We start from the raw sequence: 49,692 nt of genomic DNA, 5'->3' as shown, positions 1-49,692 counted from the left end.
CCGTAGGGTGGGTGAAACCCACCACCCCCGACCCCCTCAAATATCGTAGAACACAGTCTCCCCGTCCCCCTGCAACCGGATATCGAAGCGATAGACAACCTGACCGTCCCGCTCCGCCCGCTCGGCCACAAGGGTCTGCCGCCGCACCTCCCATTCGATCAGCCCCATCACCGGGTCCGCGGCATTGGCCTCCGCCTCGTCCGAGAAGTAAAGCCTTGTATTCAAACCGACATTCACGCCCCGCGCCACGATCCACAGGTTGATATGCGGCGCCATCATCCGGCCGTTCCGGCCCATCACCGGCCCCGGCTTGACGGTGTCGAACCCCCATTCCCCGGTCTCGAAATCCGTGATCACCCGGCCCCAGCCACGAAACCCCTCCTCGACCTCGCCCTCATGCTCAGGATGGGCATAAACGCCCTCCGCATTCGCCTGCCACGCCTCCAAGAGCACATCCTTCACCGGGCTCCCGGTGCCGTCGATCACGACCCCTTCGACCCGGATCCTCTCCCCCCCGGCATTCGGCCCGGCAATGTCCCAGCCCAGCTCGCGCTCGTAGATATCGAAGCCCGCCGCCCCCGGCGCCAGCCCGATATGCACGTATGGCCCCGCCGTCTGTGATGCGGTTTCCTTAAGGTATTCAAGCTTTTGCGGCATCAGTTCCCCTCCGGACGGTTTTCGAACAGCGTCGACCGCCGCCCGCGCAGGACGATGTCGAACTTGTAGGCGATGCTGTCGAGCGGGATCGTCGCGTTCAGGTCGAGCGGCGCGATCAGCTGCTCGATCGCCGCCGGGTCGGGGATGGTCTGCACGATCGGGCATTTCGCGATCAGCGGGTCGCCCTCGAAATACATCTGCGTGATCAGCCTCTGCGAAAACGAGCTCCCGAAAACCGAGATGTGAACATGCGCCGGCCGCCAGTTGTTCACCCAGTTCCGCCAGGGATAGGCCCCCGGCTTCACCGTCCGGAAAAAGTAATACCCGTTCTCGTCGGTCAAGGTCCGCCCGCAACCCCCGAAATTCGGGTCGATCGGCGCAAGGTACATGTCCTTCTTGTGCCGATACCGCCCCCCCGCATTGGCCTGCCATATCTCGACCAGCGTATTGGGCACCGGCCGCGCATTCTCGTCCAGAACCCGCCCGTGCAGGATGATCCGCTCGCCGATCGGGCTTTCGCCCGCCTGCGCGTAATTGGTCAGCAGGTCGTTGTCGCCCGGGTCGATATCGTCATGCCCGAACACCGGCCCGGTGATCTCGCTCGCCGACTGTTCAAGACTGATCAACGCATAGTTCGGCGAGCGCGCAACGGAGGTCTTGTACTCCCGCGCCAGTGCCGGCGGATGCCAGTCCCGGTCGCGCTGGTAATACTCGGCTGGCTTGGTCATCGGCTCTCCTCCGCCTCCATCTCGGCAAAAACGTTCTTGGCGATCTTCAGCGCGTGGTTCGCCTTTGGCACGCCCGCATAGACCGCCACGTGCTGAAACGCCTCCGCCACGTCGCGCGGGCTGGCCCCGGTGCGGGCCGTGGCCCTGATATGCATCGGGATTTCCTCGAAATTCCCCGTCGCCGCCAGAAGCGCCAGCGTCAGCATCGACCGTTCCCGCAGGCTGATCGCGTCGCTGGCCCACACGGTGCCCCACGCGCCCTCGGTGATCATCTCCTGGAACGGCGCGTCCAGCGCGGTCTTCGCCGCCTCGGCCCGGTCCACATGCGCCGCACCCAGAACCCGGCGCCGCACCGCCATCCCGGCCTCGTGTTTCTCGCTCACTCTTCCCGCCTCCCGCGCTAATGGCCATGTTTCGCCCGCCACTATGACAGCGCGGCGAGAGACTTGAAAACGTCTTTCTCGGCACCATCATTGCCAAGAGCGATTGGGAAATCAATTTCCACTATGTAAAATTCATTTTCGTATTTTGAAATTTGGCAAAGGGTGCGCTACAACCCCGCCAACAGGATTCGAAAGGGAGAGGCACGGTGGACACCCCCGTAACCATCACGCGAGAGGCGAATATCGCCATCGTCGAAGTCAACAACCCGCCCGTTAGCGCGGCCTCCCATGCCGTCCGGCTGGGGCTTCAGGACAAGGTGAAAGAGGCCGAGGCCGACCCGGCGGTCGAGGCCATCCTGATCTGCTGCGCCGGCCGAACCTTCATCGCCGGCGCCGATATCAAGGAGTTCGGCAAACCCCCGCAGGAGCCCAGCCTGCCCGACCTCGTCAACCAGATCGAGGCCTGCACCAAGCCGGTCATCGTCGCCATCCACGGCACCGCCCTCGGCGGCGGGCTCGAGGTGGCGATGGGCGGTCATTACCGCGTGGCGCTGACCTCGGCCAAGATGGGCCTGCCCGAGGTCAATCTCGGCATTCTCCCCGGCGCCGGCGGCACGCAGCGCCTGCCCCGCCTGATCCCGGTGGCCAAGGCCGCCGAAATGATCACCTCCGCCGGCATGATCGGCGCGAAGGAAGGCCATGACCTCGGCCTGATCGACCGGCTTGACGAGGGCGACGACCCCCGCGCCGCCGGCCTCGCCTATGCCAAAGACCTCCTCGCCGAAGGCGCCGGCCCCCGCCGGACCTCTGACAACCCGGCCAAAGACGCCGACGCCGTCGAATTCGACGCCCTCCGCGCCAAGGTCAAGAAATCCGCCCGTGGCACCATCGCACCGGTCACCGCGCTCGACGCCGTCGAAGGCGCCACCACCATGCCCTTCGCCGAGGGCCTGAAGAACGAGCGTGAGCTTTTCACCGATCTGCTCAATTCCGACCAGCGCGCGGCCCTCATCCACGCCTTCTTCGCCGAACGCTCCGTCGCCAAGGTGAAGGAGATCGAGGGCACCGACCCCCGCCCGACCGACAGGATCGGCGTGGTCGGCGGCGGCACCATGGGCGCGGGCATCGCCACCTCCGCCCTGCTGGCCGGCATCGACGTGACGCTGGCCGAGCGCGACGACGACGCCGCGAACAAGGCCCGCGCCACGGTCGAGAAGAACCTCGCCGGCGCCGTGAAACGCGGCAAGCTCTCGCAGGACAAGCACGATGCCATCCTCGCCGATACCTTCCGCACCACCACCGACTATGCCGATTTCGCCGACCGCGACCTCGTGATCGAAGCCGTCTTCGAAAGCATGGAGGTCAAGCGCGAGGTCTTCGGCAAGCTCGACGCCGTCTGCAAGCCCGGCGCGGTTCTGGCCACCAACACCTCCTATCTCGACATCAACGAGATCGCCGCCACCACCAACCGCCCCGGTGATGTGCTGGGCCTGCACTTCTTCTCGCCCGCCCACGTGATGAAGCTGCTCGAGGTGGTCGTCGCCGACAAGACCGACTCGGCGGTCACCGCCACGGGCTTCGCCCTCGGCAAGCGGATGAAGAAGATCGCCGTGCGCGCCGGCGTCTGCGACGGGTTCATCGGCAACCGCATCCTGTCGCACTACCAGAAGGCCATGTTCGCCACCGTCCTCGCCGGCGCCAGCCCCTTCGACGTCGACCGCGCGCTCACCAAGTTCGGCCTCGCCATGGGCCCCTTCGCCGTCAGCGACCTCGCCGGGCTCGATATCGGCTGGGCCAACCGCAAGCGCCTCGCCGAAACGCGCGACCCCCGTGAAACCTATGCCGCCTTCGCCGACAAGCTCTGCGAACAGGGCCATTTCGGCCGCAAGACCGGCAAGGGCTTCTACATCTACGCCGAAGGCGAAAAGCCCGAGCCCAACCCCGAGGTCGAGGAGATCATCGCCGCCGAGCGCGCCGAGAAGGGCATCACCCCGCGCGCCATCTCGGATCAGGAGATCGTCGACCGCTACATGGCCGCCATGGTGAACGAGGCCGCCCGCGTGGTGGGCGACGGCATCGCCCAGCGCCCCTCGGATGTCGACGTGGTCCTGCTCAACGGCTACGGCTTCCCGCGCTGGCGCGGCGGCCCGATGCACTATGCCGATACCGTCGGCCTGCCCAAGATCCTCAACGATATCGGCATCCTCAAGCAGGAGGACGACTACCTCTGGCAACCCGCCCCCCTGCTGAAAGAGCTTGTCGAGAGCGACCGGAATTTTGCCAGCCTCAACGGCTGAGAAGGAGAAACCCAATATGAAACAGGCCGTTATCGTATCGACCGCGCGCACCGGGCTCGCCAAGTCCTATCGCGGCGCCTTCAATGAAACCCACGGCGCCACCATGGCCGGCCACGCCATCGAGCACGCGGTCAAGCGCTCGAAACTCGACCCCGCCCTCATCGAGGACGCCTTCATCGGCTGCGGCTACCCCGAGGGCTGGACAGGCGCCAACATCGCCCGCCAGTCGGTGATCCGCGCGGGCCTGCCCGTCACCGTCGCAGCGGCCACGGTCAACCGCTTCTGCTCCTCCGGCCTGCAGGCCGTCGCAATGGCCACCAACGCCATCACCCAGAACGGCGCCCCCGCCGCCATTGCCGGCGGTGTCGAAAGCATCAGTCAGATGCCCCCCTCCCGCCCCCCGCGCGCGCAGGAGAAATGGATCGAGGAACACAAGCCCGAGCTCTACCTCTCGATGATCGAGACCGCCGACATCGTCGCCCGGCGCTACAACATCAGCCGCGAGGCACAGGACGAGCTGGCGCTGGAAAGCCAGAAGCGCACCGCCGCCGCGCAGGAGGCCGGGCGGCTGGATGACGAGATCGTACCGATCACCGTGACCCAGGCCTTCAAGGACAAGGAAACCGGCGAGGTCACCCGCAAGGAAGTCACCTTCGGCATGGACGACTGCAACCGCCCCAACACCACGCTGGAAGGGCTCGCCAAGCTGCAACCGGTGCAGGGCGAGGGCCACTACGTCACCGCCGGCAACGCCTCGCAACTTTCCGACGGGGCCTCCGCACTGGTGGTGATGGATGCCGAACTGGCCGAGAAACAGGGGCTGGAGCCCATGGGCGCCCTCAAGGGCTTCGTCACCGCCGGCTGCGAGCCCGACGAGATGGGCATCGGCCCGGTCTTCGCCGTCCCCCGCCTGCTCGAACGCCACGCCCTCAAGGTCGAAGACATCGACCTGTGGGAACTGAACGAAGCCTTCGCCAGCCAGGCCCTCTATTGCCGCGACCGGCTCGGCATCGACCCCGAAATCTGCAACGTCAACGGCGGCTCCATCTCCATCGGCCACCCGTTCGGCATGACCGGTGCCCGCATGACGGGCCATCTGCTGATCGAGGGCAAGCGCCGCGGCGCCAAGCTCGGCGTCGTCACCATGTGCATCGGCGGCGGCATGGGCGCGGCCGGCCTTTTCGAGATCTACTGATCCGATGGACCTTGCCTTCACGCAGGCCGAACAGGCGTTCCGGCAGGAGGTGCGCGAGTTCCTCGCCACCGCCCTGCCGCACGACCTGTCGGAAAAGGTCCGCCTCAACAAGCGGTTGGGCAAGGACGACTACCAGCGATGGCACGCCATCCTGAACGACAAGGGCTGGCTCGCCCCGGGCTGGCCCGTTGAACACGGCGGCGCGGGGTGGAGCCCGGTGCAGAAGCACATCTTCGAGGAAGAAGCCTGCCTCGCCCATGCCCCGCGCACCGTGCCCTTCGGCATCACCATGCTGGCGCCCGTCCTCCTCGCCTTCGGCACCGACGCACAGGTCAACCACTACCTCCCCCGCATCCTCAGCGGCGAAGACTGGTGGTGCCAGGGCTATTCCGAACCCGGCGCCGGCTCCGACCTCGCCTCGCTCAAGACCCGCGCCGTGCGCGACGGCGACCACTATATCGTCAACGGCCAGAAGACGTGGACGACCCTTGGCCAGCACGCCAACAAGATCTTCTGCCTCGTCCGCACCGACCCCGACGCCAAGAAACAGGAGGGCATCTCCTTCCTGCTGATTGACATGGACACCCCCGGCGTCACCCTCCGCCCCATCACGCTGATCGACGGGCAGGCGGAGGTGAACGAGGTCTTTTTCGACGACGTGCGCGTGCCGGCCGAGAACCTCGTCGGCGAGGAGAACAAGGGCTGGACCTACGCCAAGTACCTCCTGACCCATGAGCGCACTAATATCGCGGGCGTGGGCTTTTCCAACGCCGCGCTCGCCACCGTCAAGCGCGTCGCGTCCGAGGTCACCTCGGGCGGCAAACCTCTCGCACAGAACCCTTTCTTCGCCGCCCGCCTCGCGCAGGTCGAGATCGACCTGATGGCCATGGCCACCACCAACCTCCGCATCCTCGCCGCCGCCGAGGCAGGCCGCGCGCCGGGCCCCGAAAGCTCCATGCTGAAACTCAAGGGCACCGTCATCCGGCAGGAACTGACCTCGCTCCTGCGCCGCGCGCTCGGCCCCCACGCCCTGCCGCACCAGCCCGATTTCCTCGACGGCGGCGATAATGCCGAACCGCTGGGCCACGAACAGGCCCCCGGCGCGGCGCCCGCCTATTTCAACATGCGCAAGCTCTCGATCTTCGGCGGCTCGAACGAGATTCAGCGCACCATCATCGCCAAGTCGGTGCTGGGGGGCTGACGATGGATTTCACCCTCTCCGACGAACGCCGCATGCTGCAGGACAGCCTCTCGCGCTACCTCGCCGACAACCTCGACCACGAGCGCCGCCGCAAGACGCTCGACAGCGGCGCGCCCTTCGACGCGGACCTCTTCAAGGGCCTAGCCGATCTGGGCGTGCTCGCCGCGCTCTTTTCCGAAGAGGCGGGCGGCTTCGGCGGCAAGGGCCCCTACCTCGCGCTTGTCTTCGAGACCCTCGGCCGCGCCGGCACGCTTGAACCTTTCCTCCCTGCCGCCCTTGCCGCGCCTTTGCTCACCGACCACCCGGACCTTTTCGAAGACATCATCGCCGGTACCGCCATCGTCACCCTCGCCCATACTGAACCGGGTGCCCGTTACGACCTCGCCGACGTCACCCTTCAGGCCACCCCCAGCCTCAGCGGCACCAAAACCGGCGTGCTCTACGGCGCACAGGCGCAACACCTCATCGTCTCTGCCCGCGAAACCGGCGACCGGCACGACCCCGATGGAATCTCGCTCTTCCTTGTCCCCACCGACGCCCCCGGCCTCGCCATCACACCCCTCACCAACGTCGATGGCACCGCCTCAGCGCAAATCGACTTTACCGACACCCCCGCCGAAATCCGGCTTGGGCAAGCGGGCCAAGGCCACGCCCTTCTCGAAACCGCCACGGCCCACGCCATCCTCGCCCTGTCCGCCGAAACCCTCGGCGCGATGGAGGCCGCCAAGGACCTCACCCTCGCCTACCTTCAGGAGCGTCAGCAATTCGGCCGCCCCATCGGCACCTTCCAGGCGCTGCAACACCGCCTTGCCGACATGCTGACCGAGATCGAACAGGCGCGGTCTGCGGTCATCAACCTCGCCGGTCATCTGGGCGCCCCCCGTGAGGTGCGCGAACGCCATGTCAGCGCCACCAAGAATCTGATCGGCCGCGTCGCGGCGCTTGTCGCCGAGGAAGCCATCCAGATGCACGGCGGCATCGGCATGACCCAGGAATACGAGCTGTCTCACCACGCCCGCCGCCTCATCATGGCCGACCACCTCTTCGGCGACAGCGACCACCATCTCGAACGCTTCATCCACCTCTCGGGCGGCTGACGCGATGACGGGCCGGGTGCATGATCTCCTCCTCGCCGCCGCCCGCGCCCGGCCCGACGCGCTGGCCATCCTCGAGAACGGCACGCGCCGGGTCACCTGGGCCGACCTCTCGGAACACGCCGCCTGTGCCGCCGATCACCTGCACGACGCCGGCGCCGGCGCCGGCGACCGCATCCTGCTGATCTCCGAGAACTCGGTCGAGGCCACCGCCTTCCTCTTCGCCGCCAGCCTGATCGACGCCAGCGCCGTCCTCGCCAACGCCCGCCTCACCGGGCCGGAAATCGCCCGCATCACCGACCATTGCGAACCGCGCGTCACCATCCTCACCACCGCCGCCTCAGACGACGCCGCCCGTCACGCCGCCACCCTCGGCGCGCGCGACATCACCGGCAGCTTCGGCCGCGCCGCCCTGCTCTCCCACCCCGGCGCCACGCCCGGCGACCCGGCCCACCAGACCGCCATGCTGCTCTACACCTCCGGCACCACCGGCACGCCCAAGGCGGCGATGATGACCCACGCCAACATGATCGCCGCCGGCAACGCCGCCGCCCATCAGCGCGACATGACCGCCGATGACGTGGTCTATCTCGTCCTGCCCACCAGCCATATCTTCGGCGCCGTCGTCCTGATGGCCTTGGCGTCGCGCCAATGCGCCTGCCGGCTCGAAACCCGCTTCTCGGCCGAACGCCTCTACGACGCGGTGCAACAGGATGTCACCGTCCTGCCCGCCGTGCCGCAGATGCACGCCCACCTGTTCCACTACGCCGAAACCAACGACCTCCCCCGCCCCTCCGGCCACCGCCTCCGATATGTCTCCTCGGGCGGCGCCCCGCTCGACCCGGCCTGGAAGCGCAAGGCCGAGGCGTTCTACGGCGCCGCCATGCAGAACGGCTATGGCCTGACCGAAACCGCCGCCGGCATCTCTGCCACGAAGAACGCCATCGGCGATCCCGACATCAGCGTCGGCCGGCCGATGCTGAACTGCACGATCCGCCTCGACATGACCGCCCCCGGCGCCACGCCCGACGAGGGGATCGGCGAGATCCTCGCCGGCGGCCCGCAGATCACCAGCGGCTATTTCCGCGCCCCCGACCTTACCGCGCAGGCCTTCACCGAAGACGGGCTCTTCCGCACCGGCGACCTCGGCCGCTTCGACGCCGAGGGCCGCCTCCACATCTCCGGCCGCAGCAAGGAACTGATCATCCGCTCCGGCTTCAACGTCTACCCGCCCGAGATCGAGGCCACCCTCACCGACCACCCCGACGTGGTCATGGCCGCCGTCATCGGCCGCGCGATCGAGGGCAACGAGGAAGTCCTCGCCTTCGTCGCCATCCGCGAGCACAGCACGCTGACCGAGCCCGAGCTGACAGCCTTCGCCGAAACCCGCCTCGCCCCCTACAAGCGTCCCTCCCGCATCATCGTGGCCCACGACCTGCCCGCCGCCGCCACCGGCAAGATCCTCAAATCCAAGCTGATCGACAGCTTCGCGGCCGCCCTCGCCACCCCGCCGGAGGCCAGCCAATGACCGACCCCTCCGACCGCCGCTTCGCCACCACGCTGGCCCGCGGCCTCAGCATCCTGCGCGCCTTCCGCCCGACCGACGCGGGCCTCGGCAACCAGGACATCTCCGAACGCACCGGCATCCCCCGCCCCACCGTCTCGCGCCTGACCTTCACGCTCTGCGCGCTCGGCTACCTCACCCATGGCCGCAAGCACGACAAGTACCGCCTCGGCCCCGCCGCCCTGGCCCTCGGCAATATCGCCGCGGCGTCCTTCTCCTTCGTCGAAACCGCCGGGCCCGAGATGCAGAGACTGGCCAACGACACCGGCACGCTCATCGGCATCGCCATCCATGACAGCGGGCGGATGCTGCTGACCAAGACGTGGCGGCCCGTCGGCTCGGCCTCGATCTGGCTGGAAGTGGGCTATCGCCTGCCGATGCTGACCTCCTCGACAGGGCGGGCCTATCTCAGCGCGGTCACCGATACCGAGTTCGACCAGCTCGCCGCCCTCCTCGCCGAGCAGGGCGAGACGTCCCCCGACGCCCTCCGCCCCTTCCGGCAGGAAGCCATCGAAGACGTGCAGGGATCGGGCTTCGCCCACGTCCCCCGGGGCCGGCATTATTCCAGCAACATCAACAGCATCGCGGTCCCCTACCGCCCGCATGAATTCGGCAGCCCGGTGGTGTTCTTCAGCGGCTCGACCTATGACGACGTGACGACCGACGTGTTCCGCACCACCATCGGCCCGGCCCTGGCCCGGGCGGTGGCCGACCTGCGCGAGCGTGCCCTCTGACCACTCCGCCCGCGGTTCAGCCGCGCGAGAAGGGCAGCTTTACTGTGATCGTCGTGCCCTTGCAGGGCGCGGTCTCGGTCTCGATCCGACCGTTCATCAAATCCACCAGCCGCGCCACCACGGCCAGCCCGATGCCGGTGCCGCCATGCCGCCGCGTGCGGCTCTCGTCGGCCTGCGTGAAGGGCTGGAAGACCCGCTCCAGCTCCTCCTCGGTCATCCCCGCTCCGGTATCCTCGACGCTCAGCTCGAGCACGCCGTCGCGGCCCAGCGTCATCGTCACCGTCACCCGGCCCTTCTCGGTGAACTTGATCGCGTTGCCGTTCAGGTGCTGGCCGATCTGCACGATCCGCTTCGGGTCGCCGGTCAGAACCGTGCCGCCGCCCGCCGAGATATACAGCTCGAAATCGAGCCCCTTCGCCTCGGCCTTCTCGGCGAACTGCGCATCCAGCCGTTCCGCCAGTTCGTCGGGCGTGAACGGCTCGCGCGCAAGCGTCACCGCGTCGCCTTCCAGCTTGGCCATGTCCAGCATGTCGTCGAGGATGCCCACCAGCCCCTCGCCCGACTCCCGCAGCACCGCAAGGTGCCGCCGCTGTTCGTCGTTCAGGTCGGTATGCCCCAGAAGCTCGGCCATCCCCAGCACCCCGTTCAGCGGCGTGCGGATCTCGTGGCTCATGTTCGACAGGAACTGCGTCTTGGCCGCGTTCGCCGCCTCGGCCCGGTCGCGCGCCTGCCGCAGGAAATCGGCCGCCGCCTCCTGCGCGGTCACGTCGCTGACGCTGCAGACCACCTGACGGCCTTCCGGCCCCATCACCGGAACCGCATTGACCGAAATCACCCGCCGCTCGCCATCCGGGCGGACCAGCGCAAAGCGCATGTCGATGACCTTCTCGCCGGTCCGCAGCACCACCGCCGCCGGCAGGTCCTCGCGGGCCAGCGGCGTGCCCTCGACCGTGGTGACCAGCCAGTCGTCATCCCCGACATTCCGCGTGGTGATCTCCGACACCGGCCGCCCGGTGATCAGCTCGGCCTCCGGGTTGGCATAGACGATGCCGCCGCGCTCATTGACAAGGAAGATGCCGATCGCGCTGTTCTCCATCAGCGATTGCAGCCGGTCCCGCTCTGCCTCCAGCCGCCGCGACAGGTCAAGCAGCTCGGTCGTGTCACGCAGGCTCAGAACCCAGCCCATCGTCACCCGGCCGATATGCAGCGGGCGGAAGATCGGCACCAGCCGCGTGTCATAGGCGCGGCCCTGATACCGGATGATGCGCGGCTCGGGCGGGGTCTCCCGCGGCAGGTTCTCCTGCACGAAGCCCCAGAAGGGCTCCAGACCGCGCAGCGACGCCCCCTCGCGGGTCAGCTCCTGCCCCAGCAGGTCCCGCGCCGGCCGGTTCGCGCCCCAGACCATGCCATCGGTGTCCAGCACCACGATCCCGTCAGAGTTCGACAGGAACAGCACCTCCTTGCCGATACTGTCGAGGTTCAGCACCCGGCTGACGATCAGCAGCCAGACGAACAGCGTGACCACCGCGGCAAACAGGAACGGCGTCGGATCGAAGCCGAAGATCGTGATGTCATAGAGCAGGTAGCCGAGGTTCCCCGCCACCGGCACCACCGTCACGATCAGCAGCGCGCGGAAGAACGGCCGGTACATCTTCTTGGCCCGGACCGAGGCATAGGCCAGAAGCCCCACCGCCGCGGCAAGGAAGACGTACAGCACCAGCGCGGTCACGTAGAACAGCGGCCCGTGATCGAAACTCGCCGCCAGCCGCCCGTTGACCTCCTGCAGGGTCGTGCCCTCCCCGTAGAACGCCCCGTGCCACGGGTTCGTCGCGGTGATCGCCATCACCCCCACCAACACCACCAGGATCAGCGCCTTGACCCGCGGATCGCGGTCGCTGCGCATCAGGAAGGCGTAGTTGTAGAGGAAGAAGAACCACGTCACCGGCACCGTGGCGATGGCGGGCCAGGCGGCGATGGCCCAGAACATCTTCCGCTCCAGCGTCGCCGCCTGGATTTCCATCCCCGCGCTGACCAGCCACCAGAACATCGCCGCACAGGTCAGCATCATGAACGGCTTGCCGTTGAAGAAGGTCCGCCCGCCAAGGAAGAGGATGCAGAATATCATCAACGCCGCATTGATCGCGACGATTAGCGTTGGCGCGTGCGCAAGGTCGAACAATTTTCGGCGGCCTTCCGGTGGAAATTACCTGCTGACGAAATCCGGGGTCATTGCAATGCGAGGCTCCGGCTAACCCATTTGATCAGGCCCGATGCGTCGATCGGCTTGGGCATGTACAGGCTCGCCTCGGCCAGATGCAAGCTGCCTTCCCTCACGTGATCCAATTCCGCCGTGGTCAGGATCATCGGCGCCTCCCGGTTGGGGCTCGCGCCGGTGCGCAGACAACGGATGATCCGGTCGCCCTTGATCGGGTCCATGTTGCGGTCGAAGATCAGCAGGTCGAACCGCTGCGACAGCGCCGAGACCAGCGCCTGCCGGCCGTCCGACACCATGGTGAACTCGACCCGAAGCACCGCGCTCAGCACGTCCGAGATGATGCTCTGCGCGATCTCGTCATCGTCGGCCAGCAGAACCTTCGCCGCGCTCTCGCCCGACTTTGCGGGTTTGGACATGTCGTTCATGGCTCCTCCGCCGGAATGAAGGCATCGAGAAGCTGAAGCAGCTCCCGCTGCCGGAACGGTTTGGACAGGTAGCTGTCGAAGCCGCCGACGATGTAATCGGCGATCTGCTGCGGCATGGCGTTGGCGGTCGCGGCCACCGCCGGCGCCGGCGGCAGCCCGGCCTCCCGCTCGAGTCGGCGGATCTCCTCGAGACAGGTCAGCCCGTCCATCTCGGGCATCGAGATGTCGATCATCAGCACGTCAAACGGCGCCCCGTCACGGGCCTCCTGCGCCGCCTGCCACATCTCGACCGCCTCGCGCCCGTCCTTCGCCTCCTCGATCTCGACCCCGGTGCTGCCCAGCATGGTGCTGATCACCAGCCGGTTGGTCGAGCTGTCATCGGCCACCAGCGCCCGGCACCCCGGGAAGGTGTCCCGCAGCGGCCGCTCGTCCGGCGCCGCCGCCTCGCCCGGCGCGGCGGCCACCGGCAGCGCCGCCTCGGGCAGCGGCAGCACCACGCGGAAGGTCGTCCCCTCGCCCGGCGTACTGGTCACCCCGATCTCGCCGCCCATCAGCCGGGTCATGTCGCGCACCACCGCAAGGCCCAGCCCGGTGCCGCCATAGCGCGCCGAGATATCCGCCCCGGCCTGCCGGAACGCCTGGAAGATATTGCCAAGCTGCTCCTCGGTCATGCCGATCCCGGAATCGGTGACCTCGAAGACCAGCGGCTTGTTCTTCCGCGCCGACAGCTTCAGCGTCACCTCGCCGTCGGCGGTGAATTTCATCGCGTTGTTCAGCAGGTTGTGCAGCACCTGCTTGAGCCGGTGCTCGTCGCCGCTCCGGCCCTCGCCCGCGCCGGGGCTGACCAGCAGGCGAAAGCCCACGCCCTTGCTCTCGGCCAGCGTGCTGTAGATCTCGGCCACTTCCTCGACCATCTCCAGCGGGCTGAACGGCGCCGCCACGATCTCCAGCTCGCCCGCCTCGATCTTCGACATGTCGAGGATGTTGTTCAGGATCCGCAGCAACAACTCGCCCGAGTTGCGGATCGTGTCGATCATCTTGTGCTGCCGCTCGGTCTCCAGCGTCGGCGCCAGCAGGTCGGCAATCCCCAGAACCCCGTTCAGCGGCGTCCGGATCTCGTGGCTCATGTTGGCCAGGAACATGCTCTTCGCGTCGCTCGCCGCCAGCGCCTTGAGCCGCTCGTTGTAAAGCTCGGTCACGTCCGAGCCGACCCCGCGATAGCCGTTGAACTCGCCCGTGATCAGGTCATAGAACGGCGCGGCCGAAAGCCGGATCCAGATTTGCGAGCCGTCCGTCTTGCGCGATGACAGGATATGGTTGGCAAACCCTTCCCGCGCCTCCAGCGCTGCCCGCACCGTCTTCCACGTGGCCACGTCCGACTCGGCCGGCTTCCCACCAGGCAGCAGCGCCGAAAGGTCGCGCCCGTCCAGTTCCGCCGGGTCCTGCCCGGTGATCGTCTGGAACGTGTCCGACAGGAAGCTGTGGTTCAGCTCGGCATCCAGTTCGAAGAACCAGTCGCTCGAAATCGCCGCCACGTCATAGAACCGCCGCACGGCGGTGTCGCGCTCCTGCAGGGCCCGGGTCAGGTCCTCGTTCGACCGGCGCAGCGCCTCTTCCGACGCCTTGCGCGCGGAAATGTCGATCAGCACGCCCGAGATGCGCAGCGTGCGCCCCTCGGCATCGCGCGAGGTGATCCGCCCGCGCATCTCGACCCAGGTATACTGGCCGCCGGCGTGTTTCATCCGGAACTCGCGGCGCACGTGGTGGCGCTGGCCGTTCAGCAGCATCTCGAAATGCTTCAGCACCTCGTCGCGCTGATCCGGGGCCACCATTTCGAAGTGCGCCATGACCGACGCGCCGGACACCTCTTCCCGGTCGTGGCCCAGGATCGCGGCGTAACGGTCGTTGGTGATCACCTGGTCAAGGCCGCGCCGCCATTCCCACGTGCCCACCTGGGCGCCCTCGATGATCTCGGCCAGCCGCTCCTCGGCCCGCTTCAGCTCGGTGATGTCGATCCGCATCCCGACGCGGCCGCCATCGGGCGTGGGCTGTTCCAGAACCCGGATGCAGCGGCCGTTGGCCATGGTTTGCTCGAAATGCTCGCTTGCGGTGGCGTGGCGCGACAGCCGCTCGGCGATCCAGGCCTCCTCGCGGCCGATGGCCTCGGTGTATTCCCCGCGTTCGACCCCCAGCCGCAAAAGCTCCTCGAACCGCACGCCCGGTACCATCGCCTCGGCCGAGCGCGGATAGAATTCGCGGTACTTGTCGTTGCAGATCACCAGCCGGTCATCCCGGTCGTAATAGGCAAACGCATCGGGCAGCGCCGACAGCGCATTCTCCAGCAGCCCGCGCGCCTGCTCGGCATCCCGCTCTGCGGTCTTCATCGCGGTGATCTCGGTCGCCACGTGCACCAGAATGCCGTCGGCCCCCTCGTCGTCGATCTCGGCGCTGATGTTCAGATCGACCCAGTATTCCTCACCGCTGCGGGTCTCGTTGAGGATCTCGCCCCGGAACGTCCGGCCCGCCTTGATCGCCTCGCCGATCTGCCGCCCGGTCTCGGGATCGGTATTCGCGCTCCGGGTGAACTCCAGCAGGGACCGGCCGATCATCTCGTCGACCGCATAGCCCGATTTCTCGACGAACGCCCGGTTCGCCCAGAGCACTGTGCCCGTCCGGTCGGTGATGACGACGTGGTTCGTCATCAGCTCGGCCACCTTGCTCAACCGCTCCAGCCGGTTGCGCGCCTGGGCATCGTGCGTCACGTCCCGGATCACGGCGACGAAGCGGAAATCCGGCTCGCCCGGCCGGCCGCTGCCGGCCACGGTCGCCTCATGCACCTGCGTTTCGCCCCCGACGACCCGGTCGAACCGGCGGGACTTGGAAACCCCCGCCTGTTCGGCCTCGTCCATGCAGGTATCGAGAATCTTCGCGATATACCCCGGCAGCACGTCCGCCGGCGTCTTGCCCGCGCGCCGCTCCATCGGCACGATCATCATGTTCGAGGGGCCGGCGGAAATGCCGGTATAGCGCCGCTCGGCATCCAGCTCGAAGAACAGCTCCGGCAAGGTGCGGAAAAGGGCCTTGAACCGGTTCGTCGTCAGGCGCAGCTCTTCCTCGGCGCGGTCGCGGGCCTCTTCCAGCTCGATCCGCCGGATCGTCGCCCACATGATGTCCGCCACCGCCTTCAAAAGGTCGATCGTCGGCTCCGAGAATGGCGTGGCGATGCGCGTGTTGTCGAACCCGATAAACCCGCCAAGCTCGCCCGAATGCATGAACGGCACCACCAGCAGCGCCTTGATGCCCTGGCTTCTCAGGAAATCGGGCAGATCGCCCTCGGCCTGCCAGTTCACGATATCCGGTATGTGGATATGCCGGCCTTCGATCAGGTCGGGCATCCACGGATCGGCCATCGACAGCGGCAGGTTCTGGTTCATCTCGATCGTCGGATCCGTGCCCTCGGCCACCCATTCATGGGTGTTCGACATCTCCAAATCGGCGTTCAGCCGGAAGATATAGCACCGGTCCGCACCGGCAATCGCACCGACCCGTTCGATTCCCTGGTCGAGCAGCGCATCCAGATCATCCGGCGTCGCCCGCACGAGATCCGCAAGGAGTCTCGTGAGGAATGCCTGATCTTTGACTGCGCGCGAATGGGTCATGTCCATTCGTAACTCTCCGGAAACCTCTGGGGTGCGACCCAACATACAAATACGGCATCTTTAAGGATGCTCTTGGTTTTAAATCAGATTTGCGCCCTTCCCGGCCGCAGTCTGCACTCCTGTTAGCATGGACCACGTCGATCCGTCGAGCCGTGTACTGCCTTTGCGTAAAGACCGTCGCAGGAAGGACTCACCCCGCCGTGCCGGCCCCGGTTTCCGCCCAGATCGCCCGCAGGTCGTCGGCCAGCGTCATCGGGTCGAACGGCTTGGGCAGCACGCGCACCGCGCCCAGCCCCATCAGCCGCTCCACCTCCTTGCCATGCACCTTCGCCGTCAGGAAGACGGCCGGCGCCGCCTCCAGCCCGTCCAGCGATTTCAGCGCCGACATCGTCATCGGGCCATCCATGTCGGGCATCATCACGTCCAGCAGCAAAAGCTGCGGCGCAAACTCCCGCGCGGCCGCGACCGCCTCTTCCCCCGATGCGAAACCGCGCGCGGAAAGCCCCCCGACGATTGACAGGGCCACGTCGATCAGGTCGCGGATCGCCGGGTCGTCGTCAACGAACAGGACCTTCTCAAGCTCGCTCATGTCACTTCCTCTGATTTGCCGTCCGGCCAGGTCCAGTATGGTACACATTTGCGTATCAGGCATGTTCAAAAGCTCCCGTTACGTCAATTCCCGTTTCGCATAGCGGAAATTCCACCCAAAACCGCGCACCTTCGCCCTCGTGAGAGACGAAGCCAACTCTTCCACCCATCTGGCTAGCCAGTTCCTTCGATATAGCGAGACCGAGCCCGGACCCGCCGCTCTTGCGGGTGTCCGACGCATCGGTTTGCGAAAACTTCTTGAAGATCGCCCCGTGAAACTTCTCGGGGATCCCCTGCCCGCGGTCCGACACGACAACCCGCACCGCGCCGCGCGCCTTCTCGACCGTGATGGTCACCGTCTGGCCCTCGGCCGAGAACTTGACCGCGTTCGATATGTAATTGCTCAGGATCTGCCCGGCGCGCAACTGGTCCACCGCCACCTCCAGCTCCGGGAGCTTGCCCTCGATCGCCAGTTGCACCCCGAACCGGTCGGCATAGCCGTGGTTGACCTCGACCGACTGCCGCACCAGCACGTCCAGCCGGCAGGGCGCGATATCCAGCGTCAGCTTGCCCGCCGTCAGCCGCTCGAGGTCGAGGATCTCGTCGATCAGCCCCGACAGCCGGTCGCTGTTGGCCATCGCCGCGCCGACGATCTTCTCGCCCTTCTCGTCCAGCGTGCCCAGCACGCCCCCCCGGATCAGCGACAGCGTCCCCTTGATCGAGGTCAGCGGCGTGCGCAGCTCATGGCTGACCGTGGCGATGAACTCGGCCTGCATCCGGGCCACACGCCGGCGTTCGGTGATGTCCCGGATGATCGCGATGAACACCGTCTCGCCCCGGGTCTCCACCTCCGACACCGCCAGCGCCACCGGGAAGGCCTCGCCGTTCCGGCGTAGCGCCTCCATCTCGCGCACCTGCCCCAGAAGCTCCGGCCCTCGCTCCGACAGGTACTCGGCCATGAACCCGTTTTCCGACCCGCCCGCCTCGGAGGGGAACAGCGTCTTGACGTCCCGCCCGATCACGTCCTCCGCCGGATAGCCGAACATGCTCTCCGACGCCCGGTTGAACGACTGGATCGCGCCCTTGCGGTCCAGCGTGATGATGCTGTCGGCCACGTTGTCCAGCACCGCGGCGTTGCGCTTGGCGGCGTTGCGCAGCGCCTCCGCCGCCCGCCGGTCCTCTGTCACGTCGAGGTTCACCCCGGTCATCCGCACACCCCGGCCCTGTTCGTCGCGCGTCACCCGCGCGACCGAGCGAAGCACCCGTGCGCCCTTCTCCGGGTTGTAGATCCGGAACTCCGACTCGAACGGCGTCGCGTCATCGGCCAGCGCCGCCTCGACCTCCTTGGCCACCCGCGCCCGGTCTTCGGGGTTAAGCAGGTCGGGCCATGCGGCGATCGTCTCGTTGAACGACCGCGGCGACAACCCGTAAAGCCGGAAATTCCCGTCGCTCCACTCGACCTTCCCGCTGACCGGGTCATAGGTCCAGATGCCGATCTGCGCCACTTCGGTCGCCAGTTGCACCCGCTCCAGCGAATCCTGCAGCATCTGCGATGTCTTCCGCCGCTGGGTGATGTCGCTCATGATCGCGATGAAGCCGGCATGATGCCCGCCGCTGTCCCACAGCGGGTTGCAGCGCACCTCGGCCCAGAACGGCTGCTGCGACATGCCGTAGATCACGACCTCCACGTCGAACCCTTCGATCCGGTTCAGCGCCTCGCGCATGTCGCCGACCACGTCCTTGTCCGACTCCGGGCCGAGGAACACCCGCCCGGGCATCTTCCCGACCACCCCGTCAAGCGTATAGCCCGTCAATTCGGTGAACGCCTCGTTCACCCACTCGATCCGCGCGTCGGTGTCCATGATCATCACCGAGTTTGTCGTCTGCCGGGCCACCTGCGACATCCGGTCCAGCGCGCGGGTCCGGTCCTGCACGCGCTCCTCCAGCGTCTTCTGAACCGCCTTCTGCGACCGGAAACTCTCGCTCAGCCGGCTCGACATGTCCCGCAGCGAGGCCGAAAGCGTCTCGTACTCGGCGATGTTGCTCGTGGGAAAGATCACGTCGGCATTCTGCCCCGAGGTGATCGACCCGGTCAGCCCCTCGCTCAGCCGGGCCAGCCGCCCGATCGGCGCCCCCAGCCATTCGCTCAGCACCTTCGACACGATCATCGCCACCCCGATGGCGATGGCCAGCACCATCATGTTCCAGCGCCCGGCGGCCTCCATCTGCGCCACCAGCGCCTTCGCCGACACCTCCACCAGAAGCTCGCGGCCCGCGGGGTCCCCCTCGAGCGGCTGGCGCAACAGGTAACGGCTCTCGCGCGAACGGGTCATGGCGGGCATGTCGCCCGCCGGCTTCCAAAGCATCAGCGTGTCGTCGTACCGGGTGATCTCGCCCGTCCCCGTCAGGCTGCTGACCGTTCCGATCAGGACCTCGCTGGCCCCGTCCGGCCCCGTCAGGGCCAGCCCGATCTCCGGCCGGCGCGGCTGGTCATGGGCCATGTTGGCCATGAACAGGCCGATATCGCGCTCAAAGGCCGCCTCGAGCCCCGTCAGGCTTTGCCCCTCGGCCAGCTCCTGCCGGGTCCAGCTTGCCAGAAGCGAGACCAGCGCGTCCACGTGCTCCACCGCCTGCCGGTACTCGCGCCGGCTTTCCATCACGGTCATCCCGGCGGCCGAGACGCTCGCCACCAGCACCAGCACGTAGAACACCAGCGAATGGAACGATGCCCGCGTGCCCGCCCGGAACCCCTGCGGCAGCCAGCGGCGCAGGGCGATCAGCAACAGCCCCGCCACCACCGCGTTGAACACCCCGTTCGTCGTCTGCTTGAGCGCGATCAGCCCGGCCGACACGCTGTCCATCTCCATCGCGCCACCGTAGAAGACCAGCGCAAGCGGACATCCCGCGAAGATCCAGAACAGCGCATCCGCCATGGCAAGGTTGGTCACCCGGCGCGACAGGACATACACCGCCGCCGCCTCCGCCGTGAAGATGATCAACGCGTAGGGGTGGCCCCAGGCATAGACCGTGTAACACGACCCCATCAGCGCCACGACGCACCCGCCGGCCAGCCCGAACAGCCGCACGGCGATCAGCGCGAAGATCGACCCGAAGACGAACGAGACCGGGCTGAACAGCGTCAGCGCCGCCGCGTTGCCGGCATAGGCCAGTGCCGACAGCATCAACAGCCCCGAGACTCGCTCGATTACACTTGGACCGGACGTCACGCGGAATACTCCGAGCAGTTACAGAATGCGGCGTTACCAGTGAGTTTGGCAACGGGGCTCTTTGGCATGCTCCGCTCCCGACTTCCAGACCTGTCCGTCCGGGCCCGCATCTCGGCACCACAGATGTTGCGCAGATAAAACATTCACAATCGACAATGTCCCGGAAACGGAGTCACACGCAAATGAGGATTATTAAGAAAGCCTTAACACTTTTTAATTGTGCATTCAGGCCACAGTCGCCGCCGCCTCCGAGGGGGGAGGCGGGGCGCCCGCCGTCACCCGCAGCGGCAAAAAACCGCACCCTCGAAGGTCGCGCCTGTTTCCTGCCGCAATTCAGCCAGAATAAACAAACAGAATACTAAAATCTGCCACACCCTAACCGAATTTTCGGTCCAGTTTTCGTCAAAAAACAACCAAAGGTTAATGAACGAGGGCCCCGGTGCTACGTGTACTAAGTATTGAAGATGACCTCATCATGCAGGACATGATCGCTGCCACGCTTGAAACCAAGGGCGGGTACTGGGTCGACTTCGCCGATACCGGCGCGCAGGGGCTCACCATGCTGACCGGGGGGCTGCGCAAGTTCGACTGCCTGCTCATCGACGTCAACCTCCCCGACATGACCGGCATCGAGTTCACCGAAAGGGCCCGCGCCCTGCGCGGCTATGACGAGACCCCGATGATCGTGGTGACCAAGAGCGACGACGAGGCGACCATCGTCGATGCCTTCTGCGCCGGGGCCACCGATTTCCTCGCCAAGCCGTTCATCCCGTCCGAACTGATCGCCCGGCTCAACGTGGCGCATCCCCAGATGCGCACGAAATCCGCCAACCTGCCCGCCCCCCGGCGCCAGACCCTGCCGGCCCTGCCCGGCGTCGTAGGCCAGTCCTATCGCAGCAGCGAGGTCTTCCTCAACTTCCTCCACAGCCTCGACCCCGGCCAGGTCCGCAAGACCACTTTTCTGGCCGTCGACCATCTCGCCGCCCGTGACATGGCGGCCTCGGGAGCAGAGCCGGAGGGTGTCCTGCCCGCGATCATCGGCGCCCTGTCCCGCGTCTTCGACCGGCGGCTCGTGATCTGCACCTCGATGACCGACCACCAGGTCGTGGCGGCGCTGTCGGCCCGGCCCTCGGAAACGCCGCTGGTGCTGACGCACCGGCTGGTCGAACAGATCCAGGCCAGCCACCGCAACGCCGGCGGCTGGACCCCCGGCCTGGTCGTCGGCAACCCCATCACCCCGTCCATGTTCTTCGCCGACGAACCGCTCCGCCTTCTCGAACGCGCCCTCCATAGCGTCGAACGCCGGCGCCGCGACCTGGAAGCCGGCAACAGGGCCGACAACATCCTGCGCCTCCCCGGGCGCTACCGGAGACAAAGACGCATCAACGCGGCCGACGACTTCGCCTGATCCCTACCGCTGTTGCCATGACGATTGCAGCTGGTAAAAAATATGGTATCGAGTATGTTCAATGACGTTACGTCAAAGAAATTAACCGCGTTACGCGGAAACAGGCATAAGACGGTGGACAGCAGGCTGAAGGGCGAGCAGACCGGCACCGGCGAAGGTGTCATGGCGCAGAAGGCGCTGTCGGGAACCGGTGCGCTCGGTCCGGCGGCCCTCGTCGCCACCCATACCTCCGATGTCGCCCTCACCTCCGACCATACCGGCCGCATCATCTGGGCCAACGCCGCCTTCGAGCGGCTGACCGGCTACGAGCCCGAGGAATATATCGGCCAGAGACCCGGCGACCTGCTGCAGGGCCCCGAAACCGACCCCGCCACCGTGCGCCTCATCAGCCGGAAACTCGCCAGCCACGAACCCGTCGACGTGGAAATCCTCAACTACGCCAAATCCGGCGCCCCCTACTGGCTGACCATGCGCATCAACCCGGTCTTCGACGCCACCGGGCGGCTCACCAACTTCATCTCGATCCAGCAGGACATCACCCGCCACAAGCAGACCGAGGTCGAACTTCAGCGCAGCCGCGACCAGCTTCGCATGGCGCTCGACTACGGCGCCCTGCCCTTCTGGGACCTCGAACTCAACACCGGCCATTGCGAGTTCTCCGAGAATTTCGCCTCCATGCTGGGCAGCACGCCCGGCCGCGACGGCCAGTTCGATTTCGAATGGCTCCTGCAACACGCCCACCCCTCGGAACGGCGCTGGCTGCACCGCGCCATGCTCCGCCACTACGGCGGCGAGGATCTCGACATCACCTGCCGCTTCCGCCAGGACGCCGGCACCTGGATGTGGCTGCGCCTGCGCGGCCGCATCGTGCTGGACGAAACCGGCTTCCCGGTCCGCAGCCTCGGCGTGGTCAGCGACATCACCAAGATCCAGTCCGAGCGCGTCCAGGCCGAGGAGCGCGACCGCCGAAAATCCGAGGCACTGGCCCACACCACCCACGAAATCCGCAACCTTCTCAACGGCATATCCGGCACCACACAGGTCCTGCTCTGGTCCGACCTGTCCGACGAGCACGCCAGCCTCGCCAACCGCATCCGCAAGAACTGCGAGATCCTGCACGAGCTGGTCAACCACACGCTCGACCTCTCCCGCATCGAGGCCGGGCTGCTCACCCTGCATGCCGAACCCTTCGCCATCGCCTCCCTCGTCGACGAGGTGCGCGACACCCTGATCGACCAGGCCGAGAACAAGGGCCTGCGCCTCGTCACCCGGGTCGACCCCTCGGTGCCCCGCCGCGTCATGGGCGACCGCGGCCGCATCCGGCAGGTGCTGATCAACCTCACCGGCAACGCGGTCAAGTTCTCGTCCGAGGGCGAGGTCTGCGTCTGCGCGGGCACCACCCCCGACGGCGACGTCACCTTCAACGTCTGCGACGACGGCCCCGGCATCCCGCTGGCCGACCAGCCGCACCTCTTCGAACGATTCCGCCAGGTCGATGACGGCCGCAGCGGCGAGCGCGAGGGCTCGGGCCTGGGCCTGGCCATCTGCGCCGAGCTGGTGCGCCTGATGGGCGGTTCCATCTCGATCCAAAGCGCGCCCGGCGCCGGCGCCACCTTCCGCATCGAGCTCCCCCTCGACCGCGTCGATGCCGAGGATGCCGCCGAAACCACCGCCGATACCGACCACCCCGAGGAAATCCTCCAGCTCGCCATGGGCGACGCCCGCATCCTGCTGGCCGAGGACGACGAGATCTCCCGCGGGGTCATCACCGAGATGCTGGGCCTCATGGGCATCACCAACCTGCGCGCCGTCGACAGCGGCGACGTCGCCGTCGGCGCCGCGGGCCAGGAACGCTACGACCTGATGATCTTCGACCAGAACCTGCTGGGCATGAACGGCGCCACCGCCGTCCACACCATTCGCGACGGCACCGGCCCCAACCGCCGCACCCCCGCGCTGCTGATGTCCGGCAACGTGGGCGACCTGCCCGACCGACTGCCGGAAAACGTCTCTGTCCTGTCCAAACCCTTGGAATGGCAGAAACTTATCCGCCTGGTCAGCGAACTGGTCACAGAGGCGGCACCGGCACAGGAACGGCGCGCCTGACAGGCGAATATTTGCCGGTTTGCGCAACCCTTGCGGTGCACGCCACGAAAACGCCCAAATTGCGCCCTCAATATGAGCGAGAGATTTTTAAGTACTTAAGGGATTGCCCCTGCTTACGAAATGGAACCACCATGATGAGAATTCTTGCCGTAGACGATGATCCCGTATTCCGCGAGATCCTCGAGTCCTACATGGACAGGCTGGGCTATCCCGACGTCGTCTACGCGACGTCCGGGCCCGAGGCACTGAAATTCATTCAGGCAGCACCGCAGCCGTTCGACTGCTTCCTCTGCGACATCGAGATGCCCGGCATGAACGGCATCGAGCTGGTCCGCAACATCCGCTCCACCGAAAGCGGCAAGCGCGCGCCGGTGGTGATGATCACTTCCATGGGTGACCGCGACAGCGTCGACGGCGCATTCCAGGCCGGTGCCATCGACTACCTGTCGAAACCGCTCGACATCAACCAGCTCCGCGGCCGCCTCAGCGCCGTCGAACGGATCGTCCGCGAAAGCCGCCGCTTCGAGTCGATGAAGGCCATGCTCCGCGACCACGACGCCATCGAGCAGGGGATGCGCGATTTCGACGAGCCCGTTGCGCTCAACGATGTCGACGGCGTCATGCATTACGTCGCGGTCAAGAACTACCTCGAAACCGTCGGCCGCCTGCGGATGATGAACCACGCCGCCATGTGCATCCACATCCGCAACGCCGAGAAGCTCTTCGGCCTTATGACCCGCACCGCCTTCATGGACATGCTGGGCGACGTGGCCGAAACCGCCCATGGCGAGCTGCAGACCATGCACCACATGTTCGCCTACGCGGGCTCGGGCGATTTCGTCGTCCTTCTGCCCCGTCTCGCGGCCATCGACCCGGGCGAGCTGGAAGCGCTCATCAACATCGCGCTCGAGCAGTTCTACGATCAGCTCGACGAGCCCGACGTGATGCGCCCGGTCGTCACCGTCGGCCCGGTCGTGCGCCCGGCGCTGCTGCAGCTCGGCGACCCGGCCAGCATGCTCGAGAAAGCCCGGTCGCTGGCACAGTTCCCCCTGCCGCACAAGACCCAGGCCAAATCCATCCTTCAAACCGCAAGAGCATAAACGGGAGCAGACATGACACAGGCACAGATGGAAGATCTCGATCAGATCATGGCGCAGAGGCTCGCCAAGACGCGTGATCTCTTCCTGAAGGTTCTGGCCGAGCGCGATCGCGAGATCGTCGAGGCCCGCCGCAAGGTCGAACAGGAGGAAGCCCCGATCGACACCGGCATGGCCGAGATCCGCTCGGTCTACCACCGCATCGCCGGATCCGCCGGCTCGCTGGGCTTCGCCGATTTCGGCGACCTGGCCTCGACCTTCGAGGCGACGATCGACAGCCTGCGCGAAGCCCGCCGCACCGATCCCACCGGCTGGGCCGCCGTGGTCCGCGATTCCGAGATCTTCCGGGCGCGCATCGCCCAGCTTCTGCAGAAGCGCTGATCACCGGCGTTTCACGCAGTTTTGAGTAAATGACAGCGATTCCGGCCCGCGCAGCGCGCGGGTCAGGGCATTTTTTGCTATGAGATTTTACATAACCCGGCGTAAGCTGACCCCCGGTTAATTCGTACGCATCGCGACTCCCGGGGAGGATGGCCTGCATGATGCGCGGCCTGCTGGTGTTTTTGATCTATGGCATTTTCCTTGCCGCGCCCCTTGTCGCGGCGGCGGAGACACGCGCCCTGCTGATCGGCGTCTCCGACTACGACGATGCCGCCGGCGTGGCCGACCTCAAGGGCCCCGCCAACGATGTCCGCCTCCTCGGCACCACCCTCGAAAACCGCGGCATTTCCGATATCACCGTGCTCGCCGACGGGATCGACGGCGCCCCGCGCCCCACCCGCGCCGCCATCCTCGACGCCTTCGCCGATCTCGCCGCCACGGCGCAGGACGGCGATTTCATCTATATCCACCTCTCCGGCCACGGCACCCGCCAGCCCGATCGCAACGGTGACGAGGCCGACGGGCTCGACGAGGTGTTCCTGCCCGCCGACACCGCCCGCGCCGAACCCGGCGCCGGGGCCATCCCCAACGCCATCACCGATGACGAGATCGGCGAAGCCCTCCACGCCATCCGCATGACCGGCGCCGATGTCTGGTTCGTGCTCGACAGTTGCCACTCCGGCTCCGGCACCCGCGCCGCCACCCCCGGCACCGTCGCCCGCTTCGTCGACCCCGCCGCGCTCGGCGTTTCCGTCACCCCCGCGCACCAGGTCGAAGACGCCACCGACACCGCCCCCACCGGGCCCGAACCGCCCGGCGGCCTCCTGGCCTTCTACGCCGCGCAATCCACCGAACTCGCGCGCGAGGTCAACTTCGCCGAGGCCGAGGGCGGCGACGACTGGTACGGCTTCTTCACCTCCACCCTCGCCGCCCGGCTTCAGGACGACGCCGCACTCTCCTTCCGCCAGCTCTTCCAGGCCGTGCTCTCCGACATGAACGCCGCCCACGTGCCCGGCGTCGCCAAGCTCCAGACGCCACTCTGGGAGGGCGACCTGATCGACGCCGCCGTCTTTGGCGGGCGCGACACGGCGGGCGTACGCCGCTTCGCCGTCACCGATGACAGCATCGCCGCCGGCATGGTCCACGGGCTGGCCGAGGGCACGCTGCTGGGGCTGGTGGCCGACGCGGCGGACGCGCCCGACGCCCTGATCGGCTTCGCCCAGGTGGAAGACCCCGACGCGGCCGAGGCCTTCCTCCGCCCCGTCGCCGCCGATTGCACCCCGCGCGCCGACACGCTCTGCGACATCGCCGGCACCCTGCCGCCCGAGGCCCGCTTCGCCCAGGTCATCGCCCACCCGGTCGACCTCACCATCGCGCTGGCCCACCCCCGTGACCTCGCCACCGGCGCCGCCCTGCCCGACGACCACCCGCTCGTCACCGCCCTCACCGACGCCATCGCCGCCACGGCCGACGGCACCGGCCCCGCCGTCACCCTGTCGGCCGCCGAGGCCGATATCGACGTGCTCCACAGTGACGGCGCCCTCTGGTTCGGCCTGCCCGCGCAAGCCGGCGACAGCCCCGCCGGCCTCACCTGGCAACCCACCATTGGCCCCGACCTGCCCGTCATCCTCGCCCGCATCGCCCGCGCCGAAACCCTGGCCCGGATGCTGGAAAACCTCTCCGCCTCCGGCTCGCTCCTCAACCCCAGCCCGATCGACGTCGAAACCCAACTCCAGCCCGTCCCGATCGAGGCGCTCGCCGACCTTGGAAGCGACACCTCCCCCCGCCGCGAATGCCGCGCCGCCTACCGCGCCGCCAGCAGCACCGCGCCCGTCCCCCTCGACCATGGCGCCCGGCTCAAGCAATGCGACGGTCTCGCCTTCAGCGCCCAGGGCGCCACCGGCGGCACCTTCGACGTCAACCGCGTGCATGTCGACGCCCAGTTCTGCGTCCATGCCGAACACGAACGGATCACCGGCAACGCCAACGCGCTGCCCCTCGGCCCGGCCATGACCATCTGCTCCGACTGCCCCGGCGGCTATTCCGCCGGGACCGAGCGGCTGTTCGTCGTCGTCACCGAGGCCCGCGACAACACCGAAGCACTCAATCTCGAAGGCCTGGTCGAAACCTGCCTGGACGGCCCCACCAGGGGCACCGCAGGCGACCCGCGCGCCTTTCTCGACGACCTGGCCCGGCGCAGTGACACGCGCGGTGCCTTTGGCGGACTCGGCTCCGCCGGCATCTGGGTCGAGGCATGGACATGGCAGGTCCTGCCCCGCCGCGAAGCGTTCCTGCGCGCCGGCCGGTCGGTCGAGCCAACGAATTACCAGGGGAAGAAACAGGACTTTTAACGGGAGAAGACAAATGAAATTTCTGACCTCAAGCGCCACGGCCCTGTCCGTGTTCTGCATGCTTGCGCAGCCCGCGCCGGCGCAGGATTCGAGCTTTGCCAAGGTCGCCGTACCCGCCCAGGGCACCGGCACCTCGGTCGCCAATTACGTGGTGAAGGAGCGCGCCAAGGCCGAGAACCTCACCGGCGAGACCGCCTCGCGCATCTATGGCGGCCGCGCCGCCCAGGATGGCGCCTGGCCGCACCAGGTGTCGCTGCACCTGACCGAACGGCTCGACGGCACCACCGAGGGGCTTTACGGCTCGCAATTCTGCGGCGGCTCGATCATAGCCCGCCAATGGGTGCTCACCGCCGCCCACTGCATCGCCGATGACGAGGGCCGCGCGGTTCAGCCGGGCGAGGTGGCCATCAAGTCCGGCGCCGCCGATCTGGGCGAAGGCGACCTGCGCGCCGTCGCCCAGGTGATCGTCCACGAGGATTACGATCCCCGCACCGGCGACGCCGATATCGGCCTGATCCAGCTGGCCGAGCCGATCAGCGACAGCTCCGGCCCGGTCGCCGCCATCCCGGTGCAGACCGGCTCGACCCAGCTTCCCGAAGGCCCGGCGGTCGTCATCGGCTGGGGCATGATGGAAGAGGCGAAGTTCCCCGTCGACCTGATGGAAACCGATATCGACATCGTCTCCAACGCCACCTGCAACAAGGGCATGGCCGAGGTATCCCAGCGTGATCTGGGCGCCTTCCTCCTCGCCATCGGCACCGAGAACCGGATCCCGATGACCAGCCTCGAGGAGGCCTACTCGATCATCCTCAACAACTGGGGCGACGCGCTGACCGACAACATGATCTGCGCCGGCGTGCCCAGCGGCAAGCGCACGTCCTGCAATGGCGACAGCGGCGGCCCGCTGATGATCAAGGAAGCCGACGGCGACTGGCTTCAGGTCGGCATCGTCAGCTGGGGCCGCAAACCCCTCGGCTCGGCCGAGCCCTGCGGTCACGAGAACCTCTATTCGGTCTACACCCGCGTGTCGAACTACTTCGACTGGATCGCAGGCCACGTGCGCGGCTGATCCGCGGGAAGGAGAGAACGTATGACCTTGATTGCACGCACCGCGACAGGCGCGGCGCTGGCGGCGCTCCTCAGCGTCCCGGCGCTCGCCGATGACGGCTTCGGCGGCAGCTTCGACGACGGCCAGCCTGCCGTCGAAGCCACGTCCGACGCAAAGCAACCCGAGCCGGACACCGGCTCGGACACCGGCACTGACACCGGGGCGCAAGCCGCCTCGGAACCGGCCACCGATGACGGCTTCGGCGGCAGTTTCGGACCGGAAACCGAACCCACGGCCGACAGCGGCACCACCACCGGCGACACCGGCACGGCCGATACCGGCACGACGGCGGAAACCGCGCCCGAGGATGGCAGCTTCGATCCCGACTTCGCGATCACCGGCTCCGGCACAGGCACCGGTGACAGCACCGAAACCGCCATGCCGGAAACCCAGCCCGAGCCACAACCCGAGGCTCAGCCCGAAACCGACCAGGGCGGGCAGGCCCAGGCCCAGGCGATCACGGTCGATCCCCAGATCCTCTCCTTCGAAAGCCGTGACTACGGCGTGCCGCCCTCGGGCAACCTGCGCAATGGCGGCATGCACGCGCCGACCCCCACCGCGGTGCCCGGCGCCTCGGTCGTCTCGACGGAAGGCCTCGCCAACGCCATGGCCAGCGGGCTCGAGATGATCATCATCGACGTGCTGGGCGGCGAATACGCCCTGCCCGGCGCCTACATGATCCCGGAAATGTCGTCCCCCGGTTCCTACGAGGACCGGATTCAACAGCAGACCGGGCAGTTCCTCGGGCAGGTGACCGGCCAGCTCGCCGACTACCCGATCATCCTCTACTGCTCCGATCCGCAATGCTGGCTCAGCTACAACGCCACCCTGCGGGTCGTCGCGGCCGGCTATACGAACGTCTACTGGTATCGCGGCGGCATCACGGCGTGGCAGATGGCGGGCTTCCCGGTCTATCCGTCCGGCTACTGAGCACTACCACGAAACCGCCCGCGCAGCCGACATGGCGGCGCGGGCGCCCTCCGGCCTCGCCGAGATTGCACCGACGCAATACCGACAAAATACCGACGTTATACCGACGTTGAAAATCCGGTGTCCGAGGCCCTTCAACCCGCCAGCCTCTGCTCGCCCACCGGCAGCCCCAGCCGCTTGCCGATCCACGCCCCGGTATCCAGCATCCGGTTCGAGAACCCCCACTCGTTGTCATACCACGACAGCACCCGAACCATGCCGCCCTCCGTCACCCGAGTCTGACCGGGACAGAAGACCGAGGAATGGGAATCGTGGTTGAAATCGCTCGACACCAGCGGCGCATCGTTAACCGCAAGGATACCCTCTAACGGCCCTTGTCCTGCTGCCTTTCGGATCGCCTCGTTGACCTGCTCCGCGGTGGCCCTGCGCCTTGGCATGAAGGTCAGATCGACCACCGAGACATTCGGCGTCGGCACCCGGATCGCCGCCCCGTCCAGCCGCCCTGCAAGGTGCGGAAGCACCAGCCCCACGGCCCTTGCCGCCCCGGTCGAGGTCGGGATCATCGACAGCGCCGCCCCCCGCGCCCGGTACAGATCCTTGTGCGCCGCATCCAGCACCGGCTGGTCGCCGGTATAGCTGTGCACCGTGGTCATGTAGCCCGTCTCGATCCCGAACGCGTCGTCCAGCACCTTGGCCACCGGCGCCAGGCAATTCGTCGTGCAGGACGCGTTGGAGATGACCGTGTCCCCGGCGCTCAGGCTCTGGTGATTGACCCCGTAAACGATGGTCTTGTCCGCGCCCTCCGCCGGTGCCGAAACCAGCACCCGGCCCGACCCGTTCTGCAGATGCCGCGCCGCCTTGTCGCGCGCGGTAAAGACCCCGGTGCACTCCAGCGCCACGTCCACGTCCGACCATGGCAGGTCTTCCGGCGCCCGTTCCGCCGTCACGCGGATGCGCCGCCCGCCGACGATCAGCTCGCCCCCCTCGACCGAGACCTCCTCGGCCAACCGGCCGTGCACACTGTCATATTTCAGAAGATGCGCGCTGGTCTCGACCGGGGCGAGGTCGTTAATCGCGACGATCTCGATATCGTCCCGCCCCGATTCCACCCATGCCCGCAGGACGCAGCGGCCGATCCGGCCGAACCCGTTGATGGCAAGCTTGGCAGTCATGATGAAGGCTCCCTTTAACTGTTTTCGCGACTCATGATAGCGCTAACATATTCTGCGCGGCCTGGCCACAGCCACGGCCCGGCCTCCCGCCGGTCAGTTGGCCGGTTCGTCGACGCGTGAGAGATGCTCGAACAGCCGCGCCACCGCCTCGGCGCCGGGGTCGTTGTGCCCGGCCAGGCTTTCGGCCGAGACGTAGCTCGCCCGCCCGGCACGCGCGCGGGTGATCTCCGCCGTCGCATCGGCGCCCTTCCTCGCCGCCTCCGCTGCGGCCGCCAGCCCATCGGGCAACGCCTCCAGCGCCGGCTGCAGCGCGTCGATCATCGTCCGGTCGCCGGGGCCTGCACCCCCCACCTGCTGCACCCGCTCGAGGCCCGCCTTCAACGCCCCGATCGCGTCCTTCCCGCTGGCCGAGGCATCGCCCGCCGCCGCGAAGAAGATCGCCAGCAGCACGCCCGACGACCCGCCCATCGTCTGGCTCAGCTCCAGCCCGATGGCCCGGTACAACTGCGTCTGGTCCGCCAGCGGCAACCGGTCCAGCGACCCGATCAGCGCCCGCGAGGCCGTGGCCAGCGTGCTGCCAGTGTCCCCGTCCCCCGACTTCGCATCCAGTGCGTTCAGCGCATCCTGCTCGCCGATCAGGATCTTGCAGCACCGCTCCACGAACGCCCGCGTAGCCTCATGCGACGACGGGATCGGCTTGATCGGCGTCAGCCCGTCCGGCAGGTCGAGCAGCTCGACCTCACCGATCATGTGACAACCGGGCCAGGCCCACGGGGCCACCGGCGCCAGCAAGGCCGCCTCGTCCGCCTTCGACACCGGGTAGACCGAGATCGAGAACCCCCGCATATCCAGCGATGTCATCATCGGCGCCGGCCCGATCAGCCAGCGCAGCTGATCGCCGATGCGCGAGCGGGTCAGCTCATGCGCCAGCACCCCCATCTCCAGCGGGGTCGTGGCCCCGAGGTTGTTCAACAAGGCCACATGCGGCCCGCTGCCCAGATGCGGCGCCAGCCGGTCGATCACCATCGAGATCGCCTCGCGCGCCGTGGTGAAGGGCACCTGCTCGATCCCCGCCTCACCGTGAATGCCCAGCCCCAGCTCGGCCTTGCCCGGCCCGATCCGGTCCTCCTTGGGGGAGCCCGGCACCGTGCAGGTATCGAGCGACATGCCGATCGACACGGCCCCCTTGATCACCCGCTCCGCCGCCTCCGTTACCGCGTCGAGGTCGGCCCCCTGTTCGGCCAGGGCGCCGGCAATCTTGTGCACGAACAGCGTCCCCGCCACCCCGCGCGCCTGCGGCAGGTCGGGAAGGGCCACGTCATCGTCGACGATCACCATGTTCACCTTCAGCCCCTGCGCCCGTGCCCGTTCGGCCGCCAGCCCGAAATTCAGCCGGTCGCCGGTATAGTTCTTCACGATCAACAGGCACCCCGCCTTGCCCGTCACCGACAGGATCCCCGCCAGCACCGCATCGACAGAAGGGGAGGCGAAGACCTCCCCGCACACCGCCGCCGTCAGCATCCCCTGGCCCACGAACCCCGCATGGCTTGGCTCGTGCCCCGAACCGCCACCCGACACCAGCGCGACTTTCGACCGGTCCCAGTCGGTACGCACCACCACCTTGATATGCGGATACCCGTCCAGCCGCGCCAGCCGCCCTCCGGCGATGCGAAGGTTGCCGTCGATCGCTTCGGTGACGACGGTTTCCTTCTCGTTGATGAACTGCTTCATGGTTCAGTCTCCTTAAGCGATGCGCGCGCCAGAGGCGTCGAAATAAAGGGCGTTGCGGGGTTGAATGGCCACGGTATCCCCGGCCTCGAGGTCGGTATGCGGGTCGGTGAGCGTCACGATGTCATGCCCGTCAAGCTGCAGGTGCAGACGGGTCTGGTCCCCCAGCCGTTCCACCCGCGACACGGTCGAGGGCTTGCCCTCGCCATGCGCGATATGCTCGGGGCGTAGGCCGATGGTCTTCGCCTCCGCCGGTGCCCCGCCGAATATCCCGGCCGGCAGCGCGTTGATCCGCGGCAGCCCAAGCCGCCCGGCCACGTACAGGCTCACCGGATCCTCGTAAATCTCGCGCGGGCTGCCGAACTGCACCAGCTTGCCCTCGTCCAGCACGCCCACATGCGTCGCCATCGTCATCGCTTCGATCTGGTCATGCGTCACGTAGAGCATCGTCGCCCCAAGGCTCGCCTGGATGCGCTTCAGCTCGACCCGCAGATCGGCCCGCAGCTTGGCATCGAGCGACGACAGCGGCTCGTCCATCAGGTAGATCGACGGATCGCGCACCAGCGCCCGGCCGATCGACACGCGTTGCATCTCTCCCCCCGACAGCTCCGTCGCCTTGTTGTCGAGCTTGTGGGGGATGCTGAGCACCTCCGCCACCTCGCGGATCTTCCGCTCGATCTCCTCCTCGGGCGTCTTCAGGATGGGCGAGCGCAGCGGAAAGGCCAGGTTCTCGCGCACCGTCATATGCGGGTATAGCGAGTATTGCTGAAACACCATCGCCACGTCCCGCTGCGCCGGCGTCTCGTTCACAACCGAGCGGCCATCGATGCGGATATCCCCACTCTCGGGCCACTCCAGCCCCGAAATCAGCCGCAGCGTCGTGGTCTTGCCCGCCCCTGTCGGGCCCAGCAACACCACGAAAGCGCCATCGCTCACGGTCATGGTCAGGTTGTCGACCGCCAGCGTCGAGCCGTAGCGCATCGTCACGTTTTCCAGAAGCACGTCAGACATGCGACAACACCCCCTCGTTCAGGTCCGACCGGATCGCCCGCCCCGCCTGCGTATCGAACAGCGTTACGGTCTGGCCGTTGAAGTCGAGCCCCACGCTCTCGCCCACCCGGGCCGGCTGCTCCGACCCGATCCGCGCCTTTACCTCGCCGTTATGGGTTTTCAGCGTCACGATCTGGGTCGTCCCGAGATACTCCGTGGCGATCACCTCCCCGCGATAGCCCGAGGCATCGGACAGCCGCACATGCTCGGGCCGCACGCCATAGATCATGTCGCCGTCAAACGGCTCCCGCAGCGCCGGGATATGCAGCGTCTCGTGATGCATCGTCACGCTCGTCGCCCCCACTTCCAGACTGTCATGGAACTTCAGGAAATTCATCGAGGGCGAGCCGATGAACTCCGCCACGAACCGGCTGGCGGGCTTGTCGTAGATATCCTGCGGCGTGCCGAACTGCTCGATCACCCCGTGGTTCATTACCACGATCTTGTCGCCCATCTGCATCGCTTCAAGCTGGTCATGCGTCACGTAGACCGTGGTCGCCCCCATCCGGTCATGCAGGTTGCGCAACTCTTCGGCCATATGCTCGCGAAACTCCGCATCGAGCGCGCCAAGCGGCTCGTCCATCAGGAAACACTTCGGGTTCCGCACGATCGCCCGGCCCAGCGCCACGCGCTGCCGGTCGCCGCCCGACAAGCCGCCGACGGGCCGGTCGATGATGTTCTCGATGCCCAGAATACGCGCCGCCTCCGCCACCTTCTCGCGCACCTGCGCGCGGGGCATCCCCTGGCTTACCAGCGGATAGCTGATGTTCTTGCGCACGTTCATATGCGGATACAGCGCGAACATCTGGAAGACGAAGGCGATGTCGCGCTGGCTGGCCGGTTTCTGGCCCACCTCCTCGCCGTCGATGTAGATCTCGCCCGAGGTCGGCAGCTCCAGCCCCGCGATCATCCGCAGGGTCGTGGTCTTCCCGCATCCGGACGGGCCCAGCAGCATGAAGAACTCCCCGTCCTCGATCCGGAAGGACGAGGATTTGACGGCGGTGAAACTGCCGAAATCCTTGCGCAGGTTCTTGATGACGATCTCTGCCATACGCGCCTCCTATTCCGGGAAATGGCTGACGATGATGAACATGACCGTCCCCGTCAGCGTGATGATGAAGGAATAGGTGAAGGCCCACAGCACGAAGGGCTGCATCAGCATCACCACCCCAAGCGCGATAAGCCCCGAGGCCAGCATTTCCCATGGGCCGCGGCGCAACCGCAGCAGGCCGTTGACGAATTCCCTCATTTCCGAACCGCTCCGAAGGTGATCCCGCGCAGCAGGTGCTTGCGCAGCAGGATGGTGAATACCATGACCGGCACCAGGAAGATCGTCGCGCCGGCCGCCACGGCGGGCCAGTCCTGCCCGCCCACGCCGATGATCGTGGGGATGAAGGGCGGCGCCGTCTGCGCCGTGCCCGAGGTCAGCAGCACCGCAAAGGCATACTCGTTCCACGAAAAGATCAGGCAGAAGATCGCGGTCGAGGCGATACCGGTCGCCGCCTGCGGCAGCACCACCTTGTAGAACGCCTGGAACCGCGTGTACCCGTCGATCAGCGCGGCCTCCTCGTATTCCCGCGGGATCTCGTCGATGAACCCTTTCAGCAACCAGACCGACAGCGACAGGTTCACCGCCGTGTAAAGCAGGATCATGCCCGCATGCGTGTCCGACAGGCCCAGCGTGCGGAACATCAGGAAGATCGGAATGGCGATGGCAATCGGCGGCATCATCCGCGTCGACAGGATGAAGAACAGCAGGTCATCCTTGAGCGGGATGCGATACCGCGAAAAGGCATAGGCCGCGAGCGTGCCGAGGAAGACGGACAGGAAGGTCGACCCGAACCCGATGATCACCGAGTTCATGAACCGCTCGCCAAACCGCGACGGCCCGGCAATCACCATCCCCTTGTCGTGCACGATCTCCTCGTACCACGTCTCCGGCGGGTTGGCCGCGAGGTACTCCGCGCTCTGCCGCGTCTGGGTGGTAAACAGGTTCACGTAGCCTTCGAGCGACGGTTCGAACACCACCTTGGGCGGATAGGCAATCGAATCCGGCGAGCTCTTGAACCCGGTCGCAAGGATCCACAACAAGGGCATCAGCGTGATCAGCGCGTAGCCGATGACAAGCACGCCCGCGACCCATTTCTGCCGGCCGGTGGCCTCGGTGATCGAATAGCTGCTCATCTTTCCTTCACCTTGTTCAGCGCCTTCACGTAGATCGAGGCCAGCCCGAACACCGTGACGAACAGGATGATCGCGTAGGCCGAGGAAAACCCGGTCCGCCACTTCTCGAACGCCTCGCGCTTGAGGTCGATCGAGGTGAGCGTCGTGGTGTTGCCGGGCCCCCCGCCGGTCAGCTGCACCACCAGGTCGAACATCTTGAAGTTCTCGATCCCCCGGAACAGCACGGCCAGCATCAGGAAGGGCAGCACCATGGGCACGGTGATCGTCCAGAACTGCCGCCATTTCGACGCCCGGTCACATTCCGCCGCCTCGTAGATCGTGTCGGGGATCGACCGCAGCCCCGCCAGGCAGATCAGCATGACGAAGGGCGTCCACATCCATGTGTCAACGATCACGATCGCCCAGGGCGCCAGCGCCACCTCGCCGATCATCGAGAAGCTCGCGGGGTCGGCCCCGGTGAAGAACGCAACCACATAATTGAAAAGCCCGATCTGCGGCTGGTACAAGAACGTCCAGAAATTCCCCACCACGGCGGGCGACAGCATCATCGGAAAGACTATGATCGTCGTCCAAAGATCATTGCCCTTGAACTTCTTGTTGATCAGCCACGCCAGTGCGAAGCCCAGGATCACCTGGAAAAAGATCGTCCAGAACAGGAAATGCGCCGTCGCCTGCATGGTCAGCCAGACATCGCTGTCGGTCAGGATGCGCTGATAATTCCGCAGCCCGATCCACTCGACCTCGGCATTCGGCCGGTTGGCGCGGTAGTTGGTAAAGCTCAGGCGGATCGTCCAGATCAACGGGAAGATATTCACCGCCAGCAGCAGGAACACCGTGGGCGCCACGAAGATCCACGCGATGGTGCGGTCGGACATCCCCTTTATACGGCGCGCAACTTTCGTGGGCGTGGCGCTGGCGGCCCGATCCATGACCGTCTCGGACATGAGACTTCCTTCCCGGTAGTGGTGTTCGTTTGCGCGGGGCCGAAGCCGGCCGCACGGCCCCGCACGAGGGTGCCGCTGGCGCCCGGCAAGACAGGCGCCAGAGCAGCCCGGATCAGATCTTGCCTTCGTCCTCGAAGACCTCGGTCCAATCCTCGACCAGCGCGTCAAGCGCCTCCTGCGCCGTGCCTTCGCCCGCGATCACGTAGCTGTGCACATGGTCCTGCATGGCCAGCAGAAGCGAGGCATAGGCCGGCTCCGCCCAGAAATCCTTCACGATCGCCATCGAGTCGAGGAAAGTCTGCGCATAGGGCTGGCTGGTCGCGAAACCGGGGTCCTCGACCACGGCCTTGAGCGCGGAATAGCCGCCAAGCTCCCACCATTTCGACTGGATCTCGGGCTGCGCGAACCACTTGATGTATTCGAGCGCCGCATCCTGGCTGTCGGAATAGGAGACAACCGATATACCCTGCCCGCCAAGCTGGGCGAAATGCCCGCCCGGGCCCTTCGGATTGGGGAAATAGCCCGACTTGTCGCCGCCCACGTTCGGGTCGGCATTCACGCCCGGCCAGATGAAGGCAAAGTTCATCTGAAGGGCCACCTGCCCCGACTTGTAGGCGTCGATATTGGCCGACATGTACCAGTCGGACGAGCCCGGCGGTGTGCAGCAATCGTAAAGCGCCTTGTAATATTCCAGCCCTTCCGCCGCCTCGGGCGAATTCACGTAGCCTTCCAGCTCGTAGGGATTGTCCGGGCTGCCATACTCGAACCCGTAGTTATAAAGTGCGTTGGTCACCCCCATGGTGATCCCTTCCGAGCCGCGCTCGGTATAGATCGCCGCGCCATAGACCGTCTTGCCGTCGATCTCGCGGCCCTGGAAGAACTCGGCGATGTCCTTCAGCTCGGCCAGCGTTTCCGGCGCCTTCAGGTCACGGCCATAGGTTTCCTTGAACTCGGCCTGATGCTCGGGCATCTCGAACCAGTCCTTGCGGTAGGTCCAGCCCACCACGTCGCCGAAGGCCGGCAGCGCCCAGTAATTCGGCGTGCCCTTGGGCCATTCCGAATAGCCGGTCACCGTCGCGGGGATGAAATCATCCATGCTGATCCCTTCGGCCTCGAAGAAATCGTTCAGCTTCACGTAATGCCCGGCCTCGGCGCCAAGCCCGATCCACTGGCTGTCGCCGATCATCAGGTCGCACAGCTTCCCGCCCGAGTTCAGCTCGTTCAGCATCCGGTCGGCGAAATTGGGCCACGGCACGAATTCGAAGCTCATCGAGTGGCCCGACTCGGCCTCGAAATCCTTCGACAGTTCGATCAGGGCGTTGGCCGGGTCCCACGCGGCCCAGCACAACGTCAGGTCGTCGGCCTGCGCGCCACTTGCGGCAAAGCCGGTGGCCGCCGTCAGGGCAGCAGCCGACAGAAATTGCGTCGTCTTCATTGGTTGTCTCCTCCCGTTCAGGCGGCGCGCCATCCACGCACCGCGCCTCCGCGGTTGGATCGGGAGGCACGCAAACGGTAAATGAGGAACGTACCTCATGTCTAGGAATTTCTGAGGTACGTTCCTCCAGCCACCCGATCCCCCGAAGGATCCCGAAGCCGTCGAGTAGGACCGGAATTCAGGATATTCCTTGAAACGTCAGTGATTTACGCAAGGGAACCCCCATCGGGCGGATCGCGCCGCCCACGCAGGCGAAATCCGCGAAAACCGCCTAGTAAAGGTTCTCGCGAAGCACGATTTCGATTCGAATCCGCTCCTGCGCCTCGAAGATCGACTGCTCGTCACAGAACGCCCGCAGCACCCGCAGCGCGCTCCGAACCAGGTGTCCGACGTTCTGCGTGATCACCGCCGCCAGCTCGTTCCGCTGCAACGCCTCGCGAGTCTTCGGTGTCAGTTCATGCGCGATCACGACCAGCTGCCCCGCCCGCCCCGCCTCGCGCAGGGCGTCGAGCAGCGGCGCGTTTCCCAGCCCCATGGAATAGAGCCCCACCACCCCAGGCCGGTTCTCGACGACATCGGCGATCACGCTCGCCATGCGCGCCGGGTCGTCATAGGTCTCGATCGACGGCAGCACGGTCATCGCCGGGAAGTCGCTCTTCATCACCTCGTCGAAGCCCAGCCGCCGCTCGAGACTGTCGCGCGACCGCATGGAATTGGTCACCACAAGCACCTCGCCCTGCCCCCCGGCAAACCGACCCATCAGCAAACCGGTCGTCCGCCCGGCCGACAAGTTGTTGATCCCGATGAAATAATCCCGCTTCGAGTTGGGCAGGTCGGTCGCCACGGCCACCACGGCCAGCCCGGCCTCCTTCAACCGGGCAATCGCGTCACGCACCTGCGGCGTCTCGGGCGCCATGATCGCCACACCGTCCAGCCGATCGGTATCGAGCGCCCGCAACGCCCGCACGATGGCATGCGGATCGTTGGCCGGCACGCTCACCGTCCGCAGCACCACCCGGTCGGCGATCTGCGAGGCATAGGCCTCCTGCAGCGCCGCCTTCAGCGTTTCGGTAAACTGGCTCGGCCCTTCCGGCAGGACGAAGACGAAGCGGTATTGCCGCTGCCGCGCAAGGTTCGCGGCATAGGTATCGCGCACGTAACCCAGCCGCTCGACAGCGGCATTCACCTTTGCGATGGTCTTCTCGCGCACCCCGGGCCGCGCGTTCAGCACGCGGTCGACCGTGGCAAGGCTGACGCCCGCCTCCTTGGCGATATCGTGGACCGTGGGCTTGTTCACCGGAGCCTCCCTGACCGCCAACCGTAGCCAAGCCTTTGAGGCACGTCAATCAAACGCGACCCCGGCAAGGCTCGGCCCACACCTCTTTTGATCAAATTTCGGATTTGCTTTCTCCGCCACTTCTGCCAGTGTTCTGCAGAACCCCCGAACTGCGGCCATCAACACGGATCGTCCCATGACACTTGCTCCCAATTCCCCCGAAGCGCGCGACATCGCCTACCACTTCCACTCCTACACCGACGCCATGGCCCATGCCGAGAACGGCCCCCAGATTATCGAGCACGGGGAAGGCGTCTTCGTCTTCGACAATCACGGCAAGCGCTATGTCGAGGCGATGGCCGGCCTCTGGAGCGTCGCGGTCGGCTTCGGCGAGGACCGCCTCGTGAACGCCGCGACCGAGCAGATGAAGAAGCTGCCCTACTACCATAACTTCGCCCACCGTGCGCATCCGGCCGCCATCGATCTGGCCGAGAAGCTGGTCTCCATCGCGCCGGTGCCGATGTCCAAGGTGTTCTACACCAACTCCGGCTCCGAGGCGAACGACACCGTCGTAAAAATGCTCTGGTATCGCTCCAACGCGCTCGGCAAGCCCGAGAAGAAGAAGATCATCTCGCGCAATCGCGGCTATCACGGCGTCACCATCGCCTCGGCCAGCCTGACCGGCCTGCCCAACAACCACCGCTCCTTCGACCTGCCCCTTCCCGGCATCCTGCACACCACCTGCCCGCATTACTGGAAGGAAGGCCGCGACGGCGAGAGCGAGGAAGAGTTCGCCACGCGCTGCGCCGAGGATCTCGACGCGATGATCCAGGCCGAAGGGCCCGATACAATCGCCGCCTTCATTGGCGAGCCGGTGATGGGCGCGGGCGGCGTGGTCGTCCCACCGGCCACCTACTGGGAAAAGATCCAGGCGGTGCTGGACAAGTACGATATCCTTCTGATCGCCGACGAGGTCATCAACGGCTTCGGCCGCACCGGCAAGATGTTCGGCTGTGAAACCTACGGCATCCGGCCCGACGCCATCGTCATGTCGAAACAGATCACCTCCAGCTACGTGCCCTTCTCGGCCATCCTGCTGAACGACCGTTTCTATGAGCCCATCGCCGAGGAAAGCGGCCGGATCGGCGTGCTGGGCCACGGCTACACCGGCGCGGGCCACCCGGTCGGCGCGGCCGTCGCGCTCGAGAACATCAAGATCATCGAGGAGCGCGACCTGGTGACCAAGGCCGCCGAGAACGGCGCCTATTTCCGCGACAAGCTGGCCCAGTTCGCCCGTCACCCGATGGTGGGCGAGGTGCGCGGCGTGGGTCTTATCGCGGCGGTCGAGCTGGTGCACCCCGACGGCGGCGCAGACCTGAAACCGGGCAAGCTTGGCGCGGCGATGAACAAGCTGCTGTTCGAGCGCGGCGTCATCTCGCGGGCGATGATGGACGCGATGGCCTTCTGCCCGCCGATGATCATCGAGCGGGACGAGATCGACCTCATCATCGACGCCTTCGCCGATGCGCTGGACGAACTGGGAAAGATGGACTTCGCCGCCTGACCACGGCCGCACATATAATCGCCGGGCCGGGGCTAGCCCTTCGGCCCGGAATAGCTCGCCTTCCAGAGCGGGCGGCGCCGGCGCGGGGTCTTGCGCGAGTAATACCGCATCTCCCCCGCGATCTGCGCCCAGTGATCCAGCCGCGCCGCCGTGGCCACCGGATCATGCTCGGCCACCGCCTGCGCCAGCAACGACAAGAGCGTCGCCAGCGGCCCGGTCGACTCGATCGTCAGGTCGGTCGAGATGCGCGCCGTCAGCACCAAATCGGTATGCGCCTTCGCCCATTCATTCAGCTCGTCGGTCAGGATCAGCACTTCGAAGCCCGATTTCCGCGCCAGCGCCGCCACCGTCTCGGCCTCGCGCCCATAGGGTACGATATCGACAAGGATCAGCACGCGCCGCCGCGCCCGCCCCTTCGGCGGGATCAGCTCGGACAGGCACCCGTCATGGGTGGCCGCATAGCGCACGTTGTCGCGATAGGTCGACAGCCGCCGCGCAAAATCCTCCACGTGCCCGCGCAGCATCTGGAACCCGGCCACCACCACGTCGTCGGCGCCGTGCACCACCTCGACCGCCTCGCGCCAGCGGTCCGAGGCCACAAGCTCCGCCAGCGCCAGCACCGCCTCGGCCTCGCGCTTGAGGAAGTCGCCGATCGAGCCGTCGAGCAGCCGCTCGTTGCGGTCCTTCAGGTCGATCGCGTCCAGCGCCTCGTCCTCGCGCAGCGCCCGCTTGAGCGCCGCCACCCCCTGGAACCCCATCTTCTTGAGCAGCCGGCTGACGGTCATCTGGCTGACGCCCGCCTCCTGGGCCAACGCGGCACCGGTGTCGAGCGACAGAAGGTTGCCCCGCGCCCGCATGCACGCCGCCGCCCGGCGTTCGGCCGACGACAGGCTGTCCCACACATTCTCGATGCGTTTCTCCAGCGATGCCGCAGGGGGGAAAGTTGATGTTGCCGTGGGACCAGTCATGTTATTATCATAACAGTATCGCGATTCGATAAACAAATACCACAAACAATGTCGCGGCGACAAAAAACAGGGACAGGGAATGACCAGCGAGACCGCAAAGGCCCCGGAAGACACCACTACCCGACGCAACATGATCTCGGCCCGTGAACTGACGAAAACCTTCGGCCAGGGCGAGTCGGCGGTCACGGCCCTCGACAATGTCGATATCAAGATCCGCGAGAACGAGTTCTTCACGCTGCTGGGCCCCTCGGGCTGTGGCAAGACCACGCTTCTGCGGCTGATCGCCGGGTTCGAGCTGCCGACCAGCGGCACGATCGAGCTCGACGGGCAGGACATCACCGCCCTGCCCCCGCATGTGCGACCGGTGAACACCGTCTTCCAGAACTACGCGCTCTTCCCGCACATGACCGTGTCCGAGAACATCGGCTTCGGCCTCAAGATGCTTGGCAAACCCTCTGGCGAGTTGGAGGACCGCGTGAAGCAGATGCTCTCGCTCGTCCAGCTCGAGGCGATGGCGAACCGCCGCACCGATCAGCTTTCCGGCGGCCAGCAGCAGCGCGTGGCGCTGGCCCGGGCGCTGGCCCCCGCGCCCAAGGTGCTCCTGCTCGACGAGCCGCTGGCGGCGCTTGACCTCAAGCTGCGCAAGAACATGCAGATCGAGCTGAAGAGCCTTCAGGCCGAGACCGGGATCACCTTCATCTTCGTCACCCACGACCAGGAAGAAGCGCTCACCATGTCCGACCGGATTGCCGTCATGCGCGACGGCCAGATCCTCCAGATCGGCACGCCCAAGGACATCTACGACAAGCCCACGCACCGTTTCGTGGCCGACTTCATCGGCGACATCAACATCCTCGAAGCGCAGGTCGAAGGCACCGAGGGCGACCAGACGCGCGTGCGCCTCAAGGATGGCACCACGATGCTCGCCCGCTCCACCGGGGCCGATACGCAAGGGCAATGCGCGGTGGCGCTCCGCCCCGAAAGCATCCGCGTCGCCCAGGCCGGCGACACGCCCGCCCTCACCGGCCAGCTCGAGAACCTCGTCTACATGGGCTCGGCCCACAACCTGCATCTCCGGCTCGGCTCGGGCGAGGAGCTGGTCGTCCGCCACGGCGGCTCGACCGAGGGTATCGACCTGTCGCCGGGCGCTCAGGTGGGCGTCGTCATTGCCCCGGACGGCGCGCGGGTGCTGGCATGACCGACACCAGCCTCACCCTCGCCGAACAGGAATCGCGGCGCCGGCGCCGCCGGACCCGGCGGGCGCTTCTGGCCCCGGCGCTGATCATCATCCTGACGATCAGCATCATGCCGCTCGGCATCACCGCGCTCTATTCCTTCCTGACGCCCGGCACATATGGCGGCGTGATCTGGGACTTCACCCCCAATGCCTATGTCCAGTTCTTGTTCGAACGCGACATCTTCGACGACACGCTTCAGTTCAACGATTCCTACCTGACGATCTACATGCGCTCGATCGGGCTGGCCTTCGGGGCCACCATCGGGGCGCTGCTGATCGGCTTTCCCACCGCCTATTTCATCGCCACCAAGCCGCGCGACCAGCGGAACTTCTGGCTGTTCCTGATCACCCTGCCGTTCTGGACCAACCTGCTGATCCGGACCTACGCGATGCCGCTGATCCTGCGCGACGAGGGGCTGATCAACCTCTCGCTCATGGGCGTCGGCGTGATCGACCGGCCGCTCTCGATCCTCTATACCGACACGGCGGTCTTCATCGGGCTGATCTACAGCTACCTCCCCTTCATGGTGCTGCCTCTCTATGCCAGCCTCGAAAAACTCGATTTCCGGCTGGTCGAGGCGGGCTATGACCTTTACGCCAACCGCTTTCGCGTGCTGCGCCACATCATCGCGCCGATCGCCAAGCCCGGCATCATCGCCGGCTGTATCCTCGTTTTCATCCCCGGGCTTGGTGCTTACATCACCCCGGAGCTTCTGGGTGGCGGCAAGAAGCTGATGATCGGCAACATGATCGCCATCCAGTTCGGCTCGTCGCGCAACTGGCCCTTCGGGTCGGCTGCAGCGCTTATCCTGATGGCGCTCGTGGTGATCGCCCTGCTGATCTATGCCCGGTCCGCCGGGAAAGGAGCGCGCGCCCATGGCTGACACCCCTCCACTCGCAGCGGGCGCAACGGCGCAGTCGACCAAACGCAAGATGCGGTCGCGTGATCTCAAGGCCATGCCTGGATTCAAGGCCGCCGGCTGGGCCTGCATCTTCGCACTTTATCTGCCGCTTGTTGTGCTGATTGTCTTTTCCTTCAACGACAACCGCTCAGTCGTGAAATGGACGGAGTTTTCCCTGCGCTGGTACGAAGCCGCGCTTGAAAACGAAGGGATACGCAACGCGGCGTGGATGTCGGTCAAGGTGGCCCTGGTCGCCACCTTCTTCTCGACCATCGCCGCCACGATGGCCGCACTCGCTACCACCCGCACCGCGGCCTTCCGCGGACAGGGGCTGGCCTATGGCATCATCAACCAGCCGCTGATGATCCCCGAGATCGTCACCGCCATCTCGACCCTGTCGCTGTTCTCGCTGGTCAAGCAGCTTACCGGGGTCACCGGCGTGGGCTACCTGATGGCGGCGCATACCGCCTTCTGCATTCCCTTCGCCTACATGCCCATCCGCGCCCGGCTCGAGGACATGACGCTGACGCTCGAACAGGCCGGCGCCGACCTCTATGCCACGCCCTGGCAGACCTTCCGCCACATCACCCTGCCGCTTCTCATGCCCGGCATCCTCGCCGGGGCGATGCTGGCCTTCGTCGTCTCGCTCGACGACGTGATCATCACGCTGATGGTGGCAGGCCCGGGCGAGACCACCCTACCCATCTACATCCTCGGCGCCCTGCGCCGCGGCATCACGCCCGAGATCAACGCCGTCTCGACCATCCTTGTCGGTGTGTCGGTCCTGCTCGTTCTCGTGCTCTTCCTCGTCCAGGGGAAAATGAAGAAGTAACCAAAAAACCAATCCAACAGGAGGTAACAACGATGAAGACACAATTGAAGGCTGTCACGGCCGCCACCGCGCTGGCCCTCGCCGGCGGGGCGGCCCTCGCCGAGGGCGAGCTGAACATCTACAACTGGGGCAACTACACCAACCCCGAGATGATCGAGAAGTTCGAGAAGGAGCATGACGTCACCGTCAACCTCGACAGCTACGACTCGAACGAAACCATGCTGGCCAAGGTTCAGGCCGGCAACACCGGCTATGACGTGGTCATGCCCGGCGACTACATGGTCAAGGTCATGATCGGCGAAGGCCTGCTGGCCGAAGTGAAGCCCAACGAGATGGAGAATTTCGAGAATGTCGACCCGAAATGGGTCGATGTCTGGTGGGACGAGGGCCGCAACTACTCGATCCCCTACCAGTGGGGCACCACCGCCTTCACCGTCGATACCGCGGTCTATGACGGCGACATCAACACGCTCGCGCTGATGTTCGACCCGCCCGAAGAACTCAAGGGCCGGATCAACATGCTCAACGACATGAACGACGTGATCAACGCCGGCCTGCGCTATCTCGGCTACGAGCGCTGCAACGGCAACGAGGAAGAGATGCGCGAAGTGCTCGAGCTTCTGCTCGAGGCCAAGCAGCATTGGCGCACGATGGACTATTCCACCATCGAGAAGCTGACCTCGGGCGATGTCGATCTGTCGCAGAACTGGAACGGCGCCGCCATGCGCGCCCGCGCCCAGCGCCCGACGCTGCAATACGCCTATCCCAAGGAAGGCTTCACCGGCTGGATGGACAACGTGGCGGTGCTGGCCGACGCGCCGAACATGGAGAACGCCAAGCTCTTCATCAACTTCATGATGGACCCCGAGAACGCGGCGATGACCTCGAACTTCGCCCGCTACGCCAACGGCATCACCGGGTCCGAAGAATTCATGGATGAAGAGATGCTGAGCGCCCCCGAGATCGTCATGCCCGAAGACGCCCCGGCGCCCGACTTCGTGCAGCCCTGCCCTCAGGAAGTGGTCGATCTCTACAACAAGGTCTGGACGCGCCTGAAGCAGTAACGCAGACACCGAGGCGCGCGGTCCGGCCGCGCGCCTCGCCCCAGAAGACATTTCGAGGACAGATCATGACCGCCCAAGACACGCCCACCGCACCTGCAGGCGTGCCGGAAACGGCGCGTGCCCTGGGCATCATGCAGGGCTTCCCCCCGCCCCGCGACAAGCGCCCTACCCTCACGAACTGGGACCTGCCGCCCTACAACCGGTGGAGCTTCCGGAACATGCACCGCCTGTTCCCCACGGCAGACGTTTTCCGCGGCACCGGCCCGGAAAGCAACCTGCGCGAGACACCCGCCGAGCTCGACGCCATCCCCGTCCGCACCGAAAACGGCGAAACGCCCGGCCTCTCGCATTTCCTGCAGACGGTCTATGCCGACGGCATCATCGTCCTGCATCGCGGCCGCGCCGTCTATGAGCGCTATTTCAACGACATGGCCCCGCACAGCCTGCACCTGTCGCAATCCGTGGCGAAATCCGTCACCGCGCTGGTCGCCGGCGGCATGTGGTCCGACGGCCTGCTCGACCTCGATGCACCATTGGCCGATATCATCCCCGAGCTGAAGGACAGCGGCTATGCCGATGCCACGCTCGACCAGGTGCTCGACATGCGTTCCGGCGTCCGCTTCACCGAGGATTACAACACCCCCGGCAGCGACATGACCCGGATCGACATCGCCTCCGGCTGGCGCCCCGCCGATCCGGCCGAGGGGCGCCCGACGATCCGCGAGGTCATCCTCTCCCTGCCCAAGATCCGCCCCCATGGCGGCGATTTCGACTATCGCTCCATCGAAACGGATGTGGTCGCCTGGGTCATGGAACGGGTCGCGGGCGACGACCTCGCCACCCTGCTTGGCACCCGCATCTGGCAGCATATCGGCGCCACCCGCGACGCCAATTTCACCGTCGACGAGGACGCAACGGCATTGGCGGACGGCGGCTTCAACGCCACCCTGCGCGACTATGCCCGCCTGGGCCAGCTTGTCCTCGACGGCGGCCGCGCCGGCGACCGGCAGCTTGTCCCGCAGGCCTGGATCGAGCAGATGCGTGCAGGCGACCCCTCCGTCTTCGGCCCGCCCTGGTCCGACAATTTCCCCAATGGCGCCTATCGCCGCTTCTGGTGGATCCGCGATGCCGACCGCGGCGATATCTGCGCCCGCGGCGTCTTCGGCCAGTTCATCTATGTCGACCCGGAAAGCGACCTCGTGATCGCCCTGGTCTCGAGCTGGCCCGACTACCTGATCGCCGAATACACCCGCAACACGATGCGCGCCTTCGACGCCATTCGCGACGCGCTCGGCGCCTGACGACAGACCATTTACGGAGGCAACGACATGACAGCCGATCTCATCATCACCGGCGGCAGGATCCTCACGATGGGGGGCGACCAGCCCCGCGCCGAGGCCATCGCCATCAACAGCGGCTACATCGACGCCATCGGCGATGCCGCCGATGTCGAGGCGCTGGCCGGCCCCGACACCAAGTGGATCGACGCCAAGGGCGCCACCGTGCTGCCGGGCTTCATCGAAAGCCACATGCACCTCTTCATCGGCGGCTGCGAGCTGCAGAACCTCCAGCTCGACGGCGCCAGCGACCCCGACGAAATCCGCAGACACGTCCGCGCCTATGCGTCCGAGCACCCTGACCTGCCGCTCATCATGGCGCAGGCCCCCGATTACGCCGTTTTCGCCGACACCTCCCCGCGCGAGGTGCTCGACGGCATGCTGCGCGACCGCCCGCTGGCGATGATGGCGCACGATCACCATACCGTCTGGGCCAACACCATCGCGCTCGAACAGGCGGGGCTGATCGACGGGCTCGAAACCTCCCCCGGCCACGAGGTCGTCATGGGCCCGGACGGCCGCGCCAACGGCGCCCTGCTTGAGCCCGAGGCCTTCGGCCCCGTCCTCCGCCTCGCCGGGCAGGAACGGGTCAGCCTCGGCCTCACCACCGGGCGCGACCCCGACCCGTGGCCCACCGAGGAAGAGCGCGAGGAAGACCTCAAGCATCTCAGGCGCGGCCTCGACCACGCCGCCCGCCACGGCATCACCTCGATCGTCAACATGGACGGCAACACCTACCTCCTCGAATTGCTCACCGAGCTTCGCGCCAGGCGCGAGCTTCAGGTGCGCGTCCGCGTCCCCTTCCACTTCGTCCCCGAGATGGAGGTGGCCGATCTCGAAACCGCCAGGTACATGCACGAGACGTGGAACGACGACTGGCTCGCCTCCGGCTTCGTCAAGTTCTTCATGGACGGCGTGATCGACAGCCGCACCGCCTTCATGAAGAACGACTACCCCGGCCAACCCGGCTATCGCTCGCACGGCCGTTTCGACGCCGACCGCTTCGCCGATCTCGCCACGCGGGTCGACGCGATGGGCCTGCAGATCGCCGTGCATTCCATCGGCGACGCCGCCACCCAGCGCGTGCTCGACGGCTACGAAGCCGCCCGCCAGGCCAACGGCCCCACCGGCCCGCGCCACCGCATCGAACACCTCGAACTGGTCGCGCCCGAGGATTTCGAGCGCATCGGCGCCATGGGCATCACCGCCTCGATCCAGCCGCCCCACGCGCCGGGCACCTGCGGCCTGCCGCTGGAGCCGACGCTCACCAATATCGGCCGCGACCGCTGGGCCGATGCCTTCGCGTGGCAACGCCTCGCCAAGGCCGGCGCGCCGATTGCGCTGGCCTCCGACTGGCCGGTCTCCGACATCTCGATCATCCGCGGCCTGCACGCCGCCACCACGCGCGAGGCGTGGACCGATGACGTCCCGAACCACCGCTTCACCCTGAACGAGGCGCTGGCCGGCTACACCATCGGCGGCGCCTGGGCCGAGGGCACCGACACGAAGAAAGGCTCGCTCGCCAAGGGCAAGCTGGCCGATGTCGTCATCCTCGACCGCGACATCGAAAGCCAGCCGCTCGACCAGCTCGACCAGACACAAATCGCCGCGACAATCTGCGGCGGCATGGTCACCTACACCGCCGACTGACCTCAGCAAACGCTAGCGATCCAATTACCGACGCGGGCCCCCACAGCCCGCGCCGCGCCCCGGTTTCGGGTTGATCCCGGCGGGAACCTCTGGAAAACCGGACTCCGGGACCAATCTTTCGATTGGGGGGCTTTCAACACGGAATGACCCGTATATTGTCGGTCAGACCTATTGGGACAGGTGAAGATGTCGTTATTTCTGATTGTCGCACTGCCATTCCTGGGCGCGCTTCTGCCCGGGCTGATGATCCGCGCCGGGCGTCAGGCATGCGGCATGGTCACCTTCCTCGTGACGCTCACGGCATTCCTCGGGCTGATGACCCACCTGCCCGCCGTGATGGCCGGCGAGACGGTGACCGCACGGCTCGACTGGATGCCGTCGTTGGGGCTCAACTTCAACCTGTTCGTCGACGGGCTCGGCCTGTTCTTCGCCAGCCTCATCCTCGGCATCGGCCTGCTGATCATCACCTACGCCCGCTTCTACCTCTCGCGCGAAGACAACATGGGCGAGTTCTACACCTACCTCCTGCTCTTCCAGGGCGCGATGGTGGGGATCGTCCTGTGCGACAACATCCTGATGTTGCTCATCTTCTGGGAGCTGACCTCGCTCTCCTCCTTCCTGCTGATCGGCTACTGGAAACACCTTCCCGAAGGGCGGCAGGGCGCGCGCATGGCGCTGGCGGTCACCGGCGCGGGCGGGCTGGCGATGATCGGGGGCATGATGCTGCTGGGCGATATCGCCGGCAGCTACGACCTGACCGTGATCCTCCAGCACCGCGACGAGATCCAGGCCTCGCCCTACTACATGCCCGCGCTGATCCTGATCCTGCTGGGCTGTTTCACCAAGTCGGCCCAGTTCCCCTTCCACTTCTGGCTGCCGCACGCCATGGCGGCGCCCACCCCGGTCTCGGCCTACCTGCACTCGGCCACCATGGTGAAGGCCGGCATCTTCCTGATGGCGCGGCTCTGGCCGGTGCTGTCGGGCACGGATGCGTGGTTCAT

Annotated in this window: 39 protein-coding genes (1 of these 39 cut by a window edge); 21 read left to right on the top strand and 18 right to left on the bottom strand. The window is 66.3% G+C overall.

Annotated elements, in window-relative coordinates:
• Window positions 1–36: 36 nt before the first annotated feature.
• From pcaG to pcaC, 3 genes are read right to left on the bottom strand one after another with little or no spacing between them, the layout of a single operon-like run.
• Entirely contained in the window at window positions 37–657 is a 621-nt protein-coding gene (pcaG, locus tag RLN94_RS18575) for a protocatechuate 3,4-dioxygenase subunit alpha (RefSeq protein ID WP_350127131.1), read from the bottom strand.
• A complete protein-coding gene (pcaH, locus tag RLN94_RS18570; protein WP_350127134.1) occupies window positions 657–1,385 on the bottom strand; it encodes a protocatechuate 3,4-dioxygenase subunit beta in 729 nt (242 codons plus the stop codon). The genes pcaG and pcaH overlap by 1 nt, the downstream gene beginning before the upstream one ends.
• Window positions 1,382–1,768: a 4-carboxymuconolactone decarboxylase gene (pcaC, locus tag RLN94_RS18565; protein ID WP_350127137.1), complete on the bottom strand. Its 387-nt coding sequence runs from the start codon at window positions 1,766–1,768 to the stop codon at window positions 1,382–1,384. Before pcaC ends, pcaH begins: the two co-directional genes overlap by 4 nt.
• 206 nt (window positions 1,769–1,974) lie before the next feature.
• On the opposite strand from pcaC, the gene RLN94_RS18560 reads away from it, so the two are divergent.
• Genes RLN94_RS18560 through RLN94_RS18535 form a run of 6 tightly spaced genes read left to right on the top strand, consistent with a single transcriptional unit; the run spans window position 1,975 to window position 9,853 of the window.
• Window positions 1,975–4,065 (top strand): 3-hydroxyacyl-CoA dehydrogenase NAD-binding domain-containing protein, encoded by a 2,091-nt coding sequence (locus RLN94_RS18560; RefSeq protein WP_350127140.1) that lies wholly within the window; start codon window positions 1,975–1,977, stop codon window positions 4,063–4,065.
• A 16-nt stretch (window positions 4,066–4,081) separates the two neighbouring features.
• A complete protein-coding gene (locus tag RLN94_RS18555) occupies window positions 4,082–5,260 on the top strand; it encodes an acetyl-CoA C-acyltransferase (protein ID WP_350127143.1) in 1,179 nt (392 codons plus the stop codon).
• A gap of 4 nt (window positions 5,261–5,264) precedes the next feature.
• Complete coding sequence (locus tag RLN94_RS18550; protein ID WP_350127146.1) at window positions 5,265–6,461, top strand: acyl-CoA dehydrogenase family protein; 1,197 nt, start codon at window positions 5,265–5,267, stop codon at window positions 6,459–6,461.
• 2 nt (window positions 6,462–6,463) lie between these two features.
• Entirely contained in the window at window positions 6,464–7,558 is a 1,095-nt protein-coding gene (locus RLN94_RS18545; protein ID WP_350127149.1) for an acyl-CoA dehydrogenase family protein, read from the top strand.
• A gap of 16 nt (window positions 7,559–7,574) precedes the next feature.
• A complete protein-coding gene (locus RLN94_RS18540; RefSeq protein WP_350127152.1) occupies window positions 7,575–9,083 on the top strand; it encodes a class I adenylate-forming enzyme family protein in 1,509 nt (502 codons plus the stop codon).
• The gene (locus tag RLN94_RS18535) at window positions 9,080–9,853 is read left to right on the top strand and encodes an IclR family transcriptional regulator (RefSeq protein ID WP_350127155.1); all 774 of its coding nucleotides are present in this window, start codon (window positions 9,080–9,082) and stop codon (window positions 9,851–9,853) included. Before RLN94_RS18540 ends, RLN94_RS18535 begins: the two co-directional genes overlap by 4 nt.
• Window positions 9,854–9,869: 16 nt before the next feature.
• Here RLN94_RS18535 and RLN94_RS18530 read toward each other — a convergent pair whose 3' ends face one another.
• The 5 genes from RLN94_RS18530 to RLN94_RS18510 all read right to left on the bottom strand — a co-directional run bounded on the left by RLN94_RS18530 (window position 9,870) and on the right by RLN94_RS18510 (window position 19,922).
• A complete protein-coding gene (locus tag RLN94_RS18530) occupies window positions 9,870–12,032 on the bottom strand; it encodes a sensor histidine kinase (RefSeq protein WP_350169418.1) in 2,163 nt (720 codons plus the stop codon).
• 47 nt (window positions 12,033–12,079) lie between these two features.
• Window positions 12,080–12,484, bottom strand: a complete 405-nt coding sequence (locus tag RLN94_RS18525) for a response regulator (RefSeq protein WP_350127160.1) — start codon at window positions 12,482–12,484, stop codon at window positions 12,080–12,082.
• Between the two features lie 5 nt (window positions 12,485–12,489).
• Window positions 12,490–16,158 (bottom strand): PAS domain S-box protein, encoded by a 3,669-nt coding sequence (locus RLN94_RS18520; protein ID WP_350158906.1) that lies wholly within the window; start codon window positions 16,156–16,158, stop codon window positions 12,490–12,492.
• Between the two features lie 184 nt (window positions 16,159–16,342).
• Window positions 16,343–16,741 carry a response regulator gene (locus RLN94_RS18515; protein WP_350127166.1) on the bottom strand — a complete coding sequence of 133 codons (399 nt, stop codon included), beginning with the start codon at window positions 16,739–16,741 and terminating at the stop codon, window positions 16,343–16,345.
• Window positions 16,742–16,796: 55 nt separating this feature from the next.
• Window positions 16,797–19,922: a PAS domain S-box protein gene (locus tag RLN94_RS18510; RefSeq protein ID WP_350127169.1), complete on the bottom strand. Its 3,126-nt coding sequence runs from the start codon at window positions 19,920–19,922 to the stop codon at window positions 16,797–16,799.
• A 484-nt stretch (window positions 19,923–20,406) separates the two neighbouring features.
• Here RLN94_RS18510 and RLN94_RS18505 point away from each other — a divergent pair, with 484 nt between their 5' ends.
• The 7 genes from RLN94_RS18505 (at window position 20,407) to RLN94_RS18475 (ending at window position 29,348) form a co-directional block, all read left to right on the top strand.
• Window positions 20,407–21,375 carry a response regulator gene (locus tag RLN94_RS18505; RefSeq protein WP_350127172.1) on the top strand — a complete coding sequence of 323 codons (969 nt, stop codon included), beginning with the start codon at window positions 20,407–20,409 and terminating at the stop codon, window positions 21,373–21,375.
• A 114-nt stretch (window positions 21,376–21,489) separates the two neighbouring features.
• Window positions 21,490–23,481 (top strand): PAS domain-containing hybrid sensor histidine kinase/response regulator, encoded by a 1,992-nt coding sequence (locus RLN94_RS18500; protein WP_350127175.1) that lies wholly within the window; start codon window positions 21,490–21,492, stop codon window positions 23,479–23,481.
• A gap of 131 nt (window positions 23,482–23,612) precedes the next feature.
• On the top strand, window positions 23,613–24,581 hold the full coding sequence (locus RLN94_RS18495) for a response regulator (protein ID WP_350127178.1): 969 nt from the start codon (window positions 23,613–23,615) through the stop codon (window positions 24,579–24,581).
• A 12-nt stretch (window positions 24,582–24,593) separates the two neighbouring features.
• The gene (locus tag RLN94_RS18490) at window positions 24,594–24,959 is read left to right on the top strand and encodes an Hpt domain-containing protein (RefSeq protein WP_350127181.1); all 366 of its coding nucleotides are present in this window, start codon (window positions 24,594–24,596) and stop codon (window positions 24,957–24,959) included.
• Window positions 24,960–25,117: 158 nt separating this feature from the next.
• On the top strand, window positions 25,118–27,310 hold the full coding sequence (locus RLN94_RS18485; RefSeq protein ID WP_350127184.1) for a caspase family protein: 2,193 nt from the start codon (window positions 25,118–25,120) through the stop codon (window positions 27,308–27,310).
• A 13-nt stretch (window positions 27,311–27,323) separates the two neighbouring features.
• A complete protein-coding gene (locus tag RLN94_RS18480; protein WP_350127187.1) occupies window positions 27,324–28,379 on the top strand; it encodes a S1 family serine peptidase in 1,056 nt (351 codons plus the stop codon).
• Between the two features lie 21 nt (window positions 28,380–28,400).
• Window positions 28,401–29,348, top strand: a complete 948-nt coding sequence (locus RLN94_RS18475) for a rhodanese-like domain-containing protein (protein WP_350127190.1) — start codon at window positions 28,401–28,403, stop codon at window positions 29,346–29,348.
• A gap of 134 nt (window positions 29,349–29,482) precedes the next feature.
• On the opposite strand, the gene gap is transcribed toward RLN94_RS18475, so the two are convergent.
• The 9 genes from gap to RLN94_RS18430 form a co-directional block, all read right to left on the bottom strand.
• Window positions 29,483–30,520: a type I glyceraldehyde-3-phosphate dehydrogenase gene (gene gap / locus RLN94_RS18470; protein WP_350127193.1), complete on the bottom strand. Its 1,038-nt coding sequence runs from the start codon at window positions 30,518–30,520 to the stop codon at window positions 29,483–29,485.
• A gap of 93 nt (window positions 30,521–30,613) precedes the next feature.
• Window positions 30,614–32,251, bottom strand: a complete 1,638-nt coding sequence (locus tag RLN94_RS18465) for a dihydroxyacetone kinase subunit DhaK (protein WP_350127196.1) — start codon at window positions 32,249–32,251, stop codon at window positions 30,614–30,616.
• A gap of 12 nt (window positions 32,252–32,263) precedes the next feature.
• A complete protein-coding gene (locus tag RLN94_RS18460) occupies window positions 32,264–33,259 on the bottom strand; it encodes an ABC transporter ATP-binding protein (protein WP_350127199.1) in 996 nt (331 codons plus the stop codon).
• Complete coding sequence (locus RLN94_RS18455; protein WP_350127203.1) at window positions 33,252–34,349, bottom strand: ABC transporter ATP-binding protein; 1,098 nt, start codon at window positions 34,347–34,349, stop codon at window positions 33,252–33,254. Before RLN94_RS18455 ends, RLN94_RS18460 begins: the two co-directional genes overlap by 8 nt.
• A gap of 9 nt (window positions 34,350–34,358) precedes the next feature.
• Window positions 34,359–34,547 carry a hypothetical protein gene (locus RLN94_RS18450; protein ID WP_350127206.1) on the bottom strand — a complete coding sequence of 63 codons (189 nt, stop codon included), beginning with the start codon at window positions 34,545–34,547 and terminating at the stop codon, window positions 34,359–34,361.
• Entirely contained in the window at window positions 34,544–35,482 is a 939-nt protein-coding gene (locus RLN94_RS18445; protein WP_350127209.1) for a carbohydrate ABC transporter permease, read from the bottom strand. Before RLN94_RS18445 ends, RLN94_RS18450 begins: the two co-directional genes overlap by 4 nt.
• The gene (locus RLN94_RS18440) at window positions 35,479–36,426 is read right to left on the bottom strand and encodes a carbohydrate ABC transporter permease (protein ID WP_350127212.1); all 948 of its coding nucleotides are present in this window, start codon (window positions 36,424–36,426) and stop codon (window positions 35,479–35,481) included. The genes RLN94_RS18445 and RLN94_RS18440 overlap by 4 nt, the downstream gene beginning before the upstream one ends.
• 112 nt (window positions 36,427–36,538) lie before the next feature.
• A complete protein-coding gene (locus tag RLN94_RS18435; protein WP_350127215.1) occupies window positions 36,539–37,861 on the bottom strand; it encodes an ABC transporter substrate-binding protein in 1,323 nt (440 codons plus the stop codon).
• Between the two features lie 271 nt (window positions 37,862–38,132).
• Window positions 38,133–39,158, bottom strand: a complete 1,026-nt coding sequence (locus RLN94_RS18430) for a LacI family DNA-binding transcriptional regulator (protein WP_350127218.1) — start codon at window positions 39,156–39,158, stop codon at window positions 38,133–38,135.
• A 175-nt stretch (window positions 39,159–39,333) separates the two neighbouring features.
• On the opposite strand from RLN94_RS18430, the gene RLN94_RS18425 reads away from it, so the two are divergent.
• Window positions 39,334–40,701, top strand: coding sequence for an aspartate aminotransferase family protein (locus RLN94_RS18425; protein ID WP_350127221.1), 1,368 nt, complete (start codon window positions 39,334–39,336; stop codon window positions 40,699–40,701).
• Window positions 40,702–40,733: 32 nt separating this feature from the next.
• On the opposite strand, the gene RLN94_RS18420 is transcribed toward RLN94_RS18425, so the two are convergent.
• Window positions 40,734–41,669, bottom strand: coding sequence for a MurR/RpiR family transcriptional regulator (locus tag RLN94_RS18420; protein WP_350127223.1), 936 nt, complete (start codon window positions 41,667–41,669; stop codon window positions 40,734–40,736).
• A 79-nt stretch (window positions 41,670–41,748) separates the two neighbouring features.
• Between RLN94_RS18420 and RLN94_RS18415 the strand changes: the two genes are divergently transcribed.
• The 7 genes from RLN94_RS18415 to RLN94_RS18385 form a co-directional block, all read left to right on the top strand.
• Entirely contained in the window at window positions 41,749–42,867 is a 1,119-nt protein-coding gene (locus RLN94_RS18415) for an ABC transporter ATP-binding protein (protein ID WP_502949438.1), read from the top strand.
• Complete coding sequence (locus RLN94_RS18410) at window positions 42,864–43,790, top strand: ABC transporter permease (RefSeq protein WP_350169410.1); 927 nt, start codon at window positions 42,864–42,866, stop codon at window positions 43,788–43,790. Before RLN94_RS18415 ends, RLN94_RS18410 begins: the two co-directional genes overlap by 4 nt.
• Window positions 43,783–44,640 carry an ABC transporter permease gene (locus tag RLN94_RS18405; RefSeq protein WP_350127229.1) on the top strand — a complete coding sequence of 286 codons (858 nt, stop codon included), beginning with the start codon at window positions 43,783–43,785 and terminating at the stop codon, window positions 44,638–44,640. Before RLN94_RS18410 ends, RLN94_RS18405 begins: the two co-directional genes overlap by 8 nt.
• A gap of 32 nt (window positions 44,641–44,672) precedes the next feature.
• The gene (locus tag RLN94_RS18400) at window positions 44,673–45,704 is read left to right on the top strand and encodes an ABC transporter substrate-binding protein (protein ID WP_350127232.1); all 1,032 of its coding nucleotides are present in this window, start codon (window positions 44,673–44,675) and stop codon (window positions 45,702–45,704) included.
• A 65-nt stretch (window positions 45,705–45,769) separates the two neighbouring features.
• Window positions 45,770–47,005, top strand: a complete 1,236-nt coding sequence (locus tag RLN94_RS18395) for a serine hydrolase domain-containing protein (protein WP_350127235.1) — start codon at window positions 45,770–45,772, stop codon at window positions 47,003–47,005.
• A gap of 27 nt (window positions 47,006–47,032) precedes the next feature.
• Window positions 47,033–48,691, top strand: a complete 1,659-nt coding sequence (locus tag RLN94_RS18390) for an amidohydrolase (RefSeq protein ID WP_350127238.1) — start codon at window positions 47,033–47,035, stop codon at window positions 48,689–48,691.
• 186 nt (window positions 48,692–48,877) lie between these two features.
• Window positions 48,878–49,692, top strand: the beginning of a protein-coding gene (locus RLN94_RS18385; RefSeq protein ID WP_350127241.1) for a monovalent cation/H+ antiporter subunit A. The gene runs 2,050 nt beyond the window's last position; only the first 815 of its 2,865 coding nucleotides appear in the window; its start codon is at window positions 48,878–48,880; its stop codon lies off the right edge, out of view.

Source organism: Roseovarius sp. (assembly GCF_040223625.1).
In the GTDB taxonomy this organism is placed as follows: domain Bacteria; phylum Pseudomonadota; class Alphaproteobacteria; order Rhodobacterales; family Rhodobacteraceae; genus Roseovarius.
The sequence above is the reverse complement of the archived record's forward strand: the minus strand, read 5'-3'. Positions and strand labels throughout refer to the sequence as shown.

Bases quoted from the DNA above. Each gene is read 5' to 3' on its own strand.
- RLN94_RS18415 (WP_502949438.1), top strand. From the start codon at position 41,749: ATGACCAGCGAGACCGCAAAGGCCCCGGAAGACACCACTACCCGACGC.
- RLN94_RS18535 (WP_350127155.1), top strand. From the start codon at position 9,080: ATGACCGACCCCTCCGACCGCCGCTTCGCCACCACGCTGGCCCGCGGC.
- RLN94_RS18450 (WP_350127206.1), bottom strand. From the start codon at position 34,547: ATGAGGGAATTCGTCAACGGCCTGCTGCGGTTGCGCCGCGGCCCATGG.
- RLN94_RS18395 (WP_350127235.1), top strand. From the start codon at position 45,770: ATGACCGCCCAAGACACGCCCACCGCACCTGCAGGCGTGCCGGAAACG.
- RLN94_RS18550 (WP_350127146.1), top strand. From the start codon at position 5,265: ATGGACCTTGCCTTCACGCAGGCCGAACAGGCGTTCCGGCAGGAGGTG.
- RLN94_RS18460 (WP_350127199.1), bottom strand. From the start codon at position 33,259: ATGTCTGACGTGCTTCTGGAAAACGTGACGATGCGCTACGGCTCGACG.
- RLN94_RS18465 (WP_350127196.1), bottom strand. From the start codon at position 32,251: ATGAAGCAGTTCATCAACGAGAAGGAAACCGTCGTCACCGAAGCGATC.
- RLN94_RS18390 (WP_350127238.1), top strand. From the start codon at position 47,033: ATGACAGCCGATCTCATCATCACCGGCGGCAGGATCCTCACGATGGGG.
- RLN94_RS18515 (WP_350127166.1), bottom strand. From the start codon at position 16,741: ATGAGCGAGCTTGAGAAGGTCCTGTTCGTTGACGACGACCCGGCGATC.
- RLN94_RS18405 (WP_350127229.1), top strand. From the start codon at position 43,783: ATGGCTGACACCCCTCCACTCGCAGCGGGCGCAACGGCGCAGTCGACC.
- RLN94_RS18435 (WP_350127215.1), bottom strand. From the start codon at position 37,861: ATGAAGACGACGCAATTTCTGTCGGCTGCTGCCCTGACGGCGGCCACC.
- RLN94_RS18410 (WP_350169410.1), top strand. From the start codon at position 42,864: ATGACCGACACCAGCCTCACCCTCGCCGAACAGGAATCGCGGCGCCGG.
- RLN94_RS18520 (WP_350158906.1), bottom strand. From the start codon at position 16,158: ATGGACATGACCCATTCGCGCGCAGTCAAAGATCAGGCATTCCTCACG.
- RLN94_RS18490 (WP_350127181.1), top strand. From the start codon at position 24,594: ATGACACAGGCACAGATGGAAGATCTCGATCAGATCATGGCGCAGAGG.
- gap (WP_350127193.1), bottom strand. From the start codon at position 30,520: ATGACTGCCAAGCTTGCCATCAACGGGTTCGGCCGGATCGGCCGCTGC.
- RLN94_RS18480 (WP_350127187.1), top strand. From the start codon at position 27,324: ATGAAATTTCTGACCTCAAGCGCCACGGCCCTGTCCGTGTTCTGCATG.
- RLN94_RS18425 (WP_350127221.1), top strand. From the start codon at position 39,334: ATGACACTTGCTCCCAATTCCCCCGAAGCGCGCGACATCGCCTACCAC.
- RLN94_RS18400 (WP_350127232.1), top strand. From the start codon at position 44,673: ATGAAGACACAATTGAAGGCTGTCACGGCCGCCACCGCGCTGGCCCTC.
- RLN94_RS18455 (WP_350127203.1), bottom strand. From the start codon at position 34,349: ATGGCAGAGATCGTCATCAAGAACCTGCGCAAGGATTTCGGCAGTTTC.
- pcaG (WP_350127131.1), bottom strand. From the start codon at position 657: ATGCCGCAAAAGCTTGAATACCTTAAGGAAACCGCATCACAGACGGCG.
- RLN94_RS18545 (WP_350127149.1), top strand. From the start codon at position 6,464: ATGGATTTCACCCTCTCCGACGAACGCCGCATGCTGCAGGACAGCCTC.
- RLN94_RS18485 (WP_350127184.1), top strand. From the start codon at position 25,118: ATGATGCGCGGCCTGCTGGTGTTTTTGATCTATGGCATTTTCCTTGCC.
- RLN94_RS18445 (WP_350127209.1), bottom strand. From the start codon at position 35,482: ATGAGCAGCTATTCGATCACCGAGGCCACCGGCCGGCAGAAATGGGTC.
- RLN94_RS18495 (WP_350127178.1), top strand. From the start codon at position 23,613: ATGATGAGAATTCTTGCCGTAGACGATGATCCCGTATTCCGCGAGATC.
- RLN94_RS18475 (WP_350127190.1), top strand. From the start codon at position 28,401: ATGACCTTGATTGCACGCACCGCGACAGGCGCGGCGCTGGCGGCGCTC.
- RLN94_RS18440 (WP_350127212.1), bottom strand. From the start codon at position 36,426: ATGTCCGAGACGGTCATGGATCGGGCCGCCAGCGCCACGCCCACGAAA.
- RLN94_RS18510 (WP_350127169.1), bottom strand. From the start codon at position 19,922: ATGCTGTCGGCACTGGCCTATGCCGGCAACGCGGCGGCGCTGACGCTG.
- pcaH (WP_350127134.1), bottom strand. From the start codon at position 1,385: ATGACCAAGCCAGCCGAGTATTACCAGCGCGACCGGGACTGGCATCCG.
- RLN94_RS18555 (WP_350127143.1), top strand. From the start codon at position 4,082: ATGAAACAGGCCGTTATCGTATCGACCGCGCGCACCGGGCTCGCCAAG.
- RLN94_RS18525 (WP_350127160.1), bottom strand. From the start codon at position 12,484: ATGTCCAAACCCGCAAAGTCGGGCGAGAGCGCGGCGAAGGTTCTGCTG.
- RLN94_RS18420 (WP_350127223.1), bottom strand. From the start codon at position 41,669: ATGACTGGTCCCACGGCAACATCAACTTTCCCCCCTGCGGCATCGCTG.